This is a genomic window from Oceanobacillus locisalsi (genome assembly GCF_042675985.1).
Lineage (GTDB): Bacteria > Bacillota > Bacilli > Bacillales > Amphibacillaceae > Oceanobacillus > Oceanobacillus locisalsi.
Map to the genome: position 1 here is coordinate 1 of NZ_JBHTKK010000007.1, position 57,671 is coordinate 57,671.

Below are 57,671 nucleotides of genomic sequence, written 5' to 3' on the forward strand. Positions count from 1 at the left end.
GATGATGCCATTCAACATACCAATAAAGCAATTCAAAAATTAATAAAAAGTCAAGTACAACAATGGGTGGCAGGTTTACCTAACTATATCAAGGGTTACATGTCTATTTCAGTGTGCGAAAGTTGAGATAACAATAAACCACTAATTAAAAGGAGTATTCCCCATGAAAGTAAAAATGAACGTACAAACCGCTTACCACGGCGATCTGCTGCGTGCCGGCAAAAAATATGATATCGACGACGAAACAGCCAAGCGCTGGGTCGCCAGTAAACTGGCAGAAGAAGTACAAGAAGACTCAGAGGATAAATAGAGCCTTGTCTTATCGAGACTGGATAAATGGATCGCAGTCTAACTGGCTGGGACTTGCACTTATTCGTCCCTTCGAAGGGCTTTTGTAAGACTCCCACTGAAGGAAGGTTCACTTTATTTTCCTCCTAATACAAACAGCCCGTCTGCATAAAAACAGACGGGCTTATCTATTGATAGATATCAATCAGAAGTATCTACTTATTCGCAAAGAATTCTTCTGCTTCTTCTAAATATTTCTCTTGATCCGGAGTCAAGTCATACTCCTCTTCAATTGCAGATACCGGACAAACTGCTTTGCACGCGCCGCAATCGATGCAAATATCCGGATCAATATAAAACTGCTTGATACCTTCTTCTATACAATCAACAGGACAAACACTGACGCATTCTCCTGATTTCTCCCCTTGGCATGGGTCAAGAATAACAAAAGCCATGAAGTGAAAACCCCCTTTATATAATGAACATGGTTCACCTTAAATGATAAGTCTTTTAAAGCATGAAGTAAACCGTTTCATCATTATTTCTTGTGTATATTTTGTGATTTTTCCGCTTATCAACAATCTGTGCAGGCGAAAAGACCCGGTCTGTCCACAAGGTCTTTTCGTCTGCATAAGTTCCATTTTTGCTTTATTTATCTTTTAATTTTGCAAGCTGATCGGCAAGTGCATTATTTTTAAAGTCATCCTGGTTCTTCATATACTTATTCACATCTTTTTTAGATACTTTCTGATTCTTTTCTTTGTCTTTTCTTGCCTGGAAAGTAGAAAGTTTTTCCCGATGGCCGCAGGAACACATAAATGTTTGCCCTTCTCCCTCGCCGCGGAGTTCCATACGCTTATGACAGTTAGGACAGCGGGCGTTGGTATATTTGGCAATATTCTTCTTCCCGCCGCAACTGCGGTCTTGACATACTAATTTTCTGCCGTGTTTATTTTTCACTTCCAGCATCAGCTTGCCGCATTTCGGACATTTTGTTCCGGTCATATTATCATGCTTGAATTTTTCTTCACTTGCTTTGATTTCTTGGACTGCCTGTTTGGTATAGGCTTTGATTTCCTTCAAAAAGACATCTTTTTTCAGCTTGCCTTCTGCAATTTGCGCTAATTTTTGTTCCCATTCTGCCGTTAATATAGGGGAGCGCAGTTTTTCCGGTGCTAATTCCAACAGTTGTCTGCCTGTAGAGGTCAGGTAAATATATTTCCCTTTCAGCTCCATATATTGATTATTAAACAACTTCTCGATTATATCTGCACGGGTGGCAACTGTACCAATATCGCCTGTCTGCTTCATCGTTTTCACCAATTCTTGTTGTTTGGTTTCCATGTATTTCGTCGGATTTTCCATGGCCTGCAGCAGGCTTCCTTCTGTGAAACGTTCCGGTGGCGTGGTTTTTCCTTCCTTAATAGCAAAATGAAGCGTTATTTCCTCTCCTTTTGTTACTTGAGGAACATTCGAACGGATTTCTTCTTCATCATCTGTCTGATGCTGGTAAATTTCTTTCCAGCCTAAAGCAACTACTCTGTTTCCTTTTGCTTCAAAAGTTTCTCCGGCGGATTCGATCGTAATACTTGTCTGCTCATATTCATACGGCTTGGACAATGCACCTAAGAAACGCTGTACAATCAGCTGATAGATTTTCCGCTCCTGGTTGGACAATGCGCTATAATCAACAGGTTCTTCTGTCGGAATAATCGCATGGTGATCGGAGACTTTACTATTATCCACAATCGCTTTACCAACCCGTAAATCTTCCTTCAATATTTTATTTGCAGCTTTGGCATATTCGTCCACGCCACAAGCTTTTACGCGCTCTTTTAAGGTGGATACCATATCCGTGGACAGGTGCTTTGAATCCGTTCTTGGATATGTCACAAGCTTGTGCTGTTCATATAATTTCTGCAATACAGATAATGTCTGCTTTCCGGAAAATTGAAATATCCGGTTAGCGTCGCGCTGTAAATCGGTTAAATCATACAATGTCGGTGCATGTTTTTTCTTATGCTTTTTATCCACATGTTGAACAGTTGCCTTACCCTGCGATACCTTAGCTTTTAATTGATCAGCTGCTTCTTTGGAGAAGATACGAGTCTGGTTATTTTTATCCTTCCAGGTAACCATAAATCCGTCTTTTGTTTTTCCCTGCAGCTGATAATAGGTTTTAGGCTGAAATTGATTGATTTCCTGTTCCCGCATCGCAATCATTTCAAGTGTCGGCGTCTGCACACGTCCGCTGGATAATGAAGCATTATGCTTGGTTGTCAGAGCTCTTGTCGCGTTTAATCCGACATACCAATCTGCTTCTGATCGTGCTACGGCAGATTGATACAGGTTCCAATACTGGTTTCCCGGTTTTAAGTTTCGAAAGCCATCTTTAATGGCCTTATCCGTCACAGAGCTGATCCACAAACGCTTAATCGGCTTCTTGACACGCGCTTTTTCAATAATCCACCTGGCCACAAGTTCCCCTTCTCTTCCAGCATCCGTGGCAATTACAATGTCGCCTACATCTTGACGGGACATTTGCTGCTTCACAGTTTGAAATTGCTTTCCGGTTTTCTTCATGACAACTAATTTCAAATGATCGGGAAGCATCGGTAAATCTTCCATATTCCATGTTTTATATTTTTCATCATACGTTTCCGGATCTGCCAAGGTCACCAAATGTCCTAATGCCCAGGTGACAATATACTGTTTCCCTTCTTGAAAGCCATTCCCTTTTTTCTGGCATCCGAGTACTCTTGCTATATCCCTGCCTACAGACGGCTTTTCTGCTAATACCACTGTCTTACTCATATCTATCCCTCATTTAATTCATTTCTAATTTTCATCTGTTACTACTTTAACATATTTTCTCCCATTACGTTCAGGCAAGGCACACATCGAGCTTGAAAACATAGAATATCGTACATAAAGTGAAACTTCATTCAGTGGGGGTTTCTTTCATCCCCCACTGAAGGTTAGTTGAACGAATCGGGCCGTTACTGGCTGTTGGATTTCCCACTTAGAAATAAAATTTTCATTCATTTCTTGAAGTGGGAATCTTATAGCCAGTTACACTGCGATAAAACGAAACTTCATTCAGCAGGAGTTTTACGGCCAATTCTCCGTGGCAAACATGGCGTCGAATGAAAATGTTCTTTGGACTTATTAGAAAGAGGATGTTACGTATGATATATACAGGTATGCTTTTACTCGTTATCGCGGTAAGTCTGGATGGTTTTAGTGTTGGTATCACTTATGGCATGCGGCAAATCAGGGTACCTTTCCTTTCTTTATTTATTATTATGTTCTGTTCCGGGCTGATTGTATTTCTGTCGATGGAAGTCGGTGATTTTCTGCGTTCTTTCATTACACCTCATGGAGCCAGTATGCTCGGCGGCGGTATCCTTATCTTTTTAGGTATCTTCTCCCTCATTTCCATGTTCCGTTCCAGAGAAACAGAAACGGCAGAAAGCGGGGAACAGCCTTCTTCAAGCGTGAAATTGGAACATGTAAAAACAGTGCTCAGCCGTCCAAAAGAAGCGGATTTAGATAAATCGGGAACCATTTCCATTAATGAATCGATTCTGCTGGGGTTTGCTTTAGCGCTCGATGCCTTTGGCGCAGGAATAGGTGCTGCCATGCTCGGATATTCTCCACTAATCACCGCGCTATTAACAGCTGGCATGAGTGGATTGTTCTTATTTAGCGGGATGATGTTCGGAAATTATTTATGGAGAATTCCTGCTTTACAGCGTTTATCCTTTTTACCATCCATTTTTCTGATTACGTTAGGGTGCTGGAATATATTCAGCGGTTAATTAAACACAAAATGTTGCATAAAGGAAAATATATTCACCTTAAGCACTTTTAAAACCCCCACTTCCTATTCCACGGGAAAGCGGGGGTTTCATTTACGTAATAATATTCAATAAAACAGTAACCGTCACAATACTTACAACCGTTGAGATAAATGTAATCGTCGATACAAGTTCCGGTTCCGTATCGAATTCAATTGCATACATCGTTGTTGTAGCAGCTGTCGGCATCGCGGAAATTATAATTAATACCCAGCCGATCAGCGGATCCATTGGAATCAGCCAGACATAAATAGAAGCCAGGATGGGAGCTGCAATCATTTTTAACGTAACAGATGAAAGCACAACCTGCCAATCTATCTTTAAGGCTGTCAACGATCCTAACTGCATCCCGAGCATAATCATCATCACCGGAATAGCCGCATCCCCGACCATTTCAACAGTGGAATGAATATAGTCCGGGATAGTAATAGACTGTATCGAAAAGAAAAAGGCTAATATCGCTGCATAGGTTGTCGGCATTTTTAGTACATTCGAAAACGCTCTCCGCATGCCGCTGGTACTTCTGGATGCATAATAAATACCAAAGAAATTATTCTGCAAAGCCTGCACCACCATGATAAAAATAGCATAAGGAGCTGCAGCACTGCCGATACTGTACAAAACTACCGGCAAACCATAATTCCCAGAATTCATAAAACCTGTGGAAAGAATGGCAGCACTTTCCTTATTTCCATCCCAGCGAAAGATTTTTGCAAGCATTTTATTTATAAAAACCATCGCATAAAACAAGGCAAACATATAAACGAGAATAACTAAAAATCCAGCATCAAATTCTGCATCATACAACGTAACAAAGACAAGTGCCGGCGAAAGAATGTATAGACTGACGGCAGAAATTGACCGTACATCTAACACACGAATACGCTGCAGGATAAATCCGGCTGCAAACACAGCCATAATCGGTAAAATAACTTCAATAAATAATAACATATGTACATCTCCATGCTCGTTTTCAATAAATTCAAGTAATTCTAGTGTACCATATCCGGTCAACCATGCTTTTCCAATTAACAAAAAGAATTTCAGAATAATAATTTGACAAATGAAACGAAACCGTGCATACTATAAAGGTTAATAAGTAACAGCTGTGATTTGGCATTCTGTGAACCTTTTTGAAAATGCTTATTCACACTGGCGCAGCTAAGGGGCTGCAAGGATGCAACAGAAGGTTAGGGGTTGCATCGCTTAAGTTAGAAAAGATAACTTTAGAATATTTACCGCGGACATATCCGTATGCGTTATACGGATAGACGGCTCAGCATATCTAACTGAGTCAATGAATGAATGAAACAAATAAAACAAATGAGAACAGAAGCTTGTTTCTCATCCTATATGCTGTTTAAAAAAGGTTATTCACCGAAACTTTTTAAACTTCTATAACATTTTATTTTAATATCACGTGTTACTTTAATCATAAAGGGGTACTCTCTTAGTAGAGTATCCCTTTTCCAAATTTCACATATTTTGAAAGGAGCATCTATATGCCGACAGACTTACCCATTGGTTCCATTATTTCCATGACCGTTTTACGGAAAATAGATACTGGATATGTTTTATCTGCTTACGGAGAAGAAGTTTTGCTGCATCATAATGAAACAGAATCCACGTTGGAAGCAGAACAATCTGTAGATGTTTTTCTCTATTTAAATAAAAAAGGACAAGTAAATGCCACTACATATTTACCTTCCATCACAATCGGATTGTATGATTGGGCTGAGGTGGTAGGTGTTGTGCCCCGCTTGGGTGTTTTTGTAAACATCGGCACCTCAAAAGATATTCTTGTCTCCACAGATTCTCTGCCCTTGTTTCAGGAAAGCTGGCCGCGCTCTGGAGACCGTTTATATATCACACTGCAGCTGGATAAAAAAGGACGTCTGTTAGGTGTACCTGCTTCTGAAAATATTATTGCGAATAATGTTTTTGCAGCACCGGATGATTTAAATCAGCACACCGTTATCGGTACGGTTTATTATACTAACAAAGAAGGTGCAGCCATTATTACAAGTGATGGATACCGCGGTTTTCTCCATCGGACTGAAAGGAAAGAAGAGCCGCGCGTCGGACAGGTTATTGAAGGAAGAGTCATCGCTGTCAAAGAAGATGGATCTATAAATGTATCCCTGCGTCCGTTAAAGCAAGACAGTTTATCAGCAGATGCAGATGCTATTTTAAAGCATCTGGAAGCGAATGGCGGCACCATTCCTTTTCATGATAAAAGCGACCCCGAAGAAATCCGGGCAACTTTTCAAATCAGCAAAGCAGCTTTCAAACGTGCTGTAGGTACTTTATTAAAAAAGGGCCGAATTAAACAGGAAAATGAACAAATTATTAAAATCAATTAAGGTGTTATATATAAATAAAAGCAATGTCCAAAAGACATTGCTTTTATTTATGCTGGTATGTTTTTGTAAGCATCCAAAACTGCGGAAATGATGAATCCGACTGCACCTGCAAACATACAAGCGATTCCAATTCCTCCGAATCCAGCGCCTGCAATATCCACTCTTGGTGCGATGGATGCTACAAGAACTAATAAAGTTCCCACAAGCGACAAGAATACATTTGGATAATAACCAGCATGGGATTCTTTTGAAGTCATTTTAACAAGAAAAATACTGATAAGTGCTGTAATCGCTGTTAAAATAGTTGCAAAGGTAATGACTGTTTCTACCATTTCTTCACCCCATCATGATTTAATTACACTACTTTCAGTCTACATTTGAAAAATCAGAAAGTCAATATACAGATGCCATTTCGATATGCGAAACTTTCTTTTACCTTCAGCAAAGCAGCTCTTTTTTTACTAAAGTTAGAATACCATTTTCGGTCAGAAAGGTATAATTAAAATAGCAGCTTACGCACCTAAGAATAAGCATATAAACCGTGCTGTTCCAGGATGAACATGATTTCTATCATCATGCTATTTTTTGAACAGGATAGGCTGTATAGCTACCGCTCTGGCCAACCACTCTGCTTTCCATGGGCTTGCGCTCTAATAGGATGCTACAGCATTTGGAAGAAATAACATCCTGATGAAGTTAGATGAAATAATGGCTTTTCAGCCTCAATAAACAATCATTCTGGTGTTTCAGTTACATGACAGTTTGGGGCTCATATCAAGAATAGCTTTCATACACAGAAAGGAATGCTTGCTGAACATTTTTACCATGCACCACGAAAAATGTGTTCTGTCTAATCTACCCTTTTGTTCAGCAATTCCATGTGTAGAATATCCCACTAGCGGAGGTGGACCGTTTTGACTCCTGAGGGATCTTCAGAGGGTGCCCCTAGGAAAGCAAAACGGTCCGCCGCAGCGGTCATCTTACACTTTACCCTTCTCCCTATGAAAAAGAAGTTACTTTTTAAAGTGCGTAAGTTGAATAATTAAAATAGCAGCTTACATATTTTGATTTTTAAACACAAGGAGGAAAATGTATGCAAACATTTGCGGATTACACTTATGAAAGACCAGATATTCCAAAGGTTAAAGAAAACTTTTATCAAAAGCTGGAGCGATTTCAACATGCTGCTTCCATTGAACAGGCTATTGCTGCTATGGAGGACATTAACAAAATCCGAAATCACCTCTCTACCATGGAAAACCTTGTATTTATTCGTGCTTCCATTGATACACGTGATACTTTTTATCAAAATGAAAGAGATTTTTTTGATGAACATTCGCCGGAAATTCAAGAATTAACAACCGATTTTTATCAAGAGCTCCTGACGTCCCCTTTTGAGGCTCAGCTCCGGGAGAAATACGGTTCGCAATTATTTGATTTAGCGGCATGCGAAATCAAAGCTTTCTCGAAAGAAATCATCCCATTGCTGCAGAAAGAAAATAAACTGACATCTGCTTACTCTAAATTAATAGCTTCTGCAGATATTGCCTTTCGGGGAGAAACGTATACTTTGGCACAACTGGAACCTTTTGCAGAAGACCCGGAACGGCAAACTCGAAAAGAAGCACTGGAAGCACGCCAATGCTTTTTCGCAGACAATAAAGAAACACTGGATACAATCTATGAGGATTTAGTAAAAACACGGCAGCAAATAGCGGAAAAACTCGGGTTTGAAAACTTTGTTGAAGTTGGTTATTTACGGATGCAGCGTGTGGATTATAATGCCGAAATGGTTCAGCGATTCCGGAAACAAGTCGAAGAAGTGATCGTGCCTATAGCAACAAAGCTTTATGAAAAACAGGCGAAACGAATCGGTGTAAACACGTTAAAATTTTATGATGAAGCTTTTGTTTTCGCTTCTGGAAATGCCACGCCAAAAGGGACACCCGATTGGATTATTGAAAATGGGAAGAAAATGTATAATGAACTATCCGCTGAGACCAGTGAATTCTTCCAATTTATGTTGGACCATGAGCTGCTTGATTTAGAAGCAAAGAAAGGAAAAGAAAGCGGCGGATATTGCACCTATATCGAGGATTACCAATCCCCGTTTATTTTCTCTAATTTCAACGGGACATCTGGAGATATTGATGTATTAACACATGAAGCAGGACATGCTTTTCAAACTTATTCCAGCCGCCATTTTTCGGTGCCGGAGTATTACTTCCCGACAAGCGAATCAGCTGAAATTCATTCCATGAGCATGGAGTTCTTCACCTATCCGTGGATGGAAAATTTCTTTAAAGAAGATGTTGAAAAATATACGTATGCCCATCTATCAGACGCGATTCAATTTCTGCCATACGGTGTTGCAGTAGATGAGTTTCAGCATCTTGTTTATGAAAATCCGGACTGGACTCCAGAAGAGCGCAACCAAGCTTGGCGCCGTTTAGAAAAGAAATACCTGCCACACCGCGATTATGATGGCATAGAAAACCTGGAATCAGGCGCTTTTTGGCAGAAGCAAGGGCATATTTATGAAGATCCTTTTTATTATATCGATTATACGCTTGCACAAATGTGTGCCTTTCAATTTTTAAAGAAATCGCAGGAAAACCGGGAACAAGCATGGCAGGATTACATGGACCTTTGTCAACTCGGTGGTTCGAAGCCGTTTTTAGAACTTGTGCAATCAGCAGGATTAGCGTCTCCTTTTGAAGAAGGAACGGTGGAAGCAGCAGTTTCCTTTATTGAAGACTGGCTTCATAAAGTGGATGACCAGGCACTTTAGAAATCATTAGCGACGGGAAGCTGAAAAATAACGCTTCCCTCGTTTTGGATGGTTGTTTACTGCCTGCTGGGTTTTGAACGGATATTATGGTAAAATAATAGTAGTTTTAAAAGAGAAAAGGAGACTATAATGACTTATCGCGCACTATTTTTAGATATTGACGGAACGATCTTGCAGCCTGACCACACTTACACTCCTTCCACGCTGGAAGCGATCCGGCAAGTGAAAGAAGCAGGATTAGAAGTTTTTCTATGCACAGGCAGACCATTTGTGGACATTCAAAAATTAACCGCTGATTTCGAAATTGCTTCGTCTATCACTTATAACGGTGCCTATGCACTTTACCAGGATGATGTTATTTTTAACGCGCCGATGAAGAAAGAAGATGTGGAGAAAATGGTAGCTATTGCCGGTCAAAGTGAAAGCGAGCTTGTTCTCTACACAACGGAGAATAACTATTTCACTTCCTTATCCAATCCACATGTGGAAGATTTCAATGAAGTATTTCAGCTGTATCAAAATAAATTATTCACACCTGATGTAGCGGATAAAATTGTTTCTGCTTCCGCTATTAATGTCACTGAAGACCAGGTGAAGGACTTTGAAATTACAGATGATTACCAGCTCACAAAAGTAAATGTCCCACATGCCAGTGAGTCCTACGATGTGCTTCGGACTTCTGTAAACAAAGGTGTCGCCATCAAACAAATGCTGTCTCATCTGAACATCTCTCCGTCAGAAATCATTGCTTTTGGGGACGGGATGAATGATAAAGAAATGCTTCAATTTGCCGGTACAGGGATTGCCATGGGAAATGCTGATGCAAGATTAATGGAATATGCTGATTTTCAAACAACGTCTGTAACAGACTCAGGAATTTTTAACGGATTGAAAAAATTGGGCTTAGTGAATTAATATCGATCTGAACAACATGGGAAACCTCCGTAGATTTCCCATGTTGTTTACATATAAGGAGCTTTGTATGCTTAACGCATCTGTTCATATGCTGTCAGGACTGCTTTCGTAATTGGATGATCCTGCTCTAATCCGCTCACCTCTGCAAAAGCGGCTGCAGCTCCTTTGTTCTGTATCATTGTTTGGAGCTGTACAGCCTCTTCATCTTCATCATTGGCAAATAATAACGCTGCTGCCATTGCTTTTGATAAATATTTCGGCGCAGCGGCGGTGTATGCCAAATACATACCAGACGGCCGTATAAAGCGGTCTTCCGGGCCCAGTTTACGGAGCGGGCCTCTGGCAACACGCTTTACTTCATCGGTAATATACGGGTTTTGAAAACGGCTGATAATGGTTTGAATATAGGTATGATGAGCTTGCGAATCAAAACCATAGGCTTCCATTAACCCCTGCCCTGTCTCCTCTAATGCGCCGTTTAACATATGGAGAATCGACTTGTCTTGTAAAGCTTGATCAATCGTTTTGTAGTTATAATAATTCCCTAAATATGCTGTTGCTGCATGCCCGGTATTGACGGTAAACAGTTTTCTTTCTATATATGGACCGAGGTCATCAACATAGGTGATTCCCTGGATAGCAGGCAAGATATCTTGAATAAAAGCTTTTTCCACAACCCATTCATAATATGGTTCTACCCAGACATCCAAGATATTTTTATTCATTTGATTCGGAACAATCCGGTCTACTGCAGCATCCGGAAAACGACATAATGCCTCAAATTCTTCTGTCTCTATCTCATCGATTTCCTGATAGACATACTTCTTTAATAACGTACTCCCGCCGATCATATTTTCACAAGCAATTATCGGCACTGTTTTTGGGTTCCGATCTTTTCTTTTGGCGAGTCCTTCCGCAATAGCTTTCGCAATTACAGGCAAAATGTTCGGACCAACTGCTGTCGTGATAATATCTGCTTCTATCACCGCATTTGTCACAGCTTCCGGATTTTCTGCACTGTTGATTCCCGTGATATGCTCCACGGTAACAGGGGCACTGTTATCGTCAGCAAAATGAACCTGATAAGCTTTTTCTTGAGTCATCGCGTGGATTATTTCCGCATTGACATCAACAAAAGTGATTTCATATCCCGACTGGTATAACAAAAGTCCGATAAATCCTCTGCCGATATTTCCTGCACCAAAGTGAACAACTTTCATTACCCATTCACCTCTTGAAGCATAGACATTATTTCCTCCTTCGATGATGCTTGCGTCAATTTCTCCACATTCTCTGCTTCGGAACAAATAATAGCAATCTGCGAGAGGATTTCTAAGTGTTCATCGCCTTTTCCCGCAATACCTATCAAGAGATTCACGGTATTTCCATCGCCAAAATCAACGCCATTCGGAACAGTGACAACAGCTAGCCCTGTCTCAAGAACATCTTTTTTCCCCTCTTCTGTCCCATGTGGAATAGCTAAGGCATTTCCCATAAACGTCGTTGCAACTTCCTCGCGTTCCAGCATTTTATCAATATAGGATTCTTGAATGTAGCCATTGTTTAATAAAATACTGCCGACATGTCGAACCGCTTCTTCTTTGGATGCGAATTGTACCCCCAGTTCCATATTCTCTGTACTTAAAATGTCTTTTGCCATTGTGATGCACTCCTTTTATAACATTTACGTCTTATGAACGTTTTTCCTCGTGATAGAATTTTTCCTGAATAAATTGATGAAACTGCTGTGTTAAAAACTGTCTGATTTCCCTTTCATCTGCTTCTTGCAGCAATTGCAGACAGTGTTCATCCTGAACCAATAAACCACTGAGATAACTCAAGATATCCAGCGCTTCTTCGTTGATGGTTTCTGGAGCAAGCATGATTAAAATGCGTGACACCTCTGTCTCCGTTTCATCCATTGCCTGTAAATTCTCTTTATTAGGTAATTGAAACATATAGAAACCCGGGCCATGGACTATATCGGATCTGGTATGAAATAACGCAAGCTGGGTTCCCGGAATCCCCAAACCTCCCTGCGATTCTCTTTTCTTCAATTTTTCAAATAATACGTTTGCATTCTCTATGATGCCGTCTCGCTGTAATTGATGACAAATTGACTTTAAAAAGTCTGCGTTAACTTTTCGCAAATAAAATAAGTTAAATCGGTTTAAGACCTGTAAGATAACATCAGAATAACGATACATTTCCTGAAGATTTACTAAAAAATCGCCTTTCATCATCTTATTTGCTCTCACAGATGATTTTTGGGACTGCGTTAAAGCAGCTTTTCTTATGGCAGTTTTTACTTTTGCCGCTTCTTCTTCTGTCAGCATCGGGGATATATGCACATAACGCTGATTCAAATTCTCTAAGAGAACCGTCGAAACAATCACATCGTATTTGGAGATGGCTTCTTCATTTAAATCAAAAATTGATTGATGCTTTACCAGCTCGATTTCCGGAAATTTACGCTCCAATTTGCTGGCCAGCATTTTCGATGTTCCGATCCCGGTGGAACAGATAACAAGAACCCGGATATCTTTATGCACCTCTGTCTGCAAAAGTACAGCAGCAAAATGCAGTACAATATACGCAATTTCTTCCTCTGGAATCTCTATATCCGGAAAAACAGCTGCGATGCTTTCCTTCACAATCTCAAACAATTCCGAGTAATCTTGTTTAATTTCTGTAAGCATCGGATTATGAATGTTCATCTGCTGTTTGATGCGGTAAATCGCCGGTTTTAAATGTGTCGTTAAATCGTTCAAAAACCGGTTATTCGCCGTTAAATCCATGTTTAGCTGTTCTCCAGCTTTACGAATCAGTTCTTTTGCCTGCTGTGCTAAATCTATACTTGTTTCTTCCAATAAATAGGATTGATTTTCTCGCAGTTTCGCCCCCATTAAATGCATCGTAATATAGCCGATTTCATCCTCTGGTATCGTCATCGAAAAGGCCGTTTCCAACTTTTTAATCAATGCAGCTGCAATCTGATACTCCGGTTCTGCTTGAATTTCCTGCTTATATGCTTCATGAAAATGAATCGTATCTCCTTTTTGCAACCTTTCAATGGCAAGCGACAAATGCACAACAAGCCCAATATAAGCACTGTCTGCCAAATGATAAGGAAGCTCCTTTCCAATTTCCTGTACCTGCTCCTCTATTTTTTCTAATTTCTGTGGATCAACCAGTCCCAATAATCGATCGGAAATGGTTTCTCCTCTTTCGTTATCTTCTTTATTTTTCGTTTTTATCTTTTCCACAAATGCAAACAAGTCAATGTGACGGGAAATTAAATTACTTAGTACAGCACGCTTTTTTACTTCATCACCTTTTATTTCCACCCCATATCCCTTCTTACGGATAAGTTCCAAATCAAATGATTTAATCCAATTCTCCATATCATCTAGATCTTGGGAAATAGCTGCAATGGTTACATTCAATTCACTCGCAAGCGTAAATAATTTAATTGGTTCACGTACCTGTATTAACGTATTTAATAAAATAGATTCCCTTTCTTCTTTGGATAATTCCACACCATCTAATTGCGCTACTTTCTCTTTTAAATGTTGCTTGTTCTCCGGATTACCTTGAATGACTACACCGGAGCCCGACTTTTTAGAAAGTGTCAGTTGATAAGCTGCCAACACATCCTCTAACCTGGTTAATTCCCGGTGAATCGTTCTCGTACTTACATTCAATTTATCTGCTACTTGCTTTACTGTTTTCTCTTCCTCTGCAGGAAGTAAAAAAGCTAAGATATTTCGTTCACGGCTGGTAAGATACATTCCCTTCCACCTCCCTTCCGCAAGCAGCCTTTCTAAAAAAGAAACTGCTCTCTTCTTGTAATCAGTCCTTCAACCGTTCCACCAGTTCATCATAACGCGGACTGTTTAAGAAATTGTCCACCGAAATATGCTCTGCATCTGGACGTTTGGCTTTCGCCCGGTCCGTCAGTGATTTTTGCGTAATAATAATATCCGCATCATCCGGAATTTCATTAATGGCTTTATTGGTAACATCAATAGCAATATCGCTCTTTTTAAATTTATTCTTTAATAAGGACGCTCCCATGGCACTGGATCCCATTCCAGCATCACATGCAAATATGATTTTATTGACTTCATCTGCATCTTTTACAGGTGTTTCGATTTCCGCTTCTTCCTCTTCTGTATCTGTTGCATTGCTGTCACTGTCTTTCTTGCCTTTCATTGCTTCCATTTTTTCAGTGGAAGCCGCCAAATCTTCTTCGCTATCCTTCGACATTTTCAGAATAAAGGATGCAATCGTAAACGTAACTGCGGTTGCTATAATAACACTTAAAGTTACTCCCACGTAGCTGTTTCCTGGTGTCATCGCTAACACAGCGAAAATACTTCCTGGCGAAGCTGCCGCTATCAGCCCGGCATCAAATAATTGAAGCGTGAAAATTCCAGACATGCCGCCGAAAATAGCTGCAATAATTAATGTTGGTTTCATGAGTACATAAGGGAAGTAAATTTCATGAATACCACCTAAAAATTGAATAATGGCTGCTCCTGGTGCAGAGGCTTTTGAAACACCTTTTCCAAAGATTGCAAAGGCGAGCAGAATGCCCAAACCTGGTCCTGGATTCGCCTCGAGCAAGAAAAGAATTGATTTCCCTGTTTCTGTTGCCTGATCTGCACCAAGCGGTGTCAGAATACCATGGTTAATAGCATTATTTATAAAGAGCGTTTTAGCAGGTTCAAGAATGATACTGGCGAGCGGTAATAACCCTGCACTAATAATTGCTGTTATCCCTGTTGCTAACACTTTTGTTAAGCTGGAAACAACTGGTCCAATTGCTGCTATAGCAATCATCGCTAAAATAGCTGCAAGAATTCCTGCCGAGAAGTTATTATAAAGCATCTCAAATCCCTGACGGATTTTTGCTTGGAATACGTCATCAATTTTCTTTATCAAATAACCAGCTAAAGGTCCCATAATCATTGCCCCGAGGAACATTGGTTCATCTGCCCCAACAATCACACCCATTGTTGCAGTAGCACCAACCACTCCTCCACGGATATCATAAACAATTCGACCGCCTGAAAAACCGATGAGCAACGGTAATAAATAATGAATCATTGGTTCATTCAATTGTGCCATCGTTTCATTTGGAATCCATCCGTCTGGAATAAATAAAGCTGTAATCAGCCCCCAAGCAATAAAAGCGCCAATATTTGGCATAATCATGCCGCTGAGATTACTGCCGAACTTTTGAATCTTTGAACGAAAACCGCTATTTTGTGCTGCCATATTATTAAACCCCTTTCATTATTTTGTTATTTTCTATTTTTATTTTATGCCGTGCTATATAGGGAAAACAACCTTATCAAAATGCGACTTTGTCAAAGGAATGTTGCCAAAATATAATTAGCCTGGCAGAACCTCCTTGCATGTCCAAACAAAAAAGACATCCGCCAGACAAAGAATTTCTTCCTCTGACAGCATGTCTTTTTCGATGTAGCTATTTATTTTATTTGAGTTTTTAAAGGAAAAATCCGCCATATAGCATGGCTCCGGCAATGATAAAGGCCGGGTGCACCTGCTTGATCTCAATCAGGTAAAAACTAATCACGACAATGATTCCGGTTTGTAGCAGACCGATACTGACATATGCTTCGGTCCAGAAATTCCAGGCAATAACACCTAGTAACACGGCAATCACAGGCTGGACAAATACAGTTAATCGATGAACACGTTCGGACTTTTTATATTTTAATAAAATACTGCCCAGTAAAATCATCAAAATTAAAGAAGGAGCCACAGTAGCAAAAATCCCAACAAAGGAACCTGCGATACCGCCTAATTCATAGCCGATATACCCTGCCATTTTCGTAGCAATAGGTCCAGGCAAGGAATTGGCAAATGCCAGCACTTCTCCAAATTCCTGCACCGACATCCAACCATAATTACCAACGACCTCATTTTCTACTAAAGTAATGGAAGCAGGGCCGCCGCCATAACCGATAATTCCAGGAATAAAGAAAGCTACAAAGATATCCCATAAAATCATGTATTATCCCCCTCTTTCTCCTTCTTTTTCACGGGAAGAGCGAGGGCAACAATGAGGAGAATCCCAATAACAATACCCGGATGCACATGCAAATAATTTAAAACAATATAAATAACGACAAGCATGCTAATAGCAAGTCCCCAGCCTAGTCCTTTCCCTGCTTTATATAAAAATTGCCAGGTAAGAACCGCCATCATCATTCCGACAACTGCCAAGACTGCTGCAGTCATCCCTTTTACCCAATCAAATTCACGAACCTCTGATAAGGTTCTTAGTAACACAATGACCAATATAACGGTTGGAATAACAGAAGCTATCAATGCATTCAGCATACCAATCCAGCCGGATACACGATAACCGATATAACCGGCGAGTTTTGTAGCGATCGGCCCAGGTAATGTATTACTGATGGATAATATATCAGTAAATTCATCTTCACCCATCCATTTATATTTCTCAACTGCTTCCTTCCGCATTAAAGGAATAGAGGCTGGTCCACCGCCAAACCCCAGCATCCCCACTCGGAAAAAAGCAATAAAAATATCCCATTGCTTTTTCATGACAATAACAATCCTTCTCTATATCATTTTCAATTTATTTCACCATACAGTTGTATGGTCACTTCTGTTAAGCAAGCACTGCAATAACAGCGCTGTTTCTACCGTCAAAGGCTATGTAATAGCGGAAAACACTCCTCCGCTTTATCGTACATGGATTCCCTTCCTTTTGCATACAAGCTCAATGCAAGATGTATGGAACCTATTGACCGACCCTTCCAGAAGTGATGCAATTACTTACAGTCTACCATATTATTTATCAATTGTAAGTGGACCAGCTGGATTGACAAATTAACAAACAGGGATTATCGATGATATAACAAAGTATGAAGTCCGATTATTTTCAGACTTCATACTTTGCTGTTACCTATTCATTCACGGCGATATCATATTTCCTCAACCAATAATCAATCTGACAAAGATGGGCGATTAATTGCGGTCCGCGCATCAGCTGACCATACCAAGGATCTTTGAACTCTTTTCCGCCGCTCTTTACAATTTGTTCCACTTTGTCTTTCTTCAAAAATTCAAAGATTCTCGCATCCGAATCGGTTAAAATTTTCCGCATCCATTGGGATACTTGTTCTGTATATTCAGGCTGAAACGTTCTTGGGTAAGGACTCTTTTTCCGGTACAGCACTTCTTGCGGTAAAATGCCTTCCATCGCTTTTCGTAAAATGCCTTTCTCCTTGCCATTTGCCATTTTCATTTCCCAGGGAATATTCCAGACATACTCGACAAGATGATGATCTGCATATGGCACACGCACTTCCAGCCCTGCTCCCATACTCATTCGATCTTTTCTGTCTAACAGCTGGGACATAAACCATTGCATATTTAAATAAAACAATTCCCTGCGTCTTGCATCCACCTTATTTTCCCCATCTAACCGCGGTGTCTCCGCTATTGTTTCTTGATATCTATTTTGCACATAATCTGTAATTTGCAGTTTCTGCTGCCAATCATCATGCAGCAAACTCGTTCTGCCATCTAATGAGCGTATCCATGGAAAATTATCTCCTACCGCTGTCGGGTCATGGAACCAAGGATAACCGCCAAATATCTCATCTGCACATTCCCCGGATAATGCCACTGTTGTATATTTCTTCATTTGGCGGCAGCACCATAATAGCGAAGAATCAATATCCGCCTGCCCGGGCTGATCTCTGACTTCTACAGCTTCTTTCAGCAAGGAAGCAAGCTCTACCCCAGTAATAACTTCTTCATGATGATCGGTCGAAAAAGCATCTACCATCTTTTCAATCCATTCCTGATCACTGGAAGGTTGAAACTTACTGGCCTGAAAGTGTTGCTTATTTCCTTGGTAATCCAACGAAAAAGTAGATAAAGCACCTAACCCGTTTTCTTTATAGTAATTTGCTGCTATCGCTGTAATCGCACTCGAATCTAAACCGCCAGATAGAAAAGTAGCTACCGGAACATCCGCCACAAGCTGTCTCTCAACGGAATCAGTGAATAGCTCCCGTACTTTTTCAGCTGTCTCCTCTAACGAATCCTGATGTTCTTTACTTTCTAAATTCCAGTAACGCCAAACCTTTAACCCCATTCTTGATACGGTCATCGCATGCCCGGCTCTTAATTCGTTTACGTCTTTAAACAGTCCATGCCCTGGTGTTCTGGACGGTCCTAAACCGAAAACTCCTGAAAGTCCTGTTCGATCAACTTTTGTTGTTACTTGCGGATGAGCCAGGAGTGCTTTAATTTCCGAACCAAACACGAATGTTTTTCCTTTTTCACTATAAAAAAGCGGCTTTACCCCTAAGCGGTCCCGTGCAATAAACAGTTTTTCTGATGCATCATCCCAAATAGCGAACGCAAAAATGCCATTCAAATGATCCACACAGTCTTCTTTCCACTCCATATAACTCGTTAGCAGTACCTCTGTATCAGAAGAGGTGGTAAACGTATATCCCCGCTGCATTAAACTGTTTCGCAGTTCTTCTGTATTATAAAGTTCTCCATTATAACAAATCACGTATTTCTTATGTTCTGCTTCTTTTGACATTGGCTGTTTACCGCCTTTTAAATCAATGACAGAAAGCCTTTTATGCCCAAATCCCACATGACCTTCCAGCCAATAACCCGTTGCATCCGGGCCGCGTAAAGATAATGTATTTGTCATCTTTTCTAATATCTCTTGATCGTCACTCGCCCGTTTATCCCAGCTAATGAATCCGGTAATTCCACACAAATCTCATCATCCTCTCTGGCGAAGTCTCCAGCTCCTCATTAGCCTATGTCATACCGGGCCAGTTCGTGCACAAAAAAAGACCATCCCGAAAGATGATCTTTTATCTGTATCTATTTATTTTTTACTGTAACGCCTTCTGAATTACCGATAATAACCGTATCCGCCATATTAATAAACAATCCCGTTTCCACTACACCGGCAATAGCTTGTAGTTTTCGGTCTAAATCAGCTGGATCCTCTATTTTTTCAAACGGGCAGTCTGCAATAAAATTACCATTATCCGTCACAAGCGGTTCCCCGTCCTTCATACGAAGTTCCGGTTCACATCCCAGCTTTTTTATTTCATGAACTGTTCGTTCCCATGCAAAAGGCAGAATTTCTACCGGCAAAGCATAGGCTCCTAAATAATTAACCATTTTTGATTCATCCACAATAATAAGTAGTTTTTCAGCAGCCTGGGCAATGATTTTTTCTCTGAACAGAGCTGCACCGCCACCCTTGATTAGTTGAAAATCCGGATCCACCTCATCTGCTCCGTCAATAGTTATATCTAATTCCTTTGTTTCCGCGAAATTTGTTAGTGGAACGCCGAACTCTTTTGCCCATGCTCCTGTTTGAATGGAAGAGGGAATGCCTTCGATTTGAATGCCTTCCTCTTTGATTCTTTCCCCTAAAGCATGAACGAGCCAATATACCGTTGACCCTGAACCTAAACCTACCTTCATTCCATCTTGAACGAATGACGCTGCTTTTTCACCGACTGCTTTTTTCAATTGCTCTTGTGTATTCATGATATTTTCCTCCTGCATGAAGTATTTCATTCTATTTCTAAAACGTAGCAATAATACGTAATTCAATTTATCTCGTGCGCATTATGTATCCGTATCCATTATAGCGCAAACCGGAGTTTTTAGAAATGTTTAATATGGGCCGGGAAGGAATTTATTAATAACACAACTTTCACACTTTAAAAGTAACTTCCTTTCCATAGGGACAGGTGATGATTGCTCCTTCTATACAGCTGTTGACATAGATGAGCAGGTAAGATGTAAGGCGACCGCTGCGGCGGACCGTTTTGCTTTCCTAGGGGCACGCTCTTCAGCTAACTTTTGCCAAGAAGAGCACTTGGCAAAAGTGGATCTTCAGATGGTGCTGATCCCTCAGGAGTCAAAACGGTCCGCCTCCGCTAGTAGGATTTTCTATACGATTGAAATAGCTGAACAAATAAATGATTTCAGACTGAAAAGTCATTATTTCATCTAACTTCATCAGGATGCTATTTCTTTCAAACGCTGTAGAATCCTATTAGAGCGCAGGCCAACCACGTAGAACGAGTGGTTTACAGGCTAAAACCGTGACTCCTGGGGCTGCGCTTACTCGCCCCATCAAAACCGTTGTACGTCGGAAAGCGGAGTGGTTGGCCGGAGCGGTTGCTATACACCATATCCTGTTCAAAAATAAAAGGATGACTTAACTCAAAACAAGCATGATACTAGAGATCATGTTCATCCTGGAACAGCAAGGTTTATATGCTTATTCTCAGGTGCGAAAGTTGGGTTAATAAATAAATAAGTTATGATATAATTAAGCCTACAGGAAACACTTATCAAGAAGGGAGTGAATTGGCAATGAGCTTAGCAGAGATTTTTCGAAATGAAGGTAAAGAAGAAGGAATAGAAAAAGGTAAAGAAGCGCTAGCTAACACTGCCGTTGCATTAATTACAAAATTTGTAGCTCCAATATCTGAAGATTTGGAAGATAAACTGCGCCAACAAGAAATAAGCACATTAGAATCGCTTATCAAGCAGGTAGATGAATTTCAAAACTTAGAAGAAATAAAACAATACTTGAAATAGCAGAAAAGACCCGCAATGCGAGTCTTTTCCTTTTGTTTTTTTATTCCGCCACGGCTGGTTCTTCCTGTGTGACCCCAACTTCATAACGTTCTAATTCCTGATCTTCTTGACGAATATCCCAGTTTACGACACGTTCGTTCACCGGAGCTAATTCTGCACGGTAAACTGTCGGGAATGCTGGCACTTGATCGACCATATATTCTTGCCATTCGCTGTATACTTCTTGTCGATATTCTAAATCAATTGCCTCTGAAGAAACACCTTCTTCTTGCAAACGTGTATTTTCTTCATCTTCCCAGCGAGTGAAGTTAAATATCACATTGGGTCCCCATAAATTTGTCGGGTTAACATCTGTTCCAACTGACCAAGCAGCTGAATAAATATCAATGTCCGGATCATCATTACCTTGCTCTCCAATCCGGTCATAGAAATCATTCACTTCTAATAAACGTCCATCGATTTTTTCTACCTTAATTCCAATTTGTTCCCATGATTGGATATAATAATTTGCTAACGGTTCTGCCGTATCTCCGCCTTCTTGAGACGCATAATTAAGCACGAGCTCTTCGCCGTCCGGATTTTCCCGGAAACCATCCCCATTTACGTCTTCATAACCGGCTTCATCTAAAATTTGATTTGCCGTATCTGGATCATACGTTGGCGTTTCAATAGAATCATCATGATAAACTTCATAGAATGAAGGGATCAATGTGGTTGCATTCCAGCGCAATCCATTATAAAAACGCTCTCCTACAGCATCATTATCCACTGCATACCACATGGCCCGGCGCAATTCGACATCACCGACTTTTGAATTTTCTAAATCCATATCTACTTTTCCATTCTCTTCATCCCATGACCCCAATTTAAATCCGACATACGAATATGATCTGTCTACTCTTCCTAAGAATTCCACATTTGTTAGGGATTCTTCCACATCCGGATATTGGTCTGTAGGGAAAGAATTTACTAGATCTACTTCGCCTGTTTCAAGAGCCTGCGTTACTGTTTCTGGAGCAATTACTTTTACTGTTACGGAATCCAGATTAGGTTCCCCTTGCCAGTAATCTTCATTTTTGGAATAGGTTACAGATTCACCAGGAGTAATAGACTCTACTTTGAAAGGTCCCATACCGATTGGATTAACGCGCACTGCATCCGATGAAGACATATCTGCTACTGGAATATCTTCAAAGATATGCTTTGGTAATGCGTATGACCATATACCGCCAGATAATAAGGAAGGTGTTGCTTGTTTAAAGGTCATTTTCAATGTCTTCTCGTCCATAATTTCCAATCCTTCAATACTGTCTGCTTCCCCGTCATGATATTCTTCTACGCCAACAATATCTGTCACATTTCCATAACGCGGTCCATCATAATCCGGATCAGCGATTACTTCAATAGCAAACGCCCAATCTTCTGCAGTTACCGGCTCTCCATCATGCCAATTTACTTCATCCCGGATAGTAAAGGTAAATTCATCACCTTCCTCATTCACTTCCCAGGTAGCTGCACCCTCTTGGTTCATATTGAATGTTTCATCTACATCTAAAAGCGATTCATCAAACCAATCAAGTATTTCTGAATCAACTGCGTCTGAATAAAAGTTAAAATTTAATGTTCCAGAAAAAACAGTTGGTGACACAAGACCAAAGTTCAGATTTCCGCCATCCATCGGTTCGCCTTCTTTGATTGGGCTGAAATCTGCTACATCATATACCTTTCCATCTGCTTCTTCCGATTCAGAACCGGCGTCTCCCCCTTCCGCCTCTTCACTTCCACTGTCATCAGCGCCTTCAGAGCCGCCACCGCTGCATGCTGCCAACACAAGAAACAGCATCAGCATCATAACAAATAAAATCTTACTAAGATTTGCTTTCCCCATCCTTGTAACCTCCCCTTATAATATGTTTTTTGAACCGGCAAGGATTACCGGTTAATATATACTCAACATCTAATGCTGCATGAGCAGCTGATGAAAGTAATAGAATAAGTACTACCCGCGACGCTGCCTGGCATCAGCAGCTCGTCTTAATGCCTCCCCGACATTCCTGACTGCAAGCATCAATAATAAAATCAATACTGCTGCCGGCGCCCAAATCCACCAGCGGAATTCCAATGTTTGCGGATTTCTTGCATAGGATAACAGGGTACCTAAGCTGGGTGTTTCTTCCGGAAACCCAAATCCAAGAAAGGATAATCCGGATTCTAACCCAATATTTGCTGCTAAATTTAATGTCATGGTCACAATAATCAGCGATGTGATATTGGGTAACACTTGTTTGAAAATAATATTAAAATGAGATGTTCCTAATGTTTTAGAAGCTTGCGCATAATCCAGTTCCTTTTCCTGCAATGCTTTGGAACGAATCAATCTGGCTATTCCCATCCAGGAAAAAGCTGCCATAATCAGCGAAAAGCTGACAATATTATAATCTGGCGTCATCGATACAAAAACAATAATAATCATTAAAAACGGCAATACCATAAAGAAATCAATAATCCGCATCAGCACGTTATCTATATGGCCTCCGAAATAACCTGAAATAACACCATAGGCTATTCCAAAAATTCCGCTGATTAACGTTACTAAAATGCCAATTGCCAGAGAATTACGTGTGCCTATAATCAACTGGCCAAATACATCTCGCCCCCCATAATCCGTTCCTAAAATAAACTGGTCGGACGGCGGTGCGTTAATAGCAAATAAATCGACACTTACAATCTCATCCTGATTCAGAAATAAAGAGATTCCAAAAACAAAACTGGTAATTAATATAAAAAATATAAGGGAAACAAGTGCCAGCTTATCCCGAAACAATTCTCTTAAAAGAATCGTAAGCGATGAAGGACTTTTTTGTTCCGCGATTTTGACTGTATCAGCTTCCATACAATAGTCACCTCCATGTCTATGTTTCTATTTAATCCGAATTCTCGGATCAACGATACTCAAGATAATATCGGATAAAAGCGCACCTAAGATGCTGGCAATTCCAAATAATAAAACGAGCGATGTGACTACGCTGAAGTCACGTTGTGTAATGGATTCCAAAAAGAGCAGCCCCATACCCGGATAAGAAAAAACACTTTCTACAAAAACGGTTCCGGAAATTAAACTGGTAATCTCCCAGCCAAAGAAAGCTGCTACCGGCAACAAGGAATTACGGAAAATATGTCTATTATATACACGGTTTTCAGAAGCACCTTTTGCTCTCGCTGTAACAATAAAATCTTTTTGCTTCGTATCCACAATTTCACTTCTTAGATACTGGATTGTCGATACAACGGATATTAACGCAATGGATAAGCCCGGAAGCAAGGCATGGTATACTTTGCTTATATAATATTCCATCGTTCCTGGCGCTAGCCCCGGAGATACACTTCCGCTTGTCGGAAACCATCCCAGCATAAATCCAAATACCCAAAGCATAACCAGTGCAAAAATAAATATAGGGGTTGCAAAACCAAGATAGCTATAACTTGTAATAGCTGAATCTAAAGGCGAATCATTATAGCGTCCGCTCACAATCCCCAGCGGAATCGCAATAATGTATGTAAATGTTAATGAAACAGCTGACAGTAATATCGTATTCATAACCCGCTCAGAAATCAGTTCTGTCACATCCATTTTAAACCGGAATGACTGGCCAAGATCTCCTTGCACCAGACCGCCTACCCAATCCATATATTGCACATACCAAGGGTTGTTCAGCCCTAAACGTTCACGTTGAATTTCTAAGGCTTCCGGACTGATATTCGGATCAATTAAACCGGTCAAAGCATCTCCCGGCATAAATTGCGCCATCATAAATACAAGGATGCTTAAAAACACAATCTGCGGGAAGGTAATCAGTAGTCTTCGTACAATAAATTTCCACATAAACACATCAACCTTTCTCTGGCAAAGCAACTTTATGCGTATCTGAAACAGACTGAAGATTGAATGCTAAACCATGATTGTCAAAGTAATCATTATAAGAATTGCGGTATTCATCGGCCACTTCTCGACGAAATTTAAATTGCTCTTCACGATGTTCGGGGTTGATATCCGGAATGGCAGCAATTAAACGTTTTGTATATATATGTTGCGGATTTTCAAAGATATCTTTGGTGCTTCCCTGCTCCACATACCTGCCTTTGTACATAATCGAAATATTGTCACACATATGCTTTACAATTCCTAAATCATGGCTGATAAATAAATAAGTCAGATTAAATTCATTTTGAATATCCTTTAAAAAATTCAATACTTGAGCCTGAACAGATACATCCAAAGCAGATACAGGTTCATCCGCAATAATCAGCTTCGGTTTTAGAGCAATCGCTCTGGCCACACCAATACGTTGCCTTTGTCCGCCGGAAAACTCATGCGGATATTTAAAAATACTGTCTGCACTCACATTAACAATATCTAAAAGTTCCTGTACTCGTTTTCTTTCTTCTTTTTTTGATAATTTTTCAAAATTTCGAAGCGGTTCTGCAACAATATCCAGCACCCTTTTTCTCGGATTTAATGAAGAATAAGGATCTTGAAAAATCATTTGCACATCTTTTCGAAATTGTTTATTTTTGGTTTTTCCTGCTGTAATATCTTTTCCTTCAAAAGAAATCTGCCCTGCAGTGACATCTTCTAAGCCGATAATCGCCCGTCCTGTAGTTGATTTTCCGGAACCGGATTCACCTACTAATCCATAGGTTTTCCCCTGTTCCATTTCAAAGGAAACGCCGTCAACGGCTTTGATATGATCGACTGTCCGATTTAAAATGCCGCCTTTAATCGGAAAGTATACTTTTAAATCATTCACCTCAAGAAACGCCATTTCGATGTTCCTCCTTATCCTGCTCCGGAATATAAAAATGTTTATAGCATGTACACCTTACAAAATGTCCTGGTTTTGCTTCATGTAAAACCGGGTGCTTTTCATGAACAGAACTGTCTATCCAAGGAATACGTGCAGCGAAACGGCAGCCTTCTCTTGGTAAATTTTTCAGGGAAGGAACAACTCCTTGAATAACATGCAGTTTGTCCTGGCCCTCGGCCGGTACAGAATTCAATAAAGATCTTGTATAGGGGTGCAGCGGATTGGAAAATAATTTCTCTACAGGAGCAATTTCTACAATCTGACCTGCATACATCACTGCTACACGATCAGCCATTTCTGCAACAACACCTAAATCATGCGTAATTAAGATAATACCTGCATGTATTTTTTCTTTTAGTTCACGGATTAAGTCCAAAATTTGAGCCTGAATGGTTACATCCAAAGCAGTGGTCGGCTCATCTGCAATTAATAATTCCGGATTATTAGCGATTGCGATGGCAATAATAATCCGCTGTCTCATTCCTCCTGATAATTCGTGGGGAAACTGCTCATAGACCCGTTCCGGCCTTGGAATCCCAACTAAATCCAGAAGCTCAATGGTACGTTTCCTCCTGCCCCGCTGTCCTAATTTCTTATCATGCAAAAATAAAGTTTCTTCAATTTGTCTGCCGATGGGCATAAGCGGATTTAACGCAGTAAGCGGATCCTGGAAAATCATTGCCATGTCATCGCCCCGTATTTTATTCAGCTTTGTTTTGGACATATCAATAATATCTTGATTGTTTAATCGTATTTCACCTTCGATTTTCGCCCGGTTGTGTAAACGCATAACAGAAAATGCTAAAGCACTTTTACCAGAACCAGACTCTCCGACAATGCCCAATACTTCATTTTTATTCAACGTCAGTGTGACATCATCCACCGCTGCGTAATATTCATCCCCTATGCGAAAAGATGTCTTCAAGTTTTTAATCTGTAAAAGTTCATTACTCAAATTGCATCCCCCTTATACACGTTTTTTCTGACATATAGCTGTTTATTTTCGTCGCAATATTCAGATGACGAAAATTTAAATAATTTCTGAATAAAAAATGTATGCACAGTCATTCATTCTATAAAAAACTTGCGCATACAAAATAATTTCAAAGTGCAACCTGCTTCGAAAATATACCTATACTCCTCATTCCAAGCAGTTATCTATGATATATTATCGGTACTTCAACGAAGCAATTTCTCCACTTTATAAAACAATATGGACTCGTATGAAATAGTAGTATCATTGTTGTTATTTTTCTGAAAATTGTCTTTAAATAATTATGCTTATTTAGCACTTTATCGCAGTAAAATTTATACTTTATTCTCTTCATCACAGCTTATCTGAAATATTGCAAATTTATTTCAAAAATGTAAATCCGAAAACTTTTCGTAAATAAACCTTAATATACTTTGAAATTATAGTTGATAACAAGCTATAAATCAATAGTTTTTAATAAAAATTGCATTCGAAAGTTATATATTTTTTTCCAAGCTCATTATGAAACACCTTTAAAATCAATGATTATACCACTCATTTTCTGAAAAATGGAATAGAATTTTATCATTTTCTTCCCTTTATAACGTGTCGTTTTATCGTGTATAATCTATTAAAATTTATCTTTACTTCCTTATATTAGTGAAATAAAAGCCGGCATTATAAGCAACTTCGTGGCGTTTATGCAGTAACAAAGCAGTTTCGACAAAAAAACACAAAAAACTCCATCCAATGAGAAGTTTTCTCCTCACTGAATGAAGCTTCGTTTTATAAAGCCATGTATGACTTCACTTTTTTTGGTTTATACTTTTCGGATAACTCTTGAATTCGCTGCATGTTCCCGATATCGAGGTTTCCACCACTCACGATGACTCCGCAATGTCTAGAACGAAGCTGGTGATGATGTGCGAATAAGGCTGCCAGCGCAGCTGCCCCGGCTCCTTCCATCAATGTTTTATTCCGTTCAAGCATATATATAATCGCTGCAGCAATTTGTTCATCATTGACAGTTATAATATCATCCACATATTCCTGGATGATTGGCAGTGTATGCTTTCCAGGTTCTTTTACAGCAATTCCTTCTGCAATCGTATCTACTTGCGTCCATTTTTTTGCCTGTTTGGTACGGTAGCTGTCATAAATAGCAGCTGCTCCTTCAGCTTGTACCCCGATCACTTTGATATTCCGATTAATATGCTTGGCTGCTACTGCAATGCCGCTAATTAATCCGCCGCCGCCGATGGGTACTAAAATCGTATCTATCCGATCTTCCTGGCGCAGCATTTCCATTGCCATGGTACCTTGGCCGGCCATAATATCATAGTCATCAAATGGATGAATATAGGTTGCGCCTGTTTTCAGCTGATGCTCCAATGATGCCTGGTATGCTTCCTGAAAACTTTCTCCTGTCAGAATAACATCTGCGCCATAGTTTCTGGTTGCATTTACTTTCGCAAGCGGGGTTCCTTCTGACATAAATATCGTCGCTTTCACACCCAATTTAGATGCTGCATGAGCAACGCCCTGAGCGTGATTTCCGGCTGATGCTGTAATCACGCCATTCGCAAGCTCTTCATCGGTCATTTGCATCAGTTTGTAACTTGCACCCCGAAACTTAAATGCACCGGTTTTTTGCTGATTTTCCATTTTACAATACACATGTTTTCCTACTAATTCATCGGTTGTATGCGATGTTAACAGCGGTGTTTGATGAACAATTGGCTTTAATTTCTTCCATGCTTGATATACTTTTTCACCAGTTAAGCGATCCCCAAGTGAATCCACTCTCCTTCAATCCTTTGACAAAATTTATTTTTCTATCTATACCCTGATTTTCTCATATTTTTCAGTGCTTTTCATCTCTAAGCACGTTTTTCTTCAAATGCCTGAATAACATCTTCCTCTAACAGCGTCAGTGCAATATCATCCCAGCCATTCAGCAATTTCTCCTTGTGGTAAGCTGGAATATCAAATGTTACAACCGTGCCATCTGTATCTATTATTTCCTGTTTTTCTAAATTCACATCCAGTGTTAAGCCCTGCTCTGCTTTTTTCATCCACTGCTGTACTTGTTCTTCATTCATCCTTATTACTAATATGCCATTTTTCAACGAATTATTATAGAAAATATCCGCAAAGTCAGGTGCGATGATTACTTTAAATCCGTAATCTTCCAATGCCCACGGCGCATGCTCGCGGGATGAACCGCAGCCGAAATTATCTCCTGCCAATAAAATCGTAGCATTTTCATATTTCGGCTGATTTAAAACAAAATCATCACGTAAATTTCCGTCATCGTCAAAACGCCAATGGAAAAATAAGAATTCGCCAAACCCTGTACGTTCAATTCGTTTTAAAAATTGTTTCGGAATAATCTGATCTGTGTCCACGTTACTGCGGTTCAATGGAGCAGCAATTCCTTTATGCTCTTTAAAAGCTTCCATCCCAAATTCCTCCTAGCTTAGCTTGGTACTCCGACAAAATGTCTCACATCAACAAAATGACCTTCAATTGCTGCTGCCGCTGCCATTTCCGGACTTACCAGATGCGTACGCGCGCCATTTCCCTGTCTTCCTTCAAAGTTACGGTTAGATGTTGATGCACATCTTCCGCCAGCAGGAACAATATCATCGTTCATTCCCAGACACATACTGCAGCCTGAATTTCGCCATTCAAAACCTGCTTCTTTGAAAATTTTATCCAGGCCAATTTCCTCAGCCTGCTGTTTTACTAAGAATGATCCAGGAACCACCATTGCTTTAATCCCGTCTTTTACTTTTTTGCCTTCTACAATTTTCGACGCTTTTTTCAAATCGCCTAAGCGGGAGTTGGTACAAGACCCGATAAACACATGGTCAACCTCGATGGATGTGATCGGCTGATTTTCTTCCAAATCCATATAAGTCAACGCGCGTTCTACTTCATCAGGATATTCTGCATCTGTAATTGACGGCGTTGCACCATTTACTGGTACGACCATGCCAGGATTCGTGCCCCAGCTCACTTGCGGTTCAATTTCTTCTGCATAAATGGTTACTGTATGATCATATTCTGCGCCTTCATCTGTTGCCAAAGCCAGCCATTCTTCTGCTAAAGCGTCAAATGCTTCCCCTTCTGGAACCATTTCCCGGCCGCGCAAGAATTCAACAGTTGTTTCATCCGGGCTGATTAACCCTGCCCGGGCACCAGCTTCAATGGACATATTACAAACGGTCATTCGTTCTTCCATGGTTAAATTACGAATCGCTTCGCCCGTATATTCCATTACATAACCTGTTCCGAAACGGACCCCGAATTTTGCAATAATCGCCAGAATCAAGTCTTTTGCTGTTACACCTACACCTAATTCACCGACAACTTGCACATTCAATGTTTTCGGTTTATCCTGCCAGATGGTCTGTGTTGCCAGAACATGCTCTACTTCACTTGTTCCAATGCCAAACGCAAATGCACCAAAAGCACCATGGGTCGATGTGTGGCTGTCGCCGCAAACTATCGTTTTCCCTGGCTGGGTCAAACCTAATTGCGGTCCGATAACATGCACAATTCCTTGATCGGGATGGTACATATCAGCCAGTTTCACCCCAAAGTCTGCACAATTCTTTTTAAGAGCTTCCATTTGTTTTTTGGAAATTTCGTCTTTCATGTTTTCCCGATTAATAGTGGGAACATTATGATCCATTGTAGCAAAGGTTAAATCAGGACGTCTTACCTTTCGTCCGTTTAATCTTAAACCTTCAAACGCCTGCGGAGACGTTACCTCATGAACAAGATGCTGGTCAATATAGATAAGAGCCGGCTTGCCTTCCTCTTCTTTTACAACATGCTTATTCCAAACTTTTTCAAATGCTGTCAAAGCCTTTCCCAATTTCTACACCTCCGAAATGGTATATTATATCTGCCTATACCAGAATTGCTTTATACATAAGAGCTACAAATTGAATCAGAAATACACTTCGTTGTTAAATTTTCGATAATCGCTTCTGTTATTTCATCTGTACTCATTTGCTTTCCGTCTTTTATATTTAAATCTGATGTGTGATACCCTTGCTCGAGACAATCCGTCACTGCTGCTTCAATCGCTTTTGCTTCTTCCTGCATTCCAAGGGAATACTCCAGCATTAAAGCTGTGGATAAAATCATGCCAATCGGGTTCGCAATTCCTTTTCCTGCAATATCTGGGGCTGATCCGTGAACCGGTTCATACATTCCTAAACCGTCTGCCCGGACGCTGGCTGATGGAAGCATGCCCAGTGACCCTGTAAGAACAGAAGCTTCATCGCTTAAAATATCGCCGAATAAATTCTCCGTTACAACCACATCAAAGCTGCTCGGATTTGTAATCAACTTCATCGCAGCTGCATCTACCAGCACATGCTCAACTTCCACATCTGGATAATCGGCTGCTTTTTCATTCACAATCTCTCTCCAGACACGACTGGACTCTAAGACATTCGCTTTATCCACAGATGTTAAGTGCTTATTTCGAATTTGCGCAGATTCAAAACCTTTTTCTACGATTCTTTCAATCTCATATCTGGAATAAGCCAGGGTGTCTACTACTTCGTCTCCGTTGTTTCTGCGTTCACTGGGTTCGCCAAAGTACAAACCGCCAGTCAGCTCACGGACAATCATCATATCGGATTCGTTGATGATTTCTTCTTTTAAAGGAGAGGCATGCAATAGGGACGGGAATGTTTTAACAGGACGCAGGTTGGCGAATAATCCCAATCCTTTACGAATCCCCAATAGTCCTTTTTCAGGTCTGAACTCCGGCGGTTGATTATCCCACTTTGGACCTCCGACTGAACCGAGTAAAACAGCATCCGCATCTTCACATGCATGAAGTGTATCATCCGGTAATGGTACACCATAACGGTCAAGAGCATCTCCGCCAATCGCGCACTCCTGGAGAGTAAAATCATGATGATATTCACTTTCAATTGCCGCGAGTACTTTCTTTGCTGACTCCATTATTTCTTTGCCGATCCCATCTCCAGGCAACAGAACGATTTTCTTTTCCATTATTTTATCTCCTTTTTTACTCGTGAACGAGCTGTTTGATTGTTTTATTATTTACATAGCAGCGGTTCACCGCTTGAACGAACATATTTATTTCAACTCCGCAGAACAAGATACTGTTCTGCGGCTGTAATGATTTGTTCTTTAAATCGTTGTATTAACGAGCTTCATTTTGAGTATGTGCTGTTTCGCCTTTTTCCGATTCATCATTAATCGGTTTATTAACAAATGGCATTAATGCACGCAATTCTCTTCCTACAACTTCAATTTGATGCTGATTTTCACGGCGGTTAATAGCATTAAACTGTGGACGTCCTGTTTGGTTTTCAGAGATCCAGTCTTTTGCAAATTTACCAGTCTGAATTTCAGAAAGAATGTCTTTCATACGCTCTTTTGTTCCGTCATCTACAATACGCGGGCCAGATACGAAGTCTCCCCATTGAGCTGTATCCGAGATGGAATAACGCATGTTTTCCAATCCGCCTTCATATAGAAGATCGACAATTAATTTTAATTCGTGTAAACATTCAAAGTATGCAATTTCCGGCTGATAGCCTGCATCCGTTAATGTTTCGAATCCTGCTTTTACAAGGGCTGTTGCTCCGCCGCATAATACAGCCTGCTCTCCAAACAAATCTGTTTCTGTTTCTTCCTGGAAGCTTGTTTCCAGTACTCCTGCCCTCGCTGCTCCAATTCCGTAACAATAAGCAAGCGCCACATCAGCTGCACTTCCAGTATAATCTTGTTTTACACCGTATAATGACGGTACGCCGGCTCCTTCTTCAAATGTGCGTCGTACAAGGTGACCAGGTCCTTTAGGTGCTGATAAGAAAACATCTACATTGGACGGGGGCACAATTTGCGTAAAATGAATATTAAAACCGTGAGCGAATGCCAGTGCATTGCCTTCTTGCAAATTATCCTTAATGCTTTCTTGATATACTTGCGGCTGCAGTTCATCCGGAAGTAATACCATCACAACATCTGCCTGTGCTGTTGCTTCTGCTACGGAGTATACTTCAAAACCGTCAGCCTCTGCTTTTTGCTGGGATTTTCCAGGACGTAAACCAATAATCACATCAAAACCGGAATCTCTTAAGTTCATGGCATGTGCATGGCCTTGTGAACCATACCCAACGATTGCAATTTTCTTATCTCTCAGTACCTCGTTATTGATATCCTTGTTGTATAATACTTTTGCCATAATGTAATCTCCCTCTCTAACTTTGTCTTTTTTATCCATGAGCCGAAATACTGTTTTGCTCATTAAAACCTTGTTCAGGTTGATAACCTCTTGGAAATGCTGTTAATCCTGTTTTTGTTAAATCTTTAATGCCATATGGTCTGAGTAATCCAATCAGTGCATCAACTTTTTCCGGTTTGCCTGTAACTTGTATCATCAGGCTTTCTTTACTGATATCAATTACATCTGCACGGAATGTCGAGATTAGTGTCATAATTTCAGCCCTGGTCTGATTGGTTGCAACCACTTTTATTAGGGCAAGTTCTCTTGTCACAATTGCTTTTTCAGTGACATCCAAAACTTTGATCACATCAATTTGTTTATTCAGCTGCTTCGTCAATTGCTCTAATTTCTGTTTATCAGAAATTTCGACAACAAATGTCATTTTAGAAACACCTTTGACGTCCGAAGCGCCGACAGAGATACTTTCAATATTAAACTGGCGTCTATTCAGCATGCCTGTAATTCTGTTTAACACTCCGCCTTGATCTTGCACGGTGGCAATGATTATCCGTTTCATTTTGTCACCCCAATCATTTCATGCATTCCTTTACCCGGCGCAATCATCGGATAGACACATGTGTCTCTGTCGACACGGCAGTCAATAACAACCGGACCATCATGGGAAAATGCTTCATCCAGAGCTTCTGGAACATTGTCTTCATCCGCTACACGCATTCCTTTCACGCCATAACTTTCTGCCAGTTTTACAAAATCAGGGTTTTCTGAAAACAAGGAGTGCGAATAACGTTCTTCATAAAATGATTCCTGCCACTGTCTTACCATTCCAAGCGCCTCATTGTTCAGGATAACCACTTTTACCGGCAAGTTCTGTGATTTCAAGATTGACAGTTCCTGTGATGTCATTTGAAAACCGCCATCTCCTACGATGGATATAACCATCTTCTCCGGCTTCGCGATTTGTGCACCAATTGCAGCCGGAAAACCAAAACCCATTGTACCGAGTCCTCCGGATGTCACCCAATTATTCGGGTTTTTGAAAGTGTAGAACTGGGCCGCCCACATCTGATGCTGGCCAACGTCCGTTGTTACAACGGCTTCTCCATTTGACTTTTCATATACTTTCTCGATGAGCCATTGCGGGCTGATCGGGTTATCTCCGCGGTCATACCACAACGGAAATTCTTTTTGGTTTTTCTTGGTTTTATCTAACCACGCTGTATAATCTCCGCGGTTTACTTCTTGCTGCAAAAGTACTGACAACGCCTGTTTAGCATCCGCAACAATCGGAATGGCTGTTTCAACATTCTTTCCGATTTCCGCCGGGTCGATATCAATATGAGCAACTTTTGCATTCGGAGCAAAATGCTGCAGGTTCCCGGTCAGTCTGTCGTCAAACCGTGCTCCAATATTGATAAGCAAATCACTTTCATAGATGGCTCTGTTTGCTGCATACGTTCCGTGCATTCCACCCATGCCAAGTGCTAAATTATCATTGCCGGGATAGCTTCCAAGTCCCAATAGTGTGGTGACAACCGGAACTTCCCAATAATTCGCAAATTGTTTCAGTTCTTCTGTCGCTCCTGCGAATAGCACTCCTGCTCCAGCAAGGATAACCGGCTTCTCTGCTTTGCTTAATTCATCCGTCACTTTCGAAATTTGCATCGGATTCGGATAAATTGTCGGCTGGTAGCCCGGCAGATAAAAGTCGTCCTCATAATCATTAATGGTTATGGTTTCGGAAATACTTTTCGGAATGTCTATCACTACCGGTCCCGGTCTGCCTGTCGTTGCTACATGAAAGGCTTCATTCACAATTCGCGGCAGGTCCGCAATATCATTCACTTGATAATTATACTTTGTAATCGGGGTTGTAATCCCCATTACATCTGCTTCCTGGAAAGCATCCGTTCCAATAACCTGCTTTGCAACCTGCCCGGTAAATACAACCAGCGGGATGGAATCCATCATCGCATCCGTAATTCCGGTAATTAAGTTTGTTGCCCCCGGACCTGAAGTTGCGATAACCACGCCGGGTTTCCCGGACACTCTTGCATATCCTTCCGCCGCATGTATGGAGCCTTGCTCATGTCGCGAAAGTACATGCTGGAAATTGGTATCGTTTCGATGCAGCGCGTCATAAATTGGTAAAACAGCACCTCCCGGGTAACCAAAAACAACTTCAACATTTGCTTTTTCTAATGCCTGAACTAACAAATCAGATCCTGTGACCAAATCACTCTTCACTTCCATCTCTTGATTTGCATTTACTTTCACAACAATGCCCTCCTTTTTCTTTAAAAATCTAACGTAATGATAAAACTTGCGGGTGTATATCCTCTGTCGCTCAGACAAAGGAAAGTGTGTTGTTTTTCTTTATTTGCGAAAAGACTGAACCTTCCGACTAAATAAACTATTTTTTCATCATGCGGTGCTTGCTCTGTTGCTGCATCTCGTTGATACAAAAAAAGACCCTTTTCGCCCCATGTACATGCTTTCTCATCATGTATGGGGCGAAAAGGATCTCCTTTTCACGGTACCACCCAGTTTTACAAAGTTCTCTCAAACCTTGCCTCCATAGCTGCAAGAGCTATATTTGATAACAGGTACATCGTCTTCTATGCACCCGGTCACATATAATCGGAATGTATAATGCCTTTTTCCTTTCCATGTGACACTCAGGGATGATGTCAGAGGAAGTAGCAATTCCGGGCTTCCAGCAACCCCGGATCTCTGTAAGAGCTATTTACCTTCTCCTTTATTCCCGTCAACGTATTATTTTAATTTAAAAGTTTTTTTGTTTGAAGAAATATCTTATATTGCGAACAATCATATCTTGTTTCCGTATGATAGTCAATAGTATTTTGTAATTTTTTTAATAATTCTATTTAGTCTGATTTTATGTATGCGTTTACATCTCTGCCATGCAAGATAATTCATTCTTTTATTAAAATTAGGTTACAAATTTTATTTTGGGATGTATCTCCAAAAGGATGTTTTCTTGATAAGAAGCGGATTTGAATCTTCAGAGTATGTTTTTAAATAACTCAACTTTCGCACTTTAAAGAGTAACTTCTTTTCCATAGGGACTGGGGATGATTGCTCCTTACATATAGCAGTTGACACAGATGAGCAGGTAAGGTGTAAGGCACCGTTGTACGTCGGAAAGCGGAGGGCTTGGCCGGAGCGGTTGCTATACAGCCTATCCTGCTCAAAAAATAAATAGAGAGCATGTTTATCTCGCAACAGCAAGGTTTATATACTTATCTTAAATGCGTAAGTGGCGTAAATAAAAATATCCATCAGAGAGTGATTCCCTGATGGATATTGTTCCGTTTTAGTCACGGTTTAAATAATCTGTTACGGCACCTTTGGAGGAGCATTTCACATTATGTGCGTATTTGCCCAGAATACCTTTTTTGTATAATTCCGGCGCGTTCCAGACTTTACGGCGTTTGTCCAGCTCTTCATCGGAAAGGTCTACAAAGATTTCTTTGGTGGACGAATCAATGGTAACACTATCCCCTTCCTCAAGAAGCGCTATCGGGCCGCCGGATTGTGCTTCTGGCGAAATATGTCCTACTACCAATCCGTGCGTACCACCGGAAAAACGTCCATCGGTCAGCAATGCGACTGACTCTCCCATGCCTTTTCCTACTAGAATACTAGAAATAGACAGCATTTCTGGCATGCCTGGCGCACCTTTTGGTCCTACATAACGAATAATAAGTACATCGCCGTCTTTGATTTCATTATTCATCACCGCTTTGGTTGCTTCTGTTTCGGTGTCAAATACACGCGCCGGTCCGGTATGTCTTGTTACTTTCACACCAGAAACTTTTGCAACGGCACCTGTTGGGGAAAGATTCCCTTTCAGGACGATCAATGGTCCATCTTCTCTTTTAGGCTCATCGAAAGGCATAATAACTTTTTGACCTTCTTTTAATGCCGGAGCATCTTCTAAGTTTTCTTTGATTGTTTTTCCGGTTACTGTCAGGCAATCACCATGCAGGTAGCCATTTTCATAAAGCAGCTTCATAACTGCTTGCACACCGCCGACATTATGAAGATCCTGAAAAACAAATTGGCCGCTCGGCTTCAAGTCAGCCAGATGAGGCACTTTTTCCTGAAGACGGTTAAAGTCATCAATGGTTAAATCTACCTCAGCTGCATGAGCAACTGCCAATAAATGCAAAATAGCATTTGTTGAACCGCCAAGTGCCATTATAACTGTAATTGCATTTTCAAAAGCTTCTTTTGTCATAATATCTTTCGGGTAAATACCTTTTTCCAGCAATGTTTTCATTGCTTCTCCAGCAGCTTCCACGTCTTGCAGCTTTTCCTTTGATTCCGCCGGATTAGAAGAACTACCTGGTAAACTCAATCCCATTGCTTCTGCTGCGGATGCCATCGTATTAGCTGTATACATACCGCCGCACGCTCCTGCGCCCGGACAGGCATGACATTCAATGCGATTCAATTGGTTATCATCTATTTTTCCTGCATTATTCTGTCCGACACCTTCAAATACGGACACAAGGTCAATATCCTTTCCATCCAGATTTCCCGGCGCAATGGTACCCCCATATACAAAGATAGATGGAACTTCGGCGTTCGCGATAGCAATCATACACCCTGGGATATTTTTATCACAGGCTCCGATTGCAACAAGCCCGTCCAGGTTTTCTGCACCGACAACGGATTCAATGGAATCAGCGATGATGTCCCTGCTTGGTAAAGAGTAACGCATTCCTTGCGTCCCCATGGAAATACCATCGGATACGGTAATCGTGTTAAAAATTAACGGTACGCCGTCAACTTGACGTACGCCCTTTTTTGCAACTAACGCTAAATCATTTAGATGTATATTACATGGCGTTACTTCCGCCCATGTACTGGCCACACCGACCATCGGCTTTTTAAAATCTTCATCGGTAACACCGACTGCACGGAGCATGGCCCGGTTCGGAGCACGCATTGTGCCATCAAAAGCTTTACTATTTGTTCTTAAATCTTTCCCCATTTTTTACACCTTCCTTTTCGAACTATTATAGGTATAATATTCGCATAGTTCAATTTCTTTTTTGTTTTATTTTTTAAAATATGTCAAAAATCGCGAATTTCTCTATAATATACACTATTTTACGAAGTTTCGACAGCCGCTGGCGAACTTTCTTTTATTATATTATTCCGATTTCATCGGCATCTTTGTATTGACATTACATTTGATGTTGCTATATTGGTAAGAAATACTTTTCATAGGAATCGGCATTTTCAAATGGTTTTATGTTAAAATATCCGTATGTTATTATTAAATAATCATACAACATTCGTTTTTAACAGATAAAAGTACTTTAATATAAATAAAGACGAATTATTGTTTGTTAATAGGTTTAAACATTTTTATGAAACGTTATGATTCTATGAAATGATGCCATTTTGGTATTTTTAATCATATTTTATTTAAAAGGAGCTTGCCAATCATGTTAAAAGATCAGCACATTTTAAGAATACCCGGGCCGAGTCCTATTCCGCCCAGTGTCGGGCGCGCAATGAACCAGACAATGATAGGTCATCGCGGACAAGAAACAAAAGAATTACTGGAACGGATTCTGCCGAAATTAAAATCTGTATTTGGCACAGAACAGGATGTTTTTCCTGTAGCCGGCAGCGGAACAGCAGGCTTAGAAATGGCTGTCAGTAATGCAGCGCATCCGGGTGATGATGTCCTGGTCATTGTCAGCGGCGCATTTGGTGACCGCTTTGCAAACATATGTGAAGCGTTTCAATTACGTTTACATCGCATTGATGTAACGTGGGGAGATGCAGTGAATCCGCAAGACGTTCAAGAATATCTACAGGCTCACCCGGAAATTAAAGTAGTCTTTGCTACATATTGTGAAACCTCTACCGGTGTATTAAACCCGATTAAAGCATTGGCGGAAACTGTCCATGCATACTCAGATGCACTTTTTGTAGTTGACGGTGTTTCTTGTCTAGGCGGTGCGGAAGCGAATATGGATAAATGGGGCGTAGATATTTATGTCACTGGTTCGCAAAAAGCATTTATGCTCCCGGCCGGATTGATGTTTATTGCGGCAAGTGAGCGTGCCTGGAAAGTGATTGAAGCTAACCCGCAACCGCGCTTTTATTTAGATATGCGCGTCTACCGGAAAAACTTAGATAAATTATCTACCCCTTATACACCGGCACTTTCACTGTTATTTGGCCTGGAACAAGTCTTGAACTTAATGGAAGAAGAAGGTCTGGATAACGTGAATCGCCGTCATATGTTGATGCGTGACATGACAAGGGCAGCATTTAAAGCTTTGGATATTCCTTTACTAACAACAGAAGAAGACGCTTCGCCGACCGTAACAGCAGTTCGCCCCGATGATTTTGATGCAGAGGCATTACGCTCTGTTGTCAAAGAACAGTTCAATCTGACGTTAGCCGGCGGGCAGCAGCATATGAAAGGCTCGGTTTTCCGCATTGGTCATATGGGGTATTGCTCCCCTGCTGATGTATTACAAACCCTCAGCCTAATCGAAATCGGACTTGTAAAAATCGGAAAAGACATTCCGCTTGGCAAAGGTGTTCAAGCTGCGCAAGAAATATATTTGCAACAGGAGGAAAAGTAACTCATGACATATCGTGTATTAATCAGTGACCCGCTAAGTGATGAAGGAATTAAACCTTTAGAAGCATCTGGAAATATGGAAATTACCAACAACCCGGGCTGGGATGAAGCAGAACTGCTGGAAAATATAGACCAATTTGATGCTTTATTAGTCCGCAGCCAGACACAAGTTACGCGTTCTTTGATGGAAAAAGCATCCCGTTTAAAAATTGTTGGACGTGCCGGCGTTGGGGTAGATAATATTGATTTGGATGCAGCTACAGAAAACGGCATTGTTGTAGTAAATGCACCAAACGGAAATACAAACTCAGCTGCAGAGCATACCATTGCGATGGTAATGTCCCTGTCCAGAAACATTCCACAGGCTTTTCATGCTTTAAAACAAAAGAAATGGGATCGCAAACGCTTTGTTGGTACAGAGTTAAAACAAAAAACACTAGGTGTTGTCGGTCTTGGAAGAATTGGTGCAGAAGTAGCAGCACGTGCTAAGGGGCAGCGAATGGATGTGGTCGCATATGACCCATTTTTAACCGATGAAAAAGCAGAACAGATGGGAATAAAGCGCGGTACCCTGGAAGAAGTGCTTCAAGCTGGAGATTTCATTACTGTCCACACGCCTTTATTAAAAGAAACAAAGCACTTAATTAACGCAGAAGCGTTCGAATTAATGAAAGATGGTGTCCAGATTGTAAACTGTGCCCGCGGTGGAATCATTGATGAAGATGCTTTATATGATGCGATTCTTTCCGGGAAAGTCGCCGGCGCGGCATTGGATGTATTTGAACAAGAACCTTTTACAGACCATAAATTACTAACCTTACCAGAAGTGGTTGCCACACCGCATTTAGGAGCAAGCACGATAGAAGCACAGGAAATTGTAGCCGTAGATGTCAGCCATGATGTCATCCGCTTTTTGGAAGGAAAAGCCGTACGTCATCCAGTCAATATGCCTTCCATTCCGAGTGAAGCCATGCATCAAATCGAACCTTATTTTTATTTAGCAGAAAAGCTGGGTACTTTTATTATCGATTTAGCTAATGAAGCCATTCAAGATATCCGCATCACATTCTCGGGTGAGCTGAGTAATATTGAAACAGGACCTGTCACCCGCAACGCTGTCAAAGGAATCCTGAAACGTTTTCTCGGCAGTCGTGTGAATGACGTCAATGCCCTCTACTTGGCCGACCGTAAAGGGATTACAGTCAGCGAGAGTAAAACGGCTTCTCAAAAAGGGTTTACTAACTTGATTACGATCGAAGTAACCGGCCCTTCAGGAGACAGAAAAGTCGCCGGAACATTATTAAACGGCCTTGGAGGACGTCTTGTCCGTATCGATGGCTACCAGGTAGATGCAACACCGGAAGGGCATATGGTTGTGATTCAACATATTGACCAGCCCGGTGTTATCGGCCGGATGGGCAGTGCATTTGCAGAACACCATATTAACATTGCCACCATGCAGGTTGACCGTTCGGATATAGGCGGGAATGCCATTATGCTTTTAACCATTGACCGCCATTTAGAAGATACAGCGTTGGAAGAAATCGCATTATTGGACGAGATTCAATCTGTCACTGCGATTGATTTGTAAGGCAAACATACAAAACCGTTTGAACAAAGCTTCATGCTGCGTTCAAACGGTTTTTTTGTAAATACATATGTTGTACCAGGCTTTTTAATCCGGCTATCCCGTTATGAAGCTTCCAGGATAGTTTTTAATTCTTCCAACGATTTTATTTCATATCGCGGTTCAACAGCAGGATCTCTTTCAGCATCAAATCGATTTAACCAGACTGAATCAATCCCTGTCCGGTTTGCTCCGAGAATATCTGTATGTAAATTATCCCCTACCATCACCGCATCTCCTGGATCTATACCCAGTTTTTCCAGACAATCGTAAAATATTTGCGGATCCGGCTTTCCTGTACCGATATTTCCAGAAATAAATATTTTCTCAAAATAAGGTGTTAATTCCGGAGAGATTTGTAATTTAAGATGTTGGAGGCTTGGAGAGCCATTTGTTATCAAGGCAAGACGGTATTTTTTCTTAAGCTCGGCGAGAACAGCAATTGCATCTTCAAATAAAACAGGACTTTTCATCCGGTTATCGCGAAAAGCTCTTGCAAGTTGTTTGGCAAGTTCCAAATCATCCATACCGCTATCTTTTAATCCTTCCAGCCAAGCTGCTTCCTGGTAGTCCGGAGCAATGGCACGCAGTTTTGCAAATCCTTCTCCGGGATCCTCAGCAAAGGTTGCCCATAATCCTTCAAAGGGATTAATTCCAATTTTTTGTGTAAAAGCATAGGTGGAGTAGGATGCATATAATTCCCTGGCCCGCTTGCGGACATTTTCCTCTAATTCTTCCGGATTAATTCCTGTTTTCTTTTCCGCTTGCTGACATGTTAAAGCAAATGCACGTTGGACACTTTTTTTATCCCATAACAACGTGTCGTCCAAATCAAATAATACCATTTTTTTCATAATTTATATCCTCTTTTCCCTAGTTTATTGGTGTTGTCTTCATAATTTAATAAATTAATTTAAAATTTAGTCTTGATAAAATCTTTGATATGTCTTATGATAAATAGAAATTTAATCAATGGCAAGGAGACTTTTGATATGGAAGATCAAACTATTCGCGTACAACGATGTGAGACAAGAAAAGAAAAGCCACAGGATGATCAATTAACTTTCGGGAAAATATTCACAGACCATATGTTTGTGATGGATTACTCAGAGCCTTTCGGGTGGCATAATGCGAGCATTGTACCATATCAACCACTACAAATTGAACCTTCTGCAATGGTATTCCACTATGCACAGTCTGTTTTCGAAGGTTTAAAAGCTTATCGTACAGACAATGGAAACATTGAATTATTTCGTCCAGAGAAAAACATGGAACGTTTAAACAAATCGAATGACCGTTTATGTATCCCTCCGATTGACGAAGAATTTGCTTTAAAAGCTATTAAACAATTGGTTTCAATTGATTGTGATTGGGTACCGCATACAGAGGGGACATCCTTATATATTCGTCCGTTTATTATTTCTACAGAACCTTATATTGGCGTATCTGCTTCAGTAAGCTATAAATTTATCGTGATTTTATCACCGGTAGGCGCTTATTATAAAGAAGGGATTAATCCGGTTAAAATCGCAGTAGAAAATGAATTTGTCCGAACAGTAAAAGGCGGCATGGGAGAAGCAAAAACAGGCGGCAACTATGCAGCAAGCTTAAAAGCACAAGAATTGGTTGCAAAAACCGGATATACGCAAGTGCTTTGGTTAGACGGCATTGAGAAGAAATATATTGAAGAAGTTGGAAGTATGAATGTTTTCTTCAAAATCAACGGCGAGATAATCACACCGGAATTGAATGGCAGTATTCTTTCCGGAATCACCCGCTCCAGTGTGATTGAACTATTGCAGCACTGGGGAATTCCAGTCACTGAAAGACGTATCTCCATGGAAGAATTGTATGAAGCATATCAAAATGGAGAAGTCGAAGAAGCATTCGGATCCGGTACAGCTGCCGTTATCTCCCCTATCGGAGAATTAAAATGGGACGATAAACAGCTGTTTATCAATAATGGAGAGACGGGAGAAATCTCGAAAAAACTGTATGATACGATTACTGGTATTCAGTATGGTCATATAGCAGATCCGTTTAATTGGATGCAAAATATTGAAACAGAAAGTCCTGTAAAACATTAATCTTCAAAAAGCCAGACCAGAGGCTGATCTCTGGTCTGGCTTTTTTTTGTGAATAAACGGACTTTTTATAATAATTTATTACCCGCAGCCTGCCACAACTGATACCATTCTTCTCTTGTCAGTGTAATATCCGCTGCTTTTACCATTTCTGACAAACGTTTCGGTGTCATGGTTCCAATAATGGTCTGAATATTAGCAGGATGACGTAAAATCCAGGCTATGGCAATGGTTTCACGAGCTACACCATATTTTTCCCCAAGTAAATCCAAAGCTTCGTTTAATTCCGGATAGGCATCCCGGTCCATAATAAATCCGCCGAAGAAACCATAACGGAGCGGCGACCAGGCTTGAATGGTCATATTTGTTATCTGGCTATAGTCAATGACCCCGCCGTCCATATCCATAGCCTGATTAAATGATGTATTGGCATATAATCCCTGATCAATCATCCCGGAATTGGTGATGCTTAACTGTAATTGGTTGGCTACCAGATCCTGCTCTACATATTTCTTCAATAATTCAATCTGACGCGGGCGGAAATTACTCACTCCAAAATGTCGGACTTTCCCGCTTTTTTCTAACTCTGAGAATGCCTCTGCCACTTCTTCCGGATCCATTAAAGCGTCCGGACGGTGAATCAGAAATACATCCAGATAATCTGTCTTCAAACGCTTCAAACTGTTCTCAACCGATGAAATTAAGTATTCTTTAGAAGAATCATAAAAACCATTACGAATCCCTGCTTTTGACTGAATAATCATTTTTTCACGAATAGATGGATTCATATCAATGGCATCTGCAAATACGGATTCCGATTCTCCTTTCCCATAAACATCTGCATGATCAAAAAAATCAACACCGTGCTCCAACGCATTATGAACGACTTTATTCGCATCTTCTTTTGAACTCTGCTGCATGACCATACACCCTAAAGAAATAATGGGAACGGACAATGCACTATTACCTAATTGGATACGTTTCATGATATTCGCCTCCCTTTTCACATATTTTATCACAAGCTTCAGTTATTCCGGTAATAATCCGAGGTTATTTCATGGCGGTTTCACTTAAAAAATAAGAAAACCCTGTAGAAAGAAGGAATTTCTCTCTACAGGATTTTCTATTTAGAACTTGAGAGCGGGTATTTTTCAAGCTATAAGCCAGGCTATTTTTTCGGATCCGAAATGCTGCCCTCAGCCATCCGGATCATTCGTTTAACCATTTCACCACCGACTGCTCCGTTTTCACGGGCAGTGGTGTCAGCTCCTAAATCCACATGCATTTCCCCAGCGATTTCCTCTTTCATCTGATTCACTGCATGTTCTGCTTGCGGTACTAACAACGCGTTTCTTCGTTTGTCAGCCACCAGAGACCCTCCTCTTTTATTCAAAAGCAAGTATGGTACTTGCTTGCTTATATCTTTTGTAAAACCTTATAAACTATACGCGCAGTTTCCAAAGTTTTAGCATAAGTACTGAAAAATGTACATATGTATAGCAAGTGATTTAAAAAGCGCAAAGCGTATGTTTAAGAAGGAGGAACTTTTTTGATGTTAAAAGCAGATTACAGCTTGAACATGAACCTGTCCACATCTGACGTATGGCGTTATTTAGAAGATTGGTCTAATTGGGCAAAACAGGTACCCGGTTACCAGACACATAAGAACGTTTCCGCATTGGACTCCATTTGGGAACTTCATGGCAAAGCAGGAACAATAACGAAGGACCTGAAGCTCTATGTCACCATCACAGAAATGACATCCCCATCCACCGTTCAATTCCGATTTCGTGATTCGGAAGAACGTTGTTTTGGAAGCGGATGTTTTGAACTTTCTGACCTTTCTTCCCGTTCCTCCAAACTGACTTGTCTATTAGAACTTGAATTAAAAGGGCTGACCGGAAAAATGAGTGCACCGCTGGTTGGTTCGCTGCTTCCAGCTTTACTGGAAAAGTTTGTTCAGCGCATTGTGAGGCCGCTGACAGAAACAGATACAGTTGCTTTATCGCTTTAAAGGCATACTGTTTACTCTTGTTCCTAACAGTGATACATTAATATAGGTTTTATTATCACTGTCGGGAAAGGAACATCTGAATGGTTAACACAAAACAAACAAATGTATGGAAAGAATATGCCTATATTATTATAGGAGCTACGATTATCGGGTTGGCCTATAATATTTTCTTCCTGCCAGCGCGATTAGCTGCTGGCGGTCTGTCCGGGGTCAGTACCATTTTGTATGAATTATATACGATGAATCCGGCGCTCAGCCAATTCGTGATTAATATCCCTATTTTCATTATCGGATGGATTACTCTAGGAAAAGATTTCAGTATTAAAACGCTGGTGGGAACTTTTTGGGTTCCATTTGTGATTTTCCTGTCTACTGATATTCCGATTACGGTCACTAACCCATTTTTAAGCGCACTTTACGGCGGTCTTATTTTGGGAGCAGGTTTAGGAATTGTTTACAAAGGCAGCGGATCTACTGGCGGTACAGCAGCGATTGCTCAAATTGTGAAGAAATTCACCGGTATTTCCAGCGGTTATTCTCAATTTATCGTAGACGGTCTCGTTGTAATTACTTCGATTTTTGTTTTCAATTTAGAACTGACACTATTTGCCTTAATGGCTATCTATATCAGCGGGAAAGCAATAGACATTGTCCAATTACGGACATCTGCAACAAAACTGGTAATGGTTATTACCGACGAGGAAGAAAAAGTGCAGCAGCTTATTCAAAACGGTATTGACCGGGGGCTGACAAAAATCCGATCTGTCGGCGGATATACCAAAATGGATAAAACCATGATATTGGTTGTGGCAGAACAAACGGAAGCAGTGAAATTGAAGAAATTGCTGCAGGAAGAAATACCGGAGGCCTTCACCATTTTTATCAGCGCTTCCGAAATTCTTGGCAGAGGGTTCTCTCTGGATAAATATTATGGACAGAAATTTTAAATGGTATATTCAAAGAGCCGGAATACAAACTGCGTATTCCGGCTCTTTCTTTGTGTTCCTCGATGGTCTTAACCCGGGAACAAATGCATAAAGTTTTGATAAGCAAAGCCTCTTACCTGCTCCTCGGAGTAATGCTTTTGTAATTCATTCAGTAAATAAGCATATCCCGAGGCGTCCGTGACATGATCGATATAATGGCTTATCCCGTCAAAATCGGAACCAAAACCGATATTCTTTTCTCCGCCCAGCGCACAAATATGGTCAATATGTTTACAAAGATCCGCAACCGTTGCAGTTTCTGCATCTTGTTTCAAGAAAACAGGATAGAGCGCCAAATGAATAGGTGCCTTTTTAGCAATCAACGCTTGCAGCTGATTATCATATAAGTTCCTCGGATGGTCACAGATTGCCCGGACATTGGAATGCGATGCAACAGGATAGGCAGCAAGTTCCATCACATCCCAGAAAGCTTTTACCGACAGATGGGACACATCCGTCAATACATCATTTGCATTATTTAGCCGGACAACTTCTTTCCCCAGCCGGGTAAGCCCTGCTCCCCGGGGTTCCTCTGCGCCGTCTGCACAAAGGTTGGCAGGATTCCATGTCAACCCGACAGACTTCACTCCCATCTGATAGAGTGTCCGGAGTTTTTCGATATCATTGCCGATGGCTTCGGCTCCTTCTAACGTCAGTACGGCACCAATTTCTCCCGGAGCTAATGTGTGTATATCCTTCCAGTCCCGGATGAATGTTACATGCTCATTTTTAGCAATGATTTCTTCATGAAAGATAGCAGCCTGTTCCTGTGCGTGCTTCCATTGATCCGTCGCAGCAATTTTTTCCGGATTGACGAAAATCGCAAAAAATTGTACTTTCACATTTCCTGCTTCTAATCGCTGTAAATTGGTCTCTATCTCCGGCGCATGACGAAAATCAAGATTTCTATGCTGCAGTTTTGCTGTCTGCAGCTTTAATAACGCATCACAATGGGTATCAATCACCTTCATTTCAGGTCCCTCACTTACATGTATTGGTTATTATATTCTTTCTGTCTTAATTCCACACGGCGTATTTTCCCGGAGGATGTTTTCGGTAATTCAGAAACAAATTCTATTTTCCGCGGATATTTGTATGGTGCAATCTCGTTCTTTACACAACGCTGCAACTTCCCGACTACATCATCATTACCGATAATATTATCTTGTAAGATGACAAATGCTTTTACAACATTTCCTCTTACTGGATCCGGACTGGCAACGACCGCACATTCTTTCACATCCGGATGTTTAACAAGGGTATCTTCCACTTCAAATGGTCCAATCGTATAGCCGGAACTGATAATAATATCATCACTTCGGCCTTCAAACCAGAAGTAACCATCTGCATCCATGCTTGCCTGGTCTCCGGTAATATAATAATTGCCGCGATGTTTTCGTTTCGTTTTTTCTTCGTCTTTATAATAACCTTTATATAACGCTGCAGTATCAAGCGGAATTGCAATATCTCCTACTTCGCCGGTTTTTGTCAGTTCCCCGTCTTCATCAATGATAACCACTTCATTTCCTGGAGTCGGTTTTCCCATAGAACCGGGCCGTACTTCCATCCCTTTTAAGAAACCGAGCAACAATGTACTTTCTGTCTGGCCATAGCCATCGCGGACTGTCACATCAAAATGTTCTCTGAATTTATCAATAACCTCCCGATTTAAAGGTTCTCCAGCAGATACTGTACTATGCAGTGCTCGCAAATCATAATCACTTAAATTCGGTAGTTTTGCCATTAAACGGTACTCTGTCGGTGTACAGCAGAGCACATTCACCTGATGGTTTTCCAAGAGTTCCAGATACTTGGCTGCATCAAATCTGCCCGCATAAACAAATGCTGTGGCACCTGTTCCCATAATTGATAAAAAGGGACTCCACACCCATTTTTGCCATCCTGGCGCAGCTGTTGCCCAAACTGTATCACCTTCCTGAATACTCAGCCAATAACGCGGCGCTGTCGACATATGTGCAAATCCCCAGCCATGAGAGTGGATAACAGCCTTCGGATTACCGGTGGTCCCGGATGTATAAGATAAAAAGGCAATATCATCTCTGGACGTTTCTACTGCTTCCAATTCTTCCGATGCTTGTGCCTTTTCTTTATCAATTGAAATCCAATCTGGTGCTTCCTCTCCTACACTGAATTTGGTAAGCTGCTCATATTCCACAACATGTTTAAATTCCTCAGCATACGCTGCTGTCGCTACAATTGCATCAATTTCACCGTGAGAAATACGGAACTGCAAATCTTTCGTCCGCAGCATTTCAGAGCTTGGAACCACAACCACCCCCGCTTTTAAAGCGGCAATATATATTTCATATGTCTCTATACAGCGCGGCAGCATAATCATTATTTTGTCTCCGCTTTTTAAACCATGACGAAACAATATATTTCCAACCTTGTTAGCATTCTTCATCAAGTTGGCATACGTGATTTCTTTTATATCTCCATTTTGCTCTTCTAAAATAACTGCTTTTCTTCCTTCATCCGTCGCATATTTTTCAAACTCTGCAGTAATATTATATTGTTTCGGCGCAATTAAATCTGATCTTTCCATGCTATTCCTCCTCCAATTAGTACCACGTACTATATGTTACTCATTATAGCAAGAAATAAGAACAACTTCAAAAGGATTGAAATTTTCAGATAGTATAAAAAACATTATCTGCGTTCAGACAGCTCTTTTTATATAAATTAAAGTAAAGATTTTGCCTTCTGGCTTTCGCTCTGGAAAATCACTACGCTGATTATAGCATTGAACAGCAGGATCAATGATTGATTATGTTGGATAAATTAAAAAGGCAGATTTAATAATTCTACTTATATACTCAACTTACGCACTTTAAAAGTAACTTCCTTTCCATAAGAACAAAGGTAAGGTGTAAGGCTACCGCTGCGGCGGACCGTTTTGCTAGTGGGGGATTCTATGCATGAAATAGATGAACAAATAAAAGTCAGATCAGGCAGAACACATTCTTTCGTGGTGCATGGTAAAAATGTTCAGTAATTAGTCCTTTCTGTGTCTTTTCAAGTTAGCTAAAGCCATCCCCCATGACAGACCAAGAACACAACGTGCTGGGGGCTGCCAATGCTGTCAGTTTAATAAATTTTATAAAAATAATATTCGATACAAATAAATAGTGTTAAAACTAACTAGTGGAGGAAAAATACGGAGACTCCTATGGGAAAGCGCAGTGGGAAGACCCCGCAGGAAAAAAGTGAACTTCTTTTTTTCGAGGAGGCTGAGCGCAAGCCCATGGAAAGCGTAGTGTTTTTCCGTAGCGGAAGCTATACACCATACCATGTTCATCTTGAACAACACGGTTTATATATTTATTCTTAAATGCGTAAGTTGAGTTAAAATTATATTATCTTTGAAATAATAGTGTATGATTAGAATCAAATGGGAATAGTATCAAGAAGGAGTGTCGATGATGTCCAAATTTAATGAAAAAGATGTTGATAAAGCTTATGATGAAGAAACCAAAAAAATAAATAAACAATTAAATAAAGACATTATTTTTGCAATGATTGGTGATATTAACACCGGCAAATCATCCACCATTAATCGGCTTATCGGGGATGAAGTCGCAAAGGTCGGTGCACGTCCGGGAGAAACTGCCGGTATTGATAAATATGTTTATCGTGACAAAATTATTTTTGCAGATACACCCGGCCTGGACGATATTAACCAGACCAATTCGGAGGAAACCTATCGTTTTTACCGGGAAGCAGATGTCATATTATTTTTCTTAAATGCTGCTGGAACCGTCTTCTCAGAGGGCGAAAGAAAATCCTTTGAAACCATCCGAAAAGAAAATAAACAAATTGTTTTTGTTTTAAATAAAATCGATGCAGCAGACGATATTCCTGCTCTTGTTCAATATGTGAAGAAGCATACGTCAAAGCATTATCCTGTTATTCCGATTTCATCCCGGACCGGAGAAAATATTGATCAGTTACGAAATGAGATTTTAGAAATTCTGAAAAAAAAAGAAAAGGAAGTGCAATTCGCAAGGTTGATTAAAGAAAAATCTTCCACAGCAAACAAATGGATTTTAGCAGCTTCCGGATCGGCATCCGCTGTCGGAGCAGCACCTCTGCCCGGATCTGACTTTATTCCGTTGACAGGAATTCAAGTTGGTTTAATGGTTAAATTGGCAACCCTATATGAAAAACCTTTAACCAAAAAGAAAGCAAAAGAACTGACGATTGCCACCATTACCGGCAATATTGGCAAAACCATTTTCCGGCAAGTCTCCAAATTTGTTCCCGGTGCAGGTTCTGTTATCGGCGGCAGTGTTGCTGGAGGAATGACCCTGGCAATGGGATATGCTGTAAAATACGCTTATGAAAATAACATGGACTTGAATGCGGAAACGTTAAGATCGTTATACAGCTATTTTTATAAAAAAGGTAAGCAAGAGGAAGAGAAAGAATAAAGGAACGCTCCACGCAGCAGGTTTTTAATGTCAGACGCACTATGATAAACCTATTTGGATTGGAGTATGCTTATGACGGTAAGACAGAGGAATTATTTAGATGCTTCCATCGTCACCGCCTTGTTTATACTAATTATATTATTTGTTGATGCAATACCAACAGGGGGCACCTTGGTTATATTAGGGTTTAACGTTGCTCTAAGTCTTTCTATTTTTGAATTAAAGTTATTATATAAGAAGAATAAAGAAAAAGAAGAGGATGGGAACGATTCATATTGATTCTATGAAATAATCGCTCTCGTCCTCTTTTGTAATGCTGCTTTTCACCTTTTGAATTCGTCTTTTAAAATAGAATACATTTTAATATCCTCTTGGTTCCCTTTTCTATTCATCGACTTTCTCAATGTCCCTTCATAGGTCATCCCTGTTTTTCCATTAACTTATAGGAAGCTTCATTTTCCGGATGGCATCTGGCAAATATTCTTTCCAGCTTCAATGCTTCAAAACCAAAACGAACAACTTCCTGAACAGCTTCTGTGCCAATCCCTTTGCGCCAATATTCTCTGGAAAGCGCATAAGCAAGCTCTGCAGTATAATGTTTTTGATTCCAGGCTAAATCAATGGTGCCGATGACACGAGGCTTATCCTTCCAGACAATAACCCACGTTCCTCCTGTATGACGCTTATTACTTGCTGAAAGGAACTCAATAAAGCCTTCCGTATCTGCAAGTGTTTGATGCGCTCCCCAGGTCAGATATTTTGTTAAAGTGGAATCAGAAGCATAATCAAAAATATCGTGTAAATCTGTTGTCTCTACATTTCTTAAAATGAGCCGTTTTGTTTCTAATACAGGAAATGGAATAAATGGATTATTGCCCACTGCTTCTCCCCCTCTTTTATGTAAAAATTAAATCCATTATACCCAAAAACGAGAGCGTTTCCAAGTCCCTATGCTATGTGTGAAACAAATACTAAAATGAATAATGCAGAGAAGTTTTCTCTGGAAGCATATTGGAAGACAGCTGGCCAGATTTTTTGTCAAAATCTGGCCCATAGTCTTCTATAATTGTTATATCCTCTGCTTATGCATTTCTTTCCCATCATAGGTATACATCGTTTCTTTCCCTTCAATCATTGTTTCTAAATGAACCGTTCTTCCCCACAGTTGATAAATATACGGTAAAACATGCTCCAGATATTTAATATCGAGCTCAATTCCTTCAAAACCATGACGCAAATAAAGTTCGCCATTCCGAAGATAGTCGCCATTTTCTACGGTAATATACGGAAAACCGCCGTTTACACGCTGAGAGACTAGCTGATCGCGCACTTCTACATAATCCTTTTCTGTAATCCGGTAGTCTCTGCCTTTCTTCTCGAAAAGGTACATATCCTCTTTTGCGACCAATTCCTTTGTTAAATAATTGCGGATAAAGGAAATATCCGATTCCATCTCCCTAACTTCAAAGATTTTATCTCTTCCTTTATTCGGTTTATTGCCATTTCGTATCATTTCTTCCGTCGGATTATTATAACGCTCTTCAATATCTTCAAAGATTTTGATTCCTAAATAATACGGATTTATGGATGTCCGGGACGGCTGTACGACACCAGCGTTCAATTTTGCATATTCCAATGTTTCAGAGGAGGTTAGATCTAATTCCCGCATAATGCGCTGATGCCAATAGGAAGCCCAGCCTTCATTCATGACTTTCGTCTCTAACTGCGGCCAGAAATAAAGCATTTCCTCGCGCATCATTGTTAATATATCCCGCTGCCAATCCTCGAGCTCTCTGCTGTATGCTTCAATAAATAATAATAAATCCTTTTCTGGAGAAGGAGGAATTTTCTTTTGTCTTTTTACCTTTTTCGTCTGCGAACGTTTCCCGCGTTGGTCTAGACTCCATAGGTCATCATACTCTCCGCGTTTTTGATAATTATCCTCTACTGCCATGTCTTCCTCTGCTTTTGGAGGAAGTTTGAACCGGACAATAGAGGGGTCAATATGCTCCTGTATCGATAAAATCGCATCTAAAAAGCTCTCCACCTCTTCTTTGCCATGCACCATTTCATAATGAGAAATACGCTCCGCCGTTGCTGTCATACTCTCCACCATATCCTTGCGCGTGTTCGCAAAACGGATATTATTCTTAAAGAAATCACAGTGCGCCAGAACGTGCGCAATAATCAGTTTGTTTTGAATAAGGCTGTTCGTATTTAATAAAAAAGCATAGCAAGGATCGGAATTAATCACCAGCTCATAAATCTGGCTTAATCCTAAATCATATTGCAGTTTCATCTTATGGAATTGCTTTCCAAAGCTCCAATGAGTAAAACGCGTCGGCATCCCGTATGCGCCAAATGTATAAATAATATCGGCCGGACAAACTTCATAGCGCATCGGATAAAAATCCAGGCCGAATCCTTTGGCTACCTCCGTAATTTCCTCGATAGCTTTTGTTAACTCCTTTGTTTCATTCAAGTCGATTCCCCCTTTAATCAGCTACTACTAGTCTATGTCCCCTGTATAAAATCTTGCTATTCCTAACAAAAACAGCCCAAAGAGAAGCATGATTCATTCTTTGAGCTGTTTTGTTTTGTGGTATTGAACCATTTTATGCTTTACACATGTTCTGCTGTCTTTTGAAAAAAGCTTTTCATCGCGTGATAGACATCTGCTTTTTCTTTTAATACATAGTGCTTAAATTTCGGGTGTTCGATTGTTTTATAGGCATTCATTAGTGTGGAATAACGGTTATAGCCATTGACTTCTCCGTAACCGAACATATTGGATTTCTCCATCAGCTGATGGACTAACTCCATGCATGTCTTGTTATCTGAGCTAATATTCTCTCCGTCTGAAAAATGAAAAGGATAAATATTATAGCGAGACGGGGGATATTTTTCTTCAATGACCTCCAGTGCCTTATAATAAGCGGATGAACAAATGGTTCCGCCGCTCTCCCCTTTGGAGAAAAAGGCTTCTTCTGTCACTACTTTTGCCTCTGTATGGTGGGCAATAAATTCAAATTCAACACTTTCATATTTGGTTTTCAAAAACCGGTTCATCCAGAAAAAGAAACTGCGGGCAATATACTTTTCAAACGCCCCCATTGATGCACTCGTATCCATCATTGCCAGGACAACGGCTTTGGAATCATGCCGGATGACTTCATTCCATGTTTTGAAACGCAAATCATCATTATAAATCGGTGTGATTTGTGCTTTCCCATCCCGCGCATTTCGCTTTAATGCCGTTAAGATCGTCCGCTTCTTATCTACATTTCCCATTAATCCTTTTTTACGCACATCATTAAATTCGACTTTTTCCGTAATAATCTCTGATTTTTCTTTTTCCTGTAAATTCGGAAGCTCTAATTCTCGGAATAATGCGTCTTCTATTTCTGCAATGGACACTTCTGATTCATAATAATCCTGACCCGGCTTATCTCCAGCCTTCTTTCCATTCCCGGCCTGCTGTCCATCGCCGCTTCCTGGTGCACGTGCAACCACATCTCCCACTTCCGATTCTCCATTTCCCTGCCCGACATGCTTTGATTTTTCATAGTTATACCTTATTTTATATTCATCCAGGGAACGTATCGGAATTTTTACGACATCCTTGCCATTGGACATAATGATGTTTTCTTCACTGACAAGGTCAGGCAGGTTTTTCTTAATGGCATCTTTTATTTTCTCATTATGGCGCTGTTGATCCTGATAACCTTTTCGATGGAGAGACCAGTTTTCTTGGGAGACGACGAAATTATGCTCTTGCTCATTGGACACTCAAATCCTCTCCTTATATTTTAATTGTTTCCAATCATCAATTTACGGTACAAACAGTTTTAGAAACATGCTTTATCTATTGTATGCAAGAGGGGATAAGTTATTGCAGACGGATTAAAAGAATTTGAGGTTTTTAGAAAGGCTATTTATCAGGAAAGTTAAAAAGTGGCATCCATATTATTCTGGATACCACTTTCTTTATTCGAAGGGACACGCAGCCTTATCGGTTCAATAGACTACCCACATAACGAAGCAGTTCATTCGCGGACACGGAATTATAACCATGTTCATCAATGAGACGGGCAATTACCTCGTTAATTTTCTTCAGCTGCGATTCATTCGGTGTTTTGGAAGATGTTGTGATTTTAACAACGTCTTTCAAATCAGCAAATAGTTTCTTTTGAATCGCTTCCCGCAAACGCTCATGGGATTGATAATCAAATCGTTTACCTTTCCGCGCATAAGCAGATAAGCGGATTAGAATTTCTTCGCGGAAACCTTTTTTCGCGTTTTCCGAGATGCCAATCTGTTCCTCAATCGAACGCATCAATTTTTCATCCGGGTTCATTTCCTCGCCGGTAAGCGGATCGCGTAATTTATTCTGATTACAATAAGCTTCCACATTATCAAGATAGTTATCCATCAGTGTCTTGGCTGATTCTTCATACGAATAAACAAATGCTTTTTGCACTTCTTTTTTCGCAATTTCATCATATTCTTTCCGGGCGATCGAAATATAATTTAAATAGGTCTCCAGATCATCCTTGGAAATCGACGGATGCTGATGCAACCCTTCCTTCAGAGAACGTAATACATCCAATGCATTAATAGAAGGAATTTCTTTACGGATGATGGTAGAGGAAATACGGTTGATGACGTAACGCGGATCGATGCCCGCCATCCCCTCATCCGTATACTCATTTAATAAATCTTCCATATCAATCTGATTATATCCTTCTACACTTTCTCCATCATAGAGCCGCATCTTTTTAACGACATCGATGCCTTGTTTTTTCGATTCTTTCAATCTGGTTAAAATAGAGAATATCGCCGCTGCCCTTAACGCATGGGGCGCTACATGCACATCCGCAATATCACTTTCCTGAATCATCTTCTTATAGATTCGTTCCTCTTCACTAACCTTCAAATTATACGGAATCGGCATTACAATCATACGCGAATGAAGTGCTTCATTCTTTTTATTGGCAATAAATGATTTATATTCCGATTCGTTCGTGTGAGCTATTATCATTTCATCAGCGGAAATGAGCGCAAACCTTCCCGCTTTAAAATTCCCTTCCTGCGTGAGTGAAAGCAGGTGCCATAAGAATTTCTCATCACTTTTTAGAATCTCCTGAAACTCCATCATGCCGCGATTTGCTTTATTTAATTCGCCGTCAAACCGGTAAGCGCGCGGATCAGATTCGGAGCCGAATTCAGCAATTGTTGAAAAATCAATACTTCCCGTTAAATCGGCAATATCCTGTGATTTGGGGTCAGATGGACTGAAGGTGCCAATCCCTACCCTTTTATCTTCAGAGAAAAAGATTCGCTGTATCTTAACATCTTCAACCCGGCCGCCATACTCTTTTTCTAAACGCATCGTATTCAGCGGCGATAAGCTGCCTTCAATTCGAATGCCACATTCATGATAAAAGTCTTCCCGCAGATGCTGCGGTATTAAATGTAAGGGGTCTTCATGCATCGGACAGCCTTTTATCGCATACACAGCCCCTTCATCTGTGCGGGAATACTGCTCCAGGCCGCGCTTCAGTAAACTCACAATTGTAGACTTCCCACCGCTGACAGGTCCCATTAACAGTAAAATTCGTTTTCTGACATCCAGCCTTCTTGCTGCCGGATGAAAATATTCTTCTACCAAACTTTGAATAGCTGATTCCAGACCAAAAATAGCTGACCCAAAAAATTCATACATTTTGTTATTATCTTTCTCCGTGACCCCTGCACTCTTGATCATATTATATACTCGGGAATGTGCAGTCTGTGCAATTGTCGGGTTTTCTTTTACCAGCTCTAAGTATTCCGCAAAGGTACCTTCCCATCCCAGCTGTTTTTCAGTTTCTCTATCATTTTTTACTTTATTTAAAATATCCATCGCAGGCTCCCTCCATCTTACAACGATTTCTATATCCTATGCAGGGAAAAGTTAAAACATGCTCTGCAGAAATATTTCCGTAAATCATTCTATTTGATTCCAGAAGCCCACCAATATCTGTAAATGAAAACTTTCAATCAAGAACAATATCATTATATGTATCGAAATCATATCTCTCCCCATCGATGATGGTATATTGTGTATGACCGCGCTCTATTATCCAGACCATTACCTCCTGTTCATCTGTTTGCGCCGCAATCACATGTATATCCTGTTCCGCCGATAAGCCAATGGATTCTAAATAATTATCCTGCAGTTCCCTGTCATGAATAAGCGTAATATTCATCATATGTACACCATGCATGTTGCGAACATCTTCTGCTAATTCATTGGTTAATTCTTCAATTTGATATGCTTCCAAATACGCTTCTGAAAAATAAGAAGCAGTGTTTTCTTCTTCCTCCATAAGGGCAGCTTCATACATATCGTTCACTACCTGGACACTGTTTGGACTTAAACAGCCTGCCAAAAACAAAGGAACACTCATGGCAATTAGCAGTATTAAGTGTTTCATCATATTATCTCCTCATCTATAATCTACCCCGATTGTAAGCGATTTTCATATGATTGTGAAGAATAACAATAGAAGAAACAAATTTACTATCAGTCAAGGCCGATAGTTGAATCCAGGCATGTATTCCAGCATAATGGAGACAAATGATAAAGGAGAAATGAGGGATTAGATGGTATCGGATAAAAGTATTTTATTTTTCGATATTGATGGGACACTGCTGACAGAGGAAGAAAGAACATTGCCTGCATCCACCAAAAAGGCTATTTTTCAATTAAAGGAGCTCGGACATGAAGTAGCTATCGCGACAGGCCGGGCAAAATTTTTATTTGACGATTTACGGGAAGAATTAGGCATTGACACGTACATATGTTATAACGGGCAATATGTTGTGTTCCGAGGGGAAGTCATCCATGCAAATACTTT

General features: G+C 40.5%; 49 protein-coding genes (1 of these 49 running past the window's edge). 14 read left to right on the plus strand and 35 right to left on the minus strand.

Going from position 1 to position 57,671, the window contains the following annotated elements:
• The first annotated feature begins 163 nt into the window (after window positions 1-163).
• Window positions 164-310, plus strand: coding sequence for a hypothetical protein (locus tag ACFQ19_RS07590; protein WP_379591477.1), 147 nt, complete (start codon window positions 164-166; stop codon window positions 308-310).
• A 193-nt stretch (window positions 311-503) separates the two neighbouring features.
• On the opposite strand, the gene ACFQ19_RS07595 is transcribed toward ACFQ19_RS07590, so the two are convergent.
• Together ACFQ19_RS07595 and ACFQ19_RS07600 are read right to left on the minus strand one after the other, a co-directional pair.
• On the minus strand, window positions 504-743 hold the full coding sequence (locus ACFQ19_RS07595) for a DUF362 domain-containing protein (RefSeq protein ID WP_080873181.1): 240 nt from the start codon (window positions 741-743) through the stop codon (window positions 504-506).
• Between the two features lie 193 nt (window positions 744-936).
• Window positions 937-3,102 (minus strand): DNA topoisomerase III, encoded by a 2,166-nt coding sequence (locus ACFQ19_RS07600; RefSeq protein ID WP_379591478.1) that lies wholly within the window; start codon window positions 3,100-3,102, stop codon window positions 937-939.
• Window positions 3,103-3,476: 374 nt separating this feature from the next.
• Between ACFQ19_RS07600 and ytaF the strand changes: the two genes are divergently transcribed.
• Window positions 3,477-4,109 (plus strand): sporulation membrane protein YtaF, encoded by a 633-nt coding sequence (ytaF, locus tag ACFQ19_RS07605; RefSeq protein ID WP_379591479.1) that lies wholly within the window; start codon window positions 3,477-3,479, stop codon window positions 4,107-4,109.
• A gap of 93 nt (window positions 4,110-4,202) precedes the next feature.
• Here the strand turns inward: ytaF and ACFQ19_RS07610 are convergent, their stop codons facing one another.
• Window positions 4,203-5,099, minus strand: a complete 897-nt coding sequence (locus ACFQ19_RS07610; protein ID WP_379591480.1) for an AEC family transporter — start codon at window positions 5,097-5,099, stop codon at window positions 4,203-4,205.
• 551 nt (window positions 5,100-5,650) lie between these two features.
• On the opposite strand from ACFQ19_RS07610, the gene ACFQ19_RS07615 reads away from it, so the two are divergent.
• Window positions 5,651-6,511 (plus strand): CvfB family protein, encoded by an 861-nt coding sequence (locus ACFQ19_RS07615; protein WP_379591481.1) that lies wholly within the window; start codon window positions 5,651-5,653, stop codon window positions 6,509-6,511.
• A 47-nt stretch (window positions 6,512-6,558) separates the two neighbouring features.
• On the opposite strand, the gene ACFQ19_RS07620 is transcribed toward ACFQ19_RS07615, so the two are convergent.
• Window positions 6,559-6,843 (minus strand): hypothetical protein, encoded by a 285-nt coding sequence (locus tag ACFQ19_RS07620; protein WP_379591482.1) that lies wholly within the window; start codon window positions 6,841-6,843, stop codon window positions 6,559-6,561.
• Between the two features lie 761 nt (window positions 6,844-7,604).
• Between ACFQ19_RS07620 and ACFQ19_RS07625 the strand changes: the two genes are divergently transcribed.
• Both ACFQ19_RS07625 and ACFQ19_RS07630 read left to right on the plus strand, forming a co-directional pair.
• On the plus strand, window positions 7,605-9,302 hold the full coding sequence (locus ACFQ19_RS07625; RefSeq protein ID WP_379591483.1) for a M3 family oligoendopeptidase: 1,698 nt from the start codon (window positions 7,605-7,607) through the stop codon (window positions 9,300-9,302).
• Window positions 9,303-9,431: 129 nt separating this feature from the next.
• Entirely contained in the window at window positions 9,432-10,217 is a 786-nt protein-coding gene (locus ACFQ19_RS07630) for an HAD family hydrolase (protein WP_379591484.1), read from the plus strand.
• A 71-nt stretch (window positions 10,218-10,288) separates the two neighbouring features.
• Here the strand turns inward: ACFQ19_RS07630 and ACFQ19_RS07635 are convergent, their stop codons facing one another.
• The 8 genes from ACFQ19_RS07635 to rpiA form a co-directional block, all read right to left on the minus strand.
• Window positions 10,289-11,437 (minus strand): mannitol-1-phosphate 5-dehydrogenase, encoded by a 1,149-nt coding sequence (locus tag ACFQ19_RS07635; protein ID WP_379591485.1) that lies wholly within the window; start codon window positions 11,435-11,437, stop codon window positions 10,289-10,291.
• A complete protein-coding gene (locus tag ACFQ19_RS07640; RefSeq protein ID WP_379591486.1) occupies window positions 11,437-11,877 on the minus strand; it encodes a PTS sugar transporter subunit IIA in 441 nt (146 codons plus the stop codon). Before ACFQ19_RS07640 ends, ACFQ19_RS07635 begins: the two co-directional genes overlap by 1 nt.
• Before the next feature lie 31 nt (window positions 11,878-11,908).
• Complete coding sequence (locus tag ACFQ19_RS07645) at window positions 11,909-14,008, minus strand: BglG family transcription antiterminator (protein ID WP_379591487.1); 2,100 nt, start codon at window positions 14,006-14,008, stop codon at window positions 11,909-11,911.
• 61 nt (window positions 14,009-14,069) lie between these two features.
• On the minus strand, window positions 14,070-15,500 hold the full coding sequence (locus ACFQ19_RS07650) for a PTS mannitol transporter subunit IICB (RefSeq protein WP_379591488.1): 1,431 nt from the start codon (window positions 15,498-15,500) through the stop codon (window positions 14,070-14,072).
• A gap of 232 nt (window positions 15,501-15,732) precedes the next feature.
• The gene (locus ACFQ19_RS07655; RefSeq protein WP_379591489.1) at window positions 15,733-16,260 is read right to left on the minus strand and encodes a chromate transporter; all 528 of its coding nucleotides are present in this window, start codon (window positions 16,258-16,260) and stop codon (window positions 15,733-15,735) included.
• On the minus strand, window positions 16,257-16,820 hold the full coding sequence (locus tag ACFQ19_RS07660; protein ID WP_379591490.1) for a chromate transporter: 564 nt from the start codon (window positions 16,818-16,820) through the stop codon (window positions 16,257-16,259). The genes ACFQ19_RS07655 and ACFQ19_RS07660 overlap by 4 nt, the downstream gene beginning before the upstream one ends.
• 364 nt (window positions 16,821-17,184) lie before the next feature.
• The gene (gene asnB / locus ACFQ19_RS07665) at window positions 17,185-19,029 is read right to left on the minus strand and encodes an asparagine synthase (glutamine-hydrolyzing) (RefSeq protein ID WP_379591491.1); all 1,845 of its coding nucleotides are present in this window, start codon (window positions 19,027-19,029) and stop codon (window positions 17,185-17,187) included.
• A gap of 110 nt (window positions 19,030-19,139) precedes the next feature.
• Window positions 19,140-19,820, minus strand: coding sequence for a ribose-5-phosphate isomerase RpiA (gene rpiA / locus ACFQ19_RS07670; protein WP_379591492.1), 681 nt, complete (start codon window positions 19,818-19,820; stop codon window positions 19,140-19,142).
• Between the two features lie 837 nt (window positions 19,821-20,657).
• On the opposite strand from rpiA, the gene ACFQ19_RS07675 reads away from it, so the two are divergent.
• A complete protein-coding gene (locus tag ACFQ19_RS07675) occupies window positions 20,658-20,885 on the plus strand; it encodes a hypothetical protein (RefSeq protein ID WP_379591493.1) in 228 nt (75 codons plus the stop codon).
• Between the two features lie 40 nt (window positions 20,886-20,925).
• Here the strand turns inward: ACFQ19_RS07675 and opp4A are convergent, their stop codons facing one another.
• The 13 genes from opp4A to ilvD form a co-directional block, all read right to left on the minus strand.
• Entirely contained in the window at window positions 20,926-22,773 is a 1,848-nt protein-coding gene (gene opp4A / locus ACFQ19_RS07680; protein WP_379591494.1) for an oligopeptide ABC transporter substrate-binding protein, read from the minus strand.
• Between the two features lie 111 nt (window positions 22,774-22,884).
• A complete protein-coding gene (locus ACFQ19_RS07685; RefSeq protein ID WP_379591495.1) occupies window positions 22,885-23,778 on the minus strand; it encodes an ABC transporter permease in 894 nt (297 codons plus the stop codon).
• A gap of 27 nt (window positions 23,779-23,805) precedes the next feature.
• Complete coding sequence (gene opp4B, locus ACFQ19_RS07690) at window positions 23,806-24,768, minus strand: oligopeptide ABC transporter permease (protein WP_379591496.1); 963 nt, start codon at window positions 24,766-24,768, stop codon at window positions 23,806-23,808.
• A 7-nt stretch (window positions 24,769-24,775) separates the two neighbouring features.
• Entirely contained in the window at window positions 24,776-25,708 is a 933-nt protein-coding gene (locus tag ACFQ19_RS07695) for an ABC transporter ATP-binding protein (RefSeq protein WP_379591497.1), read from the minus strand.
• Window positions 25,695-26,705: an ABC transporter ATP-binding protein gene (locus ACFQ19_RS07700; RefSeq protein ID WP_379591498.1), complete on the minus strand. Its 1,011-nt coding sequence runs from the start codon at window positions 26,703-26,705 to the stop codon at window positions 25,695-25,697. Before ACFQ19_RS07700 ends, ACFQ19_RS07695 begins: the two co-directional genes overlap by 14 nt.
• An 804-nt stretch (window positions 26,706-27,509) precedes the next feature.
• Window positions 27,510-28,526, minus strand: coding sequence for a threonine ammonia-lyase (gene ilvA / locus ACFQ19_RS07705; RefSeq protein ID WP_379591499.1), 1,017 nt, complete (start codon window positions 28,524-28,526; stop codon window positions 27,510-27,512).
• 77 nt (window positions 28,527-28,603) lie between these two features.
• On the minus strand, window positions 28,604-29,185 hold the full coding sequence (leuD, locus tag ACFQ19_RS07710) for a 3-isopropylmalate dehydratase small subunit (protein ID WP_379591500.1): 582 nt from the start codon (window positions 29,183-29,185) through the stop codon (window positions 28,604-28,606).
• Between the two features lie 17 nt (window positions 29,186-29,202).
• On the minus strand, window positions 29,203-30,609 hold the full coding sequence (gene leuC / locus ACFQ19_RS07715; RefSeq protein ID WP_379591501.1) for a 3-isopropylmalate dehydratase large subunit: 1,407 nt from the start codon (window positions 30,607-30,609) through the stop codon (window positions 29,203-29,205).
• Window positions 30,610-30,659: 50 nt separating this feature from the next.
• Window positions 30,660-31,766: a 3-isopropylmalate dehydrogenase gene (gene leuB, locus ACFQ19_RS07720; RefSeq protein WP_379591502.1), complete on the minus strand. Its 1,107-nt coding sequence runs from the start codon at window positions 31,764-31,766 to the stop codon at window positions 30,660-30,662.
• A gap of 154 nt (window positions 31,767-31,920) precedes the next feature.
• Complete coding sequence (gene ilvC / locus ACFQ19_RS07725; protein WP_379591503.1) at window positions 31,921-32,967, minus strand: ketol-acid reductoisomerase; 1,047 nt, start codon at window positions 32,965-32,967, stop codon at window positions 31,921-31,923.
• A 31-nt stretch (window positions 32,968-32,998) separates the two neighbouring features.
• Window positions 32,999-33,526, minus strand: coding sequence for an acetolactate synthase small subunit (gene ilvN, locus ACFQ19_RS07730; protein WP_379591504.1), 528 nt, complete (start codon window positions 33,524-33,526; stop codon window positions 32,999-33,001).
• Window positions 33,523-35,244, minus strand: a complete 1,722-nt coding sequence (ilvB, locus tag ACFQ19_RS07735) for a biosynthetic-type acetolactate synthase large subunit (protein WP_379591505.1) — start codon at window positions 35,242-35,244, stop codon at window positions 33,523-33,525. Before ilvB ends, ilvN begins: the two co-directional genes overlap by 4 nt.
• A gap of 1,060 nt (window positions 35,245-36,304) precedes the next feature.
• The gene (ilvD, locus tag ACFQ19_RS07740) at window positions 36,305-37,990 is read right to left on the minus strand and encodes a dihydroxy-acid dehydratase (protein WP_379591506.1); all 1,686 of its coding nucleotides are present in this window, start codon (window positions 37,988-37,990) and stop codon (window positions 36,305-36,307) included.
• 460 nt (window positions 37,991-38,450) lie between these two features.
• Between ilvD and ACFQ19_RS07745 the strand changes: the two genes are divergently transcribed.
• Both ACFQ19_RS07745 and serA read left to right on the plus strand, forming a co-directional pair.
• Window positions 38,451-39,608 (plus strand): pyridoxal-phosphate-dependent aminotransferase family protein, encoded by a 1,158-nt coding sequence (locus ACFQ19_RS07745; RefSeq protein WP_379591507.1) that lies wholly within the window; start codon window positions 38,451-38,453, stop codon window positions 39,606-39,608.
• Between the two features lie 3 nt (window positions 39,609-39,611).
• Window positions 39,612-41,198: a phosphoglycerate dehydrogenase gene (gene serA, locus ACFQ19_RS07750; RefSeq protein ID WP_379591508.1), complete on the plus strand. Its 1,587-nt coding sequence runs from the start codon at window positions 39,612-39,614 to the stop codon at window positions 41,196-41,198.
• Window positions 41,199-41,299: 101 nt separating this feature from the next.
• On the opposite strand, the gene ACFQ19_RS07755 is transcribed toward serA, so the two are convergent.
• On the minus strand, window positions 41,300-42,088 hold the full coding sequence (locus tag ACFQ19_RS07755) for an HAD family hydrolase (RefSeq protein ID WP_379591509.1): 789 nt from the start codon (window positions 42,086-42,088) through the stop codon (window positions 41,300-41,302).
• A gap of 138 nt (window positions 42,089-42,226) precedes the next feature.
• On the opposite strand from ACFQ19_RS07755, the gene ACFQ19_RS07760 reads away from it, so the two are divergent.
• Window positions 42,227-43,321, plus strand: coding sequence for a branched-chain amino acid aminotransferase (locus ACFQ19_RS07760; RefSeq protein ID WP_379591510.1), 1,095 nt, complete (start codon window positions 42,227-42,229; stop codon window positions 43,319-43,321).
• 65 nt (window positions 43,322-43,386) lie between these two features.
• Here ACFQ19_RS07760 and ACFQ19_RS07765 read toward each other — a convergent pair whose 3' ends face one another.
• Window positions 43,387-44,304, minus strand: a complete 918-nt coding sequence (locus ACFQ19_RS07765; RefSeq protein WP_379591511.1) for an aldo/keto reductase — start codon at window positions 44,302-44,304, stop codon at window positions 43,387-43,389.
• A 182-nt stretch (window positions 44,305-44,486) separates the two neighbouring features.
• On the minus strand, window positions 44,487-44,687 hold the full coding sequence (locus tag ACFQ19_RS07770; protein WP_379591512.1) for a small, acid-soluble spore protein, alpha/beta type: 201 nt from the start codon (window positions 44,685-44,687) through the stop codon (window positions 44,487-44,489).
• 180 nt (window positions 44,688-44,867) lie between these two features.
• Between ACFQ19_RS07770 and ACFQ19_RS07775 the strand changes: the two genes are divergently transcribed.
• Both ACFQ19_RS07775 and ACFQ19_RS07780 read left to right on the plus strand, forming a co-directional pair.
• The gene (locus ACFQ19_RS07775; protein ID WP_379591513.1) at window positions 44,868-45,332 is read left to right on the plus strand and encodes an SRPBCC family protein; all 465 of its coding nucleotides are present in this window, start codon (window positions 44,868-44,870) and stop codon (window positions 45,330-45,332) included.
• 80 nt (window positions 45,333-45,412) lie between these two features.
• Window positions 45,413-46,279, plus strand: a complete 867-nt coding sequence (locus tag ACFQ19_RS07780; protein WP_379591514.1) for a YitT family protein — start codon at window positions 45,413-45,415, stop codon at window positions 46,277-46,279.
• A 68-nt stretch (window positions 46,280-46,347) separates the two neighbouring features.
• Here ACFQ19_RS07780 and ACFQ19_RS07785 read toward each other — a convergent pair whose 3' ends face one another.
• Window positions 46,348-47,289 carry a dipeptidase gene (locus ACFQ19_RS07785; protein WP_379591515.1) on the minus strand — a complete coding sequence of 314 codons (942 nt, stop codon included), beginning with the start codon at window positions 47,287-47,289 and terminating at the stop codon, window positions 46,348-46,350.
• 14 nt (window positions 47,290-47,303) lie between these two features.
• The gene (gene mbcS, locus ACFQ19_RS07790) at window positions 47,304-48,884 is read right to left on the minus strand and encodes an acyl-CoA synthetase MbcS (protein WP_379591516.1); all 1,581 of its coding nucleotides are present in this window, start codon (window positions 48,882-48,884) and stop codon (window positions 47,304-47,306) included.
• A gap of 877 nt (window positions 48,885-49,761) precedes the next feature.
• Here mbcS and ACFQ19_RS07795 point away from each other — a divergent pair.
• A complete protein-coding gene (locus tag ACFQ19_RS07795) occupies window positions 49,762-50,769 on the plus strand; it encodes a YcjF family protein (RefSeq protein ID WP_379591517.1) in 1,008 nt (335 codons plus the stop codon).
• A gap of 72 nt (window positions 50,770-50,841) precedes the next feature.
• Complete coding sequence (locus ACFQ19_RS07800) at window positions 50,842-51,048, plus strand: hypothetical protein (RefSeq protein ID WP_379591518.1); 207 nt, start codon at window positions 50,842-50,844, stop codon at window positions 51,046-51,048.
• Between the two features lie 139 nt (window positions 51,049-51,187).
• Here the strand turns inward: ACFQ19_RS07800 and ACFQ19_RS07805 are convergent, their stop codons facing one another.
• The 5 genes from ACFQ19_RS07805 to ACFQ19_RS07825 all read right to left on the minus strand — a co-directional run bounded on the left by ACFQ19_RS07805 (window position 51,188) and on the right by ACFQ19_RS07825 (window position 57,248).
• Window positions 51,188-51,649 carry a GNAT family N-acetyltransferase gene (locus ACFQ19_RS07805; RefSeq protein WP_379591519.1) on the minus strand — a complete coding sequence of 154 codons (462 nt, stop codon included), beginning with the start codon at window positions 51,647-51,649 and terminating at the stop codon, window positions 51,188-51,190.
• Between the two features lie 189 nt (window positions 51,650-51,838).
• Window positions 51,839-53,257, minus strand: a complete 1,419-nt coding sequence (locus ACFQ19_RS07810) for a SpoVR family protein (protein WP_379591584.1) — start codon at window positions 53,255-53,257, stop codon at window positions 51,839-51,841.
• A gap of 134 nt (window positions 53,258-53,391) precedes the next feature.
• Entirely contained in the window at window positions 53,392-54,558 is a 1,167-nt protein-coding gene (yhbH, locus tag ACFQ19_RS07815) for a sporulation protein YhbH (RefSeq protein WP_379591520.1), read from the minus strand.
• A 220-nt stretch (window positions 54,559-54,778) separates the two neighbouring features.
• The gene (locus ACFQ19_RS07820; RefSeq protein ID WP_379591521.1) at window positions 54,779-56,674 is read right to left on the minus strand and encodes a PrkA family serine protein kinase; all 1,896 of its coding nucleotides are present in this window, start codon (window positions 56,672-56,674) and stop codon (window positions 54,779-54,781) included.
• A 133-nt stretch (window positions 56,675-56,807) separates the two neighbouring features.
• Window positions 56,808-57,248, minus strand: coding sequence for a hypothetical protein (locus ACFQ19_RS07825; protein ID WP_379591522.1), 441 nt, complete (start codon window positions 57,246-57,248; stop codon window positions 56,808-56,810).
• Between the two features lie 169 nt (window positions 57,249-57,417).
• Between ACFQ19_RS07825 and ACFQ19_RS07830 the strand changes: the two genes are divergently transcribed.
• Window positions 57,418-57,671, plus strand: the 5' end (the start) of a protein-coding gene (locus tag ACFQ19_RS07830) for a Cof-type HAD-IIB family hydrolase (RefSeq protein ID WP_379591523.1). It continues 547 nt past the right edge of the window; the window shows 254 of its 801 coding nt (coding positions 1-254); it begins with the start codon at window positions 57,418-57,420; its stop codon lies beyond the right edge, outside the window.

Excerpts from the sequence above, each read along its gene's own strand:
- ACFQ19_RS07675 (WP_379591493.1), top strand. The coding sequence starts at position 20,658 with ATGAGCTTAGCAGAGATTTTTCGAAATGAAGGTAAAGAAGAAGGAATA.
- ACFQ19_RS07625 (WP_379591483.1), top strand. The coding sequence starts at position 7,605 with ATGCAAACATTTGCGGATTACACTTATGAAAGACCAGATATTCCAAAG.
- ilvN (WP_379591504.1), bottom strand. The coding sequence starts at position 33,526 with ATGAAACGGATAATCATTGCCACCGTGCAAGATCAAGGCGGAGTGTTA.
- ACFQ19_RS07620 (WP_379591482.1), bottom strand. The coding sequence starts at position 6,843 with ATGGTAGAAACAGTCATTACCTTTGCAACTATTTTAACAGCGATTACA.
- ACFQ19_RS07760 (WP_379591510.1), top strand. The coding sequence starts at position 42,227 with ATGGAAGATCAAACTATTCGCGTACAACGATGTGAGACAAGAAAAGAA.
- ACFQ19_RS07795 (WP_379591517.1), top strand. The coding sequence starts at position 49,762 with ATGTCCAAATTTAATGAAAAAGATGTTGATAAAGCTTATGATGAAGAA.
- ACFQ19_RS07825 (WP_379591522.1), bottom strand. The coding sequence starts at position 57,248 with ATGAAACACTTAATACTGCTAATTGCCATGAGTGTTCCTTTGTTTTTG.
- ACFQ19_RS07640 (WP_379591486.1), bottom strand. The coding sequence starts at position 11,877 with ATGGCAAAAGACATTTTAAGTACAGAGAATATGGAACTGGGGGTACAA.
- ACFQ19_RS07745 (WP_379591507.1), top strand. The coding sequence starts at position 38,451 with ATGTTAAAAGATCAGCACATTTTAAGAATACCCGGGCCGAGTCCTATT.
- leuD (WP_379591500.1), bottom strand. The coding sequence starts at position 29,185 with ATGGAAGCTTTTAAAGAGCATAAAGGAATTGCTGCTCCATTGAACCGC.
- ACFQ19_RS07780 (WP_379591514.1), top strand. The coding sequence starts at position 45,413 with ATGGTTAACACAAAACAAACAAATGTATGGAAAGAATATGCCTATATT.
- mbcS (WP_379591516.1), bottom strand. The coding sequence starts at position 48,884 with ATGGAAAGATCAGATTTAATTGCGCCGAAACAATATAATATTACTGCA.
- ACFQ19_RS07650 (WP_379591488.1), bottom strand. The coding sequence starts at position 15,500 with ATGGCAGCACAAAATAGCGGTTTTCGTTCAAAGATTCAAAAGTTCGGC.
- ilvC (WP_379591503.1), bottom strand. The coding sequence starts at position 32,967 with ATGGCAAAAGTATTATACAACAAGGATATCAATAACGAGGTACTGAGA.
- ACFQ19_RS07645 (WP_379591487.1), bottom strand. The coding sequence starts at position 14,008 with ATGTATCTTACCAGCCGTGAACGAAATATCTTAGCTTTTTTACTTCCT.
- ACFQ19_RS07695 (WP_379591497.1), bottom strand. The coding sequence starts at position 25,708 with ATGGCGTTTCTTGAGGTGAATGATTTAAAAGTATACTTTCCGATTAAA.
- ACFQ19_RS07655 (WP_379591489.1), bottom strand. The coding sequence starts at position 16,260 with ATGATTTTATGGGATATCTTTGTAGCTTTCTTTATTCCTGGAATTATC.
- ACFQ19_RS07800 (WP_379591518.1), top strand. The coding sequence starts at position 50,842 with ATGACGGTAAGACAGAGGAATTATTTAGATGCTTCCATCGTCACCGCC.
- ACFQ19_RS07685 (WP_379591495.1), bottom strand. The coding sequence starts at position 23,778 with ATGGAAGCTGATACAGTCAAAATCGCGGAACAAAAAAGTCCTTCATCG.
- ACFQ19_RS07610 (WP_379591480.1), bottom strand. The coding sequence starts at position 5,099 with ATGTTATTATTTATTGAAGTTATTTTACCGATTATGGCTGTGTTTGCA.
- rpiA (WP_379591492.1), bottom strand. The coding sequence starts at position 19,820 with ATGAATACACAAGAGCAATTGAAAAAAGCAGTCGGTGAAAAAGCAGCG.
- ACFQ19_RS07635 (WP_379591485.1), bottom strand. The coding sequence starts at position 11,437 with ATGAAAGTTGTTCACTTTGGTGCAGGAAATATCGGCAGAGGATTTATC.
- opp4A (WP_379591494.1), bottom strand. The coding sequence starts at position 22,773 with ATGGGGAAAGCAAATCTTAGTAAGATTTTATTTGTTATGATGCTGATG.
- ACFQ19_RS07820 (WP_379591521.1), bottom strand. The coding sequence starts at position 56,674 with ATGGATATTTTAAATAAAGTAAAAAATGATAGAGAAACTGAAAAACAG.
- ACFQ19_RS07590 (WP_379591477.1), top strand. The coding sequence starts at position 164 with ATGAAAGTAAAAATGAACGTACAAACCGCTTACCACGGCGATCTGCTG.
- ytaF (WP_379591479.1), top strand. The coding sequence starts at position 3,477 with ATGATATATACAGGTATGCTTTTACTCGTTATCGCGGTAAGTCTGGAT.
- ACFQ19_RS07595 (WP_080873181.1), bottom strand. The coding sequence starts at position 743 with ATGGCTTTTGTTATTCTTGACCCATGCCAAGGGGAGAAATCAGGAGAA.
- ACFQ19_RS07755 (WP_379591509.1), bottom strand. The coding sequence starts at position 42,088 with ATGAAAAAAATGGTATTATTTGATTTGGACGACACGTTGTTATGGGAT.
- opp4B (WP_379591496.1), bottom strand. The coding sequence starts at position 24,768 with ATGTGGAAATTTATTGTACGAAGACTACTGATTACCTTCCCGCAGATT.
- ACFQ19_RS07765 (WP_379591511.1), bottom strand. The coding sequence starts at position 44,304 with ATGAAACGTATCCAATTAGGTAATAGTGCATTGTCCGTTCCCATTATT.
- ACFQ19_RS07660 (WP_379591490.1), bottom strand. The coding sequence starts at position 16,820 with ATGAAAAAGCAATGGGATATTTTTATTGCTTTTTTCCGAGTGGGGATG.
- ACFQ19_RS07630 (WP_379591484.1), top strand. The coding sequence starts at position 9,432 with ATGACTTATCGCGCACTATTTTTAGATATTGACGGAACGATCTTGCAG.
- leuB (WP_379591502.1), bottom strand. The coding sequence starts at position 31,766 with ATGGAAAAGAAAATCGTTCTGTTGCCTGGAGATGGGATCGGCAAAGAA.
- serA (WP_379591508.1), top strand. The coding sequence starts at position 39,612 with ATGACATATCGTGTATTAATCAGTGACCCGCTAAGTGATGAAGGAATT.
- ACFQ19_RS07615 (WP_379591481.1), top strand. The coding sequence starts at position 5,651 with ATGCCGACAGACTTACCCATTGGTTCCATTATTTCCATGACCGTTTTA.
- ilvD (WP_379591506.1), bottom strand. The coding sequence starts at position 37,990 with ATGGGGAAAGATTTAAGAACAAATAGTAAAGCTTTTGATGGCACAATG.
- ACFQ19_RS07600 (WP_379591478.1), bottom strand. The coding sequence starts at position 3,102 with ATGAGTAAGACAGTGGTATTAGCAGAAAAGCCGTCTGTAGGCAGGGAT.
- ACFQ19_RS07785 (WP_379591515.1), bottom strand. The coding sequence starts at position 47,289 with ATGAAGGTGATTGATACCCATTGTGATGCGTTATTAAAGCTGCAGACA.